Here is a 56,289-nt window from a genome sequence, read left to right as displayed (position 1 = left end):
GTGTGCACCGGCGCCTTCCTCCTGCACGCCGCCGGCCCCGCCCGCGGGCGCCGCGTGGCCACGCACCGCAACTACGAGGACGCCCTGCAGGCGCGCGGGGACGTCACCGTCGTCCGCGACGCCCGCTACGTCGTCGACGGCGACCTGATCACCACCCAGGGCGTCTCGGCCGGCATCGACGGCGCACTGTGGCTGATCGGCCACCTGCACGGACGCGACCACGCGCGGGCCGTACGCCGGGAGATCCAGTACGAGCCGGCCCCGCCCTACCTCGCCGACGAGCCCCTCTGAACGGAACACGGCCGCTCACCATCCCGGCTCGGCGGGTCGGGGGGCGGGCTCGAAGGCGGAGATCCCGGCGGGGGAGTGCTGGCCGGCGCCGCTGACCGGCAGCCGGCTGCCGTCCAGGGCCGGATCGGCGTAGCGGGCGAACCACCCCTCCAGCCTGGCGCGCAGGTCGTGCAGTTCCGGCGGCTCCTCGGCGATCAGGTTGCGGCGCTCGCCGGGGTCGAGACCGAGGTCGTAGAGCTCGTGCGGGCCGTGGGGGTAGCGGTGCACGTACTTCCAGCGCGTGGTGCGGATCATCCGTACCGGGCCGTACTCGTCGTAGACCACCACCTCCTCCCGGGCGGCGTGGAACGGCCGTCCAGGGCCGTCCGAGTCGTACGGCAGGCCGAGGTGGCCGAGCAGCGTCGGCCGCACGTCGTAGGCCGACAGCAGGGTGTCGCGGACCTGCCGGGCGGGGATGCGGCCGGGCTGGCTGGCGATGAACGGCACCATGACGGATGAGTCGTACATGTTCTGCGGGAAGGTGCCGTTGCCCTTGCCCCAGATGCCGTGGTGGCCGCAGTTGAAGCCGTTGTCGCTGGTGAAGACGACCAGGGTGGACTCGGTGAGGTGGTGACGCCGCAGGGTGTCCAGGACCCGCCCGATGCCGGCGTCCATGGCGGTGACGGCGGCGAAGTAGCCGATCAGGGCGGCCCTGGTGTCCGGTTCGCCGCCGACGGGCGCGCCGTCCCGGCCGCGCGGCTGCGCGGGGTGCGGCGGCTCCTGCGGGCAGCTGTCGAAGGCGCAGTGCGCGTAGAGCGCTTCGAACTCGGGCGGATGCTGGCCCTTCCACGGCTTGTGCGGGGCGGTGTAGTGCAGTGACAGGTAGAACGGCGCCTCGTGGGACGCCTCGCGTTCGATGAACGCCTGGGCCTCGGCGGTGAGCACGTCGGTGAGGTAGCCCGGCACCTCGCGGCGCACGCCGTTGTCCCAAATCGGGGCGCCGTGGTACGGCCCTCCGCCCGACTCGTGGGCGTACCAGTGCACGAAGCCCGGACGCGGGCGGTCGTTGGCGCCGAGGTGCCACTTGCCGACCAGCCCGAGCCGGTAGCCGGCCTCGGCCAGGTCGTCGGTGAACAGGCGCCGACCCTGGAGGAAGTCGATCGCGCCGGGCCCGGCGTGGCGGGCGCTCAGCCAGTCGTGGACGCCGTGCCGCGAGGGGATCTGGCCGGTGAACAGCGACGCCCTGGCCGGGGAGCAGACCGGGGAGGCGCAGAAGAAGCGCGACAGCCGCAGCCCTGATTCCGCGAGCGCGTCCAGGTGAGGGGTCCGGATGTCGTCGTTGCCGGCGCAGCCCAGCGCCCATGGCCCCTGGTCGTCGCTGAGGATGAACAGGACGTTGGGCCGCCCCGGGTCACGGCTGGCCAACGGGCTTCCGGCCAGTGGGGACGAGCTCCGCCTGTCCGGAGCCCGCCGAGGCGTAGGCGGCCAGCACCGTGGCCACCACCGCCCTGCCCACCTCAGGGCCGATGGCGGCGGGCCGCTCGCCGCGGACCGCGGCGGCGAAGTCGCCGAGCTGGTCGCGGAAGGCCACGGCCACCTCCGTGTCGATGTCGCCCGGCGTGGCACGTTGCTCGGCGCGGCCGTGCCCGGCCACCCAGACGCCGTTCGCGCGGGAGGCCCGCAGCGTGCCGCGCGAGCCCAGCACCTCGATCTCGTCCAGTTGCGGCATCGCGCTCGTGGTGACGGAGACGGTGGCCAGCACGCCGTTGGCCAGCTCCAGCTGCAGCAGCCCCTCCGTCTCGACCGGCAGGCCGCGATTCTCCAGCCGCGCGGTGACGCGGACCGCCGCGGCGCCGGCGAGCCAGGTGGCGCGGTCGATGCAGTGGGCGCCGATGTTCATCACCGCGCCCCCGCCTGCCAGCACGGGGTCGAAGAACCAGGCCGGCCTGTGGTCGCGGCGGTAGTCGGTCGCCCGCCGGTCCACGACGGCGACCGGCCGGCCGATCTCGCCGGAAGCGACGACCTCGTACGCCTTCGCGGTGATCGGCAGGTAGTGCTGGATGTGCCCCAGGAAGAGCACGACGCCGGCCCGCGCGCAGGCCTCGGCCATGGCGTCGCAGTCGGCGAGCGAGGTGGCCATCGGCTTCTCCATCAGCACGTGCACCCCGGCAGCCGCCGCGTCGAGCGCGGGCGCCAGGTGCAGGGCGTGCGGGGTGCAGACGATCAGCGCGTCCACCGCGTCCAGCATGCCGAGGTGGTCGGTGTACGCCCGAGCACCGCTGCGTGCGGCCAGCTCGGCGGCCCTGGCCTGGTCCACGTCGCAGACGGCCTCGACGCGGACCTCGTCGGGCATGCTCAGCGCGGCCTGCGCGTGCAGGGCGGCCACCCCGCCGGCGCCGAGCAGGCCGAGACGGACAACACTCATGAGCTTCCTTCACATCGGAGGATCCGGCGGGACCACCTTGACCGAATTCATACCTAAATTCAACCCCTCAAATCGGCAGGAGCTCCCGTCGAGTCGCGGACCACCAGGCGGGGGACGATGAGGTGCTGCCGGAGGGGGGAGCCGGGGCGGGCCAGGCGGTGCAGGATCGTCTCGACGGCCAGCCTCCCGACGTCGGCCTTGGCCGGCGAGATCGCGGTGAGCGGCACCTCCGACAGGTCGGCGACCTCGTCGTCGTAGCCGATCACCGACAGGTCTCCCGGCACCGTCAGGCCGCGCCGCAGCGCCGCTCCGACCAGCAGTGTCGCCTCCCGGTCGGCGAAGCAGACCGCCGCGGTGGCGCCGGCGCCGAGCAGGACGCCGAGGTAGGCCTCCGCGTCGGCCGCGCTCCATCGCGGGAGCGTCCGCTCGGCCGCCGGGGCGAGGCCGTTGTCGGCCAGCGCCTGCGTGAAGCCCTGGACGACCTGCTCGGAGTGCGGGCTGGAGCGCGCCATGTAGGCGATGCGGGCGTGCCCGAGCGAGAGCAGGTGGCGCACCCCGAGGTAGCCGCCGGCCCCGTGGTTGGAGCAGACGAACTCGTAGACGTCGCCGCCCGACCTGAACCTGCGCTCGACCAGCACCGTGGGCAACGGCAGCGCGTCGAGGTAGGCGTGCGCGCCGGGGCGCCGCCCCAGCTCGGGCACCAGGAGCAGGGCCTCGGCCCCGGCGGCGACCATGCCCTCGATGCCCTTCTCCTCCTGCGCGGCGTCGTACCCGGTGCTGCGCAGCAACATCTGGCAGCCCCGGGCCGACAGCTCCTCCTCGATGCCCGCGATGATGCGCGGGTAGTAGTACGTCATCGACGGCACGGCCACCCCGATCACCGGCCCGGCCTGCGGGACGTCGTGCTTGACGTAGGTGCCCGAGCCCTGCCTGCGGTAGACGAGCCCCTCGCTGACCAGCAGGTCGATCGCCCTGCGCACGGTGTTGAGGCTGACTTCCTGCTCCCTGGCGAGCTGCTGCTCGGTGGGCAGCCGGCCCTCCGGCCACCGCACCTCCGCGATGCCCCGGCGAAGCTCGTCCGCGAGCATGCGGAACTTCTGCCTGCGTTCGTTCATGCCACCTCCGTGGGCATTGTGGCCGACTCCGGCGGCCGCGCCGGCGCTTGAGTGCCCTGTGGGTTGTATCGCCTCAGTAACGACTCAAATCATTCCTATGAATCTGTTGACTATAACGGATGAATCTGCGCAGAATCCTCCACAACGTTCCCGCAAGCAACGGTGGTTTTGCGATGAGACTCCACACCCCGGGCACAGCCGCCCTCGCCGTGCTCCTCCTGGGCCTGACGGCGTGCGGCGGCACGGACGGTGAAGCCGGCGCCGCCGAGGAGTTCACCTACTGGTCGATGTTCAAGCAGGACGAGGTCCGCGCCAAGATCGTGCAGGACGCGGTCACCGCGTTCTCCAAGGAGACCGGGATCAAGGTCAACGTGGTCTTCCAGGGCCGGGAGAACCTCAAGAAGCTCCAGCCGACGCTGGTGGGCGGCAACGTCGGCGCCGATCTGGTGGACGGCGCCGCGTTCAACGTGCTCAACATGCTGCAGGCGACCGGCAACGCCGCCGACCTGTCCGGCGTGTACGCCGCCACGATCCCGGGCGAGGGCAGGACCGTCGCCGACGTGGTGCCCGACACCTACGAGCGGCTCGTCACCGACGGCGGCGCGAAGTACCTGGTGCCGGTGGCCGTCCACTCCTGGCAGGTCTTCTACGACGCCAAGCGGCACCCCGAGCTGGCCGAGCGGCCGCCGCGGACGTTCGACGAGCTGCTGGCCGTGGCCGGCGAGCTCAAGCGGAAGGGCAGGACGCCCCTCGCCCTCGACGGCGACGTGGCGGGCTACCCGCCGAAGTGGACCGCCACCCTGCTGATCCGCGAGCTCGGCCCGGGCGGGCTGGCCAAGGTGCTCCAGGACAGGAGCGGCGCCGGCTTCGACGACCCCAGGGTGCTCAAGGCCGCCGGCCACATGGAGCGGCTCGGCAAGGGCGGCTTCTGGGCCGACGGCTGGGACGCCAGCAAGTTCCCCGCCATTCAGCAGAAGTGGGCGCAGGGCGAGTCCGACCTGCTGTTCATGGGCACCTGGGCGCCCAGCGAGACCGGTGAGATCGCGGGCGAGGGCTTCGAGTACCGCTCCTTCCCCTTCCCCCGGACGGAGTCCGGCTTCGACTCCCAGGAGACGACCCTGTACGGCTTCGCGGTGCCGGCGAAGTCCAGACACGCCGAGCAGGCCGGGAAGTTCATCGCCTACTTCCTCAACCAGAAGTGGACGGACCGCATCCCGGCCGAGGAGAAGGTGCTCAGCGCCCGGGCCGACACCAGCACCCCGCCGGAGCTGGCCGACACCAAGAAGGCGCTCGACGCCGCGACGACGGCGCACTTCGCGCTGGACGGGGTGCGGGGCATGGGCGACTGGGAGACGAAGATCTTCAATCCGCTGTCGAAGGAGATCCTCTCCGGCCGGCTCACGGCCGCCGACTTCGTGGCGCGGCTCAAGGCCGAGACCGTGGAGTGGTGGAAGGTCAACGTCTGATGGCGGTCGAGGCCGTTCCCGTCCCGGTGCCGCGGGCCGGCGCCGCGGAGACCAGCCCGCTCGCCCGCTCCAGGCGGCGGCTCTACTGGCCGCTCGTGCTGCCCGCGCTGGTCGTCTACGTGGCGGTGTTCGTGCTGCCCGGCCTTGCGACGGTGGCGCTGAGCCTGACCAAGTGGGCGGGCTCGGGGCCGATCGAATGGGTGGGCCTGGCCAACTACCGCAGGCTCTGGTACGACGACGTCTTCGCCACGTCGCTGGTCAACACCATGATCATCCTGTTCGGGGTGGGCGCGCTGACGTTCCTGTCCAGCTTCGGGCTGACGGTGCTGCTGCGGGAGATGGCCGGGCGCAGGTTCGTCCGCGCGGTCATCTTCTTCCCCAACGCGGTCTCGGCGCTGGCCATCTCGATCCTGTGGGGCTTCCTGTTCCAGGCGGACGGCCTGGTCAACGGGCTGCTCAGGGCGATGGGCATCGACGCGGTCCCCCGTTGGCTGTCCGACGACAACCTGTTCTTCGTCATCTGCGCGGGCCTCGTCTGGGTCAACACCGGCTTCTACACCACCATCCTGATGGCGGCCGTGGACCGGATCCCGGTCTACCTGTACGAGGCGGCCGACCTGGAGGGCGCCACGTCGTGGCAGAAGTTCCGCGCCATCACCCTGCCGCTGATGTGGGACGCGGTCGCGGTCAGCGCGACGCTCTGGGCGATCAGCGCCATCAAGATCTTCGAGTTCATCTACGTCTTCGCGGGGGCCGCCGGCTCGGTGCCGACGACCAAGGCCTGGACGCTGTCGCTGTACGCCTACGCCGAGGCGTTCCAGCCGACCGGTGAGTCCAGGTTCGGCGCGTCGGCGGCGGCCACGGTGGTGACGCTGGTGCTCATTGTCGTGCTGACCCTGCTGACCCGACGGGTCACCCGCCGCGACAGCCTGGAGTACTGACCATGGCCCCTGTCTCTGCCCCTGCCCCTGTCTCTGCCCGCCTGCGCCCGCGCCACGCCGGGTTCGCCGTCGTCTGGCTCCTCGTCGCCTTCGACATCCTGGTCCTGCTGTGGATGCTGCTCTCCTCGCTCAAGACGGCCAAGGAGATCTTCGCCGGCCCCTTCTCGCTGCCGGCCACCTGGCAGTTCGACAACTGGGCCCGCGCCTGGCAGGTCAGCGAGTTCGGGCCGGCCATCGTGCGCACCGTGGTCGTGGTCGCCGCCACCGCGGCCGGCACCGTCGCCATCGCCGCGCCCGCCGCCTACGCGCTCAGCCGCTTCCGGACCAGGAGCGCCTCGCCGCTCACGTCGTTCTTCGCGCTGGGCCTCGGCATCCCGGTGCAGGCGATCATGCTGCCGCTGTTCGTCGTGCTGTCACAGGCCGGCCTGGTCGACAGCCTAACCGGTCTGATCATCGTCTACATCGCGACGTCCATCCCGTTCGCCGTCTTCTTCCTGACCGCGTTCTTCCGCAGCCTGCCGGGCGATCTGGAGGAGGCCGCGGCCATCGACGGCGCGACCCCGTGGCGCACCTTCTGGCAGATCATGCTGCCGCTCGCCCGCTCCGGCATCGTCACCCTGCTCATCCTCAACGTCATCCAGCACTGGTCCGAGGGCCTGCTGTCCCTGATCTTCCTGCAGGACCCCGCGCAGCAGACGCTTCCCCTGGCGCTGCTCGGCTTTCTCACCCGCGTGCAGTACAGCGGGGCCGACTGGGGCGGGCTGTTCGCCGCCCTCGGCATCGTCATCCTGCCCCTGCTGGTCATCTACCTCTGGCTCGGCCGCCGGATCATCGAAGGCATGACCCTGGGCAGCGGGAAATAGCTCCCTGGGCCGCCATGCAGATTGTCTGCAACGGAACTATCTGCTACGGTCCTTGCTGAGTCGATGGCGGCCACCTTCCGTGGCGGGCCGCCTGTCAAGGGGAGATCATGGACGAGAACCAGTCGGGCCCGGCACCTCGCTCGCTCAGCGAGGAGGCGCTGGTGAAGCTGCTCGACGGACAGCAGTTCGGCGTGCTGGCGACGGTCAAGCGCAGCGGCCATCCCGCCATGTCCACGGTCCTGTACCGATGGGACCCGGCCGGGCGGATCGTCAGGATCTCCACGACGGCCGACCGGCTGAAGGCGCGCCAGGTGCGCAACAACCCGCACGTCTCCCTGCACGTGCAGGGCCCCGACGTCTGGTCGTTCGCCGTCGCCGAGGGCGCGGCCGAGGTGTCCGGCGATGCCGCCGACCTGCTGGCCTTCGCGGGCGACCAGCCGGATCCGGCCGCCTTCCTGGAGCAGCAGGCCCGCGAACGGCGCGTGATCATCAAGATCAAGGTGTCCCGCCTGTACGGCACCGCTCTGGACGTCGGCTGACGAGCGCCGCGGCCTCCTCGCGCCCGCGGCCCGCTCCCGGTCAGCGGGTCACCGGAAGCGGGCCCCGGTCGGGGGTGAAGAGCTGGTCGTCGAGGTGGTCGACGGCGTAGTCGATCGCGCCGGTCACCACGCACTCGTCGCCCAGGGTGGAGGCGCGCACCTCGGGCATGCGCATGCACCTGCGCTCCAGCCGCTCGCGCAGCGGCCCGAGCAGCACGTCGGCGGAGCGGGAGAAGCCGCCGCCCAGCACCACGACCTCCGGATCCAGCAGGAGGACCATCGCGGCGGTGCCGACCACGAGGTCGTCGATGTACCGGCCGACGGCCTCCAGCGCCACCGGGTCGCCGTTCCTGGCGGCGGCGAGCGTGTAGCCCGCCGCGTCCTCCGGCGGGGTGCCCTCCGGGACCGACGCGCAGGTGTTGAGGTGGTCGGGGGCGTCGAACCAGCGGGCCTCGGGCAACATCGCGATCTCGCCCGACGCCGCGCCGAACCCCCTGTGCACCTTCCCGCCGATGATCAGGCCCGCGCCCATGCGCCTGCCGACGTGGAGGAACACGACGTCCTTGGCGCCCCTGGCCGCGCCGCGGCGGTGCTCGGCCATGGCGGCGAGCCGGCTGTCGTTCTCGATCAGCACCTGACAGGGGAAGATCTCCCGCAGCTTGCCGGCCAGGTCGAGATCGCGCCAGGCGGGCACCGCCGCCGAGTAGACGACCCGCCCCTCCACGTCGATCACGCCGATGGTGCCGAAGGCGATGGTCCACACGTCCTCGATGGCCGTACGGCTGAGCGCCAGGCAGCCGGAGACCGCGCGCTGGATCGCGGCCAGGCGTTCCTCCAGCGTGGCGTCGAGCTGCACGGGCTGCCGGGTCTCCGCCAGGATCACGCCGTCGAGGTCGGACAGGGCGGCCCGGATGTTGTAACCCCCTATGTCGACGCCCACCAGGTAGCCGCTGTCGGCGCGGAAGCGGTAGCGGCGGGCGGGCCTGCCCATGCTGCCGGGGCTCGGCGGCACCTCCTCCACCCAGCCCAGCTCCATGAGCTCGTCGGCGACCTCCTTCATGGAGGGACGCGACAGGCCGGTGCGCTCGGCCAGCGCGGACAGGGTGAGCGGCCCCGCCCCGCGCATCGCCCTGATGGCGGTCAGGGAGTTGAGCTGCCGCAGCCGGGACAGGTCGCCACCGCGTAGGTCCGCCATCACCCTCCTTAATGTAGGTCTCCTCCTTAAGCTCCTGATTATGCCAGCAGCCGGGTACTGGTCATAGCGCCGTCATCGCGCAGTGACCCGGAAATCAGGGCATTGACCCTCCAGTGAGCCCGGTGCTACTAATGAAGCGCTCCTTCGTAAGTTGAGAGGAATGAGGACTGATGTCGTTCACTGACATCGGCGAGACCAGGTGTCGTCCCGATGAGGCGCGGGTGTTCGAGCACGGCTGGCAGTCGTGGAGCCCCACCGGCGCGTACCGGCTGGACGACAGCCCGCCGCGCCCCGCCGACGAGACGATCCAGATCCTCTGCTACCGGCCGGAGACGCCGGTCCCCGCAGGCGTCTTCCAGGGCGAGGGGCTGCTGGCCGTCGACCCGGGCGACGGGTCCGTCGAGGTGTGGTCCGCGCCGGACCCGCTCCAGGTGCCGTCCATCAGGGCGCGGCGCGTGGGCCCGGACCGCCTGGTGATCTCCGCGAACGGCCCGGTCCGCCACCACCGCGCCGAGGGCGGGCTCGACGCCGCCCTGCGCGAGTGGGCCACGACCGTCGCCGCCGGGCACGCCCCGGCCTCCTTCCCGGCGGTCCCGCCCATGTGGTGCACCTGGTACGGCTACTGGGGCAAGGTCACCGACGCCGACGTGATCGAGAACCTGGAGCTGTCCGAGCGGCTCGGCCTGGGCGCGGACATGTTCCTCATCGACGACGGCTACGAGGCGGAGATCGGCGACTGGCTGGAGCCGCGCCCGGAGTTCGGCTCGCTGGCACGCGCCGTGGACGCCATGACCGCCGCCGGCCGGCGGACCGGCATCTGGACGGCGCCGTTCCTGGTCGGCCACCGCAGCCGGATCTTCAGGGAGCACCCGGACTGGCTGGTCGGCGGCGCGTACGCCGGCCGCATGTGGGACCAGGAGCTCGCGGTGCTCGACGTCACCCACCCCGGGGCGGCCGAGCACGTGGTGAACGTCTTCCACACCTTCGCCGCGATGGGCATCAGTCACTTCAAGCTCGACTTCGTCTACGCCGGCGCCCTGGCCGGAGCCCGGCACGAGGACGTCGACCCGATCACGGCGTACCGGAGGGGCCTGGAGCTGATCCGCGAGGGCGCGGGCCCCGACGCCACCCTGCACGGGTGCGGCGCGCCGATGCTGCCCAGCATCGGGCTGGTCGACATCATGCGGGTCAGCCCCGACATCGCGCCCACCCTGCACCCCAAGTCGGGCGACATCAGCCAGCCGTCGCAGCTCGGCGCGCGGCTCACCGGCGCGGCCCGCGAGTTCCTGCACGCCCGCTGGTGGGTCAACGACCCCGACTGCATCATCGTGCGCCCCGAGGTGGAGGCCAGGCACGAGTGGGCGGCGCACATCGAGGCGACCGGCGGCCTGCGCGGGGCCAGCGACCCGATCGCCGCGCTGGACGACTGGGGCCTGGAGACGACCAGGCGGCTCATGGTGCCCACCACGACGGACCCGTCGTGACCAGCGGCACCCTCCCCGACGTCGCCCAGCGCGAGCGCGTGCGGCCGAAGGGCGCGAAGGCGCGGCGGCGGACGTCCGGATGGCACGCCTACCTGTTCATCGGGCCCAGCCTGTTCGGCGTCGTGGCGTTCCTGCTGCTGCCGATGGTGATCGTGCTCGTCCTCAGCCTGTTCGAGTGGGAGCTGCTGTCCGCCCCCGAGTTCGTCGGCCTGGACAACTACCGGCGGCTGCTCGCCGACGGCGAGGCCTGGCACTCGCTCCTGGTGAGCGTCTTGTACGTGCTGCTCTGCATCCCGCTGCAGACCGTGCTCGCGCTGGCCATGGCGATGCTGCTCAACCGGCCCGTCAAGGGCGTCAAGTTGTTCCGGTCGCTGTACGTGGTGCCGTGGATGGCCACGCCGATCGTGCTCGGCCTGATCTGGAACTGGATCTTCGACCCCCGCGACGGCGCGCTGAACAGCGCGCTCGCGCTCGTCGGCATCACCGGCCCCGACTGGCTGTCCGACCCCGCGTGGGCGCTGCCCGCCGTCGCGCTGGTCAGCGTCTGGCAGCACACCGGCTACAACATGCTGTTCTTCCTGGCCGGTCTGCAGAGCATCCCGAAGGAGCTGCACGACGCCGCCTCCACCGACGGCGCCACCCCGGCGCAGCGGTTCTGGCGGGTGACGTTACCGCTGCTCAACCCCACGATGTTCTTCGTCACCGTGACGAACCTGATCGGGGCCTTCCAGGTGTTCGACACGGTCTACGCGATGACGGCCGGCGGGCCGGGCCGCAGCACCGAGGTCATCAACTTCCGGATCTTCGAGACGGCCTTCAAGCAGTTCGACTTCGGCTACGCCTCCACGCTGTCGATGCTGCTCTTCGTGATCATCCTGGTGGTGACGCTGGCGCAGGTCAGGTTCTTCGGCAAGCGCACGACCTATGACCTTAGCTGAGGCTCACATGACCAAGCGCGTACTGCTCTACCTCACGCTCGCCGCCGGCGCGTTCGTCTCGGTCTTCCCGTACCTGCTCGTGGTGCTGACGGCCGTCAAGACGCAGGCCCAGCTCAGCTCCACCGCCCCCTGGCTGCCGCCGCTGCCGCCGACCGCCGCCAACCTGACCGAGATGCTGGCCGGCGACTTCCCCCGCTACGTGCTCAACACGGCCCTGATGACGCTGGCGCTGACGGCGGGGCAGCTCGTGTTCACCACGTTCGCCGCCTACGCGTTCGCGCGGCTGCGCTTCAGGGGCAGGGACGTGCTGTTCTGGCTGTACGTCGCGACCATGATGGTGCCGAGCGCCGTCACCATGATCCCGCTGTTCCTCATCATGCGGGAGCTCGGGCTGGTCAACACCTGGTACGGCCTGCTCGCCCCGTACGTGCTCGGCACCCCGTACGGCATCTTCCTGATGCGCCAGTTCTTCAAGGGCCTGCCCGCCGGGCTGGAGGAGGCCGCGCGCATCGACGGGGCCGGGCCGCTCGCCATCCTCGTGCGGATCATGCTGCCGCTCTGCCGCCCGGCGCTCGGCACGCTGGCGATCATCACTGTGATCTCCTCCTGGAACAGCTTCCTGTGGCCGCTCATCATCACCAGCGGCGACGAGACCAAGGTGATCACCGTCGCGATCGCCACCCTCAAGTCGGGCATCGGCGTGGACTACAACCTCATGATGGCCGGCAGTCTCATCGCGCTCGCGCCCATGGTGGCCGTCTTCATCTTCTTCCAGAAGCACATCGTCAGGTCGGTGGCTCTCACCGGCCTCAAATAGAAGAGGTCAGCGAATGTCGCACAACCCCCCGATTCGCTGGGCCGGGGCGCTGCTCGGCGCCGCCCTGCTCACACTCACCGCCTGCGGCTCGGGCGGCGGCGGTGAGGCGGAGAAGGTCACGTTGACGTACCGGCTCTGGGACGAGCAGCAGAAGGTCGGCTACGAGAAGGTCATGGCGGCCTTCGAGCAGGCCAACCCGGGCATCGACGTCAAGATCGAGCTGCTGCCGTACGACCAGTACTGGACCAAGCTCACCGCCGACGCGGTCGCCGGCACCGCGCCGGACGTGTTCTGGATGACCCCCACCCAGTTCCCCGAGTACGTCACCAAGGGCGTGCTCGCCCCCGTCGAGGCCGGCGACACGGCCAGGTACCACCAGACCGTCGTCCAGTCGTTCACCTACCAGAACAAGCTGTACGGCGTGCCCAAGGACTGGGGCATCGTCGGCCTGCTCTACAACAAGGACCTGTTCGCCAAGGCCGGCGTCGAGATGCCGGACAAGCTCACCTGGGCCGCCGACGGCTCCGGCACCCTGCTCGACACGGCGCGCAAGCTCACCGTGGACGAGGCCGGCAAGCACCCCGGCGAGGCCGGGTTCGACCCCGCCAAGGTCACGACGTACGGGTTCGCGTCCTGGAACCACTACCAGACCCAGTGGATGAACTGGGTCGGCTCCAACGGCGGCAAGCTCGTGGACAAGCCCTTCGGGACCTACACCTTCAACGACGCGGCCTCGGTGCAGGCGCTGCAGTTCGGCGTGGACCTGGTCAACAAGCACCACGTCTCGCCGCCGGCCACGCAGACCAACCCGCCGACCGGCAAGGTCACCGACATGTTCAAGGCGGGCAAGGTCGCGATGTTCCCGGCCAACAACGCGCTGCTGCCGTTCGTCGCCCCCGAGGCCACCTTCGAGGTCGGCGTCGCCCTCATGCCCGAGGGCCCGGCCGGCCGCTCGGTCAACCTCAACGGGCTCGCCGAGGCCGTCTCCGCCAAGAGCAAGCACCCCGAGGAGGCCATGAAGCTGGCCGCCTGGCTCGGCACCGAGCAACCGCAGAAGATGATGGCCGACGGCGGCTACGTCTTCCCCGCCATCACCGGCCTGGCCCAGGGCTACGTCGACCACTGGAAGTCCCAGAAGCTCGACGTCTCGCCGTTCCTGGAGGAGTCGAAGGGCACCACGTTCCCGCTGCCGATCACCACCGGCTTCACCGGTTTCGAGACCAAGCTCAACCAGATCTTCAACGAGATGTACCTCGGCAAGCTCACCCCGCAGCAGGCCGCCGACCAGGCCGTCTCCGAGGGCAACGCCTCCATCAAGTAAGGAAGAACATGATCACCCGGCGCGTGTTGTTCGCCGGGGGCGCCAGCCTGGGGATCTCCGCCGCACTGGGTGCCTCACCCGTGCGCGCGGCGGTCCGGCGCGCCCCCGTGTCCGACCCCTTCCAGCTCGGCGTCGCCTCCGGCGAGCCCACGCCCGACGGCGTGGTGTTATGGACCAGGCTCGCCATGAACCCGATCGCGCTCGACGGCCTCGGCGGCATGCCGGGCCGCCCGGTGCCGGTGCAGTGGCAGCTCGCCTCCGACGAGAACTTCAAGCATGTCGTACGCAGGGGCACAGAGGTGGCCCGGCCAGAGTCGGCCCACAGCGTGCACGTCGAGCTCGACGGGCTGCGGCCCGGGGCGGAGTACTTCTACCGGTTCAGGGCCGAGGGTGAGCTCAGCCCGGTCGGGCGGACCCTGACCGCGCCCGCCCCCGGCGTCCGGAGCAGGGCGCTGAACCTGTCGTTCACCTCGTGTGCCGACTACCAGGCCGGGTGGTTCACCCCGTACCGGCGGATGGCCGAGGACCAGCCCGACCTGATCGCCTTCCTCGGCGACTACATCTACGAGTACGGCGACTACAAGTACCCGGTGCGGGACCAGGCCGGCGGCGAGTGCCTGGACCTGGCCGGCTACCGGCTGCGCCACGCCCAGCACAAGGCCGACCCCGAATCGCAGCTCGCGCACGCGATCGCCCCCTGGGTGGTGGTCTGGGACGACCACGACATCGAGAACGGCTGGGCCGGCGACGTACCCGAACAGCCCGACCCGCCGTTCCTGCGGCGCCGCGCCGAGGCGTTCCAGGCCTACTACGAGAACATGCCGCTGCGCCGCGCCCAGAAGCCGGACGGCTCCGCGCTGCGGCTGCACCGCTCCATCCGCTGGGGCGCGGTGGCCAACCTGCACCTGCTCGACACCCGCCAGTACCGCGACCTGTACGCCTGCACCGGCAGGAGCGGCACCGTCGGCCCCGACTGCCAGGAACGCTTCGCCCCCAACCGCACCATCCTCGGCCAGGAGCAGGAGGCCTGGCTGGACGGCGAGCTCAGGCGCTCCGAGGCCACCTGGGACCTGCTCGGCCAGCAGGTCTTCCTCATGGAGATGGACTGGACCAACGGCGAGGGCAAGGGCTACTCCAACGAGGGCTGGGACGGCTACGTCGCCTCCCGCAACCGGCTGACCGCCGCCATCGACGCCTACCGGCGCAACGCGGTCGTGCTCACCGGCGACGTGCACTCCCACTGGGCCGGCGAGATCAAGCGCGACCACCAGGACCCCGAGTCCAGGCCGGTGGCCGTCGAGCTGGTCACCACCTCGGTCACCAGCGCCGGCAACGGCCTGGACGAGTACCCCAACACGCAGGTCCTGCTGGATGAGAACCCGCACGTGAAGTTCTTCAACGGCCGCCGCGGCTACGTCCGCACCAGGATCAGCCGGCAGGAGATGAAGGTCGACTTCCGCTCGCTGTCCCGCGTCACCGAGCCCTACGCCCCGGCCTACACCTCCGGCAGCTTCGTCATCGAGCCGGGCCGCCCGGCACTCCACCCAGCCTGACGGGACACCCCCATGCGCAAGACCACGGCCGTCGTCGCGGCGGCCTTCCTCTCCATGCCGTTCGTGCCGTTCGTGCCGTTAGCCAGTGCCGCCGACGCCGCGCAGACCCCGCCGATGGGCTGGAGCAGCCGCACGCTCGGCTGCTCGGTCTCGGAGACCTCGGTACGCCAGGCCGCCGACGCCCTCGCGCCCCTCGCCCCGCTCGGCTACCGGTACGTCATCATCGACGACTGCTGGCTGTCCGCGCAGCGCGACGGCGGCGCACTCAAGCCCGACGCCACCCGCTTCCCCGGCGGCATCGCCGCGCTCGCCGACTACGTGCACGGCAAGGGCCTGAAGCTGGGCCTCAGCCTGTCGGCCGGCACGAAGGCGTGCTCGGGCGGCGGCGCCGGCTCCTACCGGAACGAGGCCGCCGACGCCGAGCAGGTCAAGGGCTGGGGCGCCGACTACGTCAAGTACGACTGGTGCTCGGTGCCCACGGCCGACTTCCCCGGCCAGAACGTCCAGCAGATCGCCCAGACCCTCTACCCCCGCATGCGCCAGGCCCTCGGCGACGGCGTCGCCTTCGCCATGAACAACGAGGACGGCAGCACCGTGCCCTGGCTGTGGGGCAAGGACGCCGGCGCCACCACCTGGCGGACCAACGTCTACAACCGGCCCATCCCCGACGCGTACGCGAACATGGTCGACATCTGGGAGACCAACCAGCTCAGGGCCGAGTACGCCGGCCGCGGGAGCTGGGCCGATCCCGACCTCATCCAGGCCGGGCGCGGCGGGATGACCGAGACCGAGTACCGCACCCAGTTCACGCTCTGGGCCGTGGGGGCGGCCCCGCTGATCCTCCAGGCCGACCCCGCCAAGGCGCCGCCCGCGATCGTCGCCAACCCCAAGGTGATCGCGATCGACCAGGATCCGCTGGGCGCGCACGGCACGCTCGTCCGCACCGACGGCTGGTACCACGTGCTGGCCAAGCCGCTGCAGAACGGCGACCGGGCGATCGTGCTGTTCAACGAGAGCGACCGGGCGGCCACGATCTCCACCTCGCTCGGCCGTTCCCGCTACCGAGTCGAGAACCTGTGGACCGGCGCCGTCGCCTCCTCCGAGGGCGAGCTGGCGGCCCAGGTGCCCGCGCACGCGGCCCTGCTCTACCGGGTCTCGGAGAGCCGCGAGCAGGCGCCGCCCCTGGTGACGTTCGAGGCCGACCCGCCCGCCTTCCTCGGCGACGACCGGCCGTCGGTGCTGGAGCCGGGCAGGAGCGCCGACCTGGTCACCCGGGTCACGAACACCGGGGCGACGGGACGGCTGCGCGACGTCGAGGTCACGGCCGCCGTCCCCGAAGGATGGCAGGTCTCGGCTCGCACCCCGGCCACGAAGGCCAGGCTGGACGCCGGCGAGACGTTCACCGTCACCTGGGCGGTCACCCCGCCCGCGGCGGCCGAGCCGAAGAACTACGAGCTCGCCTTCACCCAGGGCGGGCAGAGCGCCGTGGCCGTCGTGACCGTGGCCCGCACTCCGGGCCCGGGCCGTACCTACCTCAGCGACGCGGCCTGGACCAGCGCCAAGAACTACTTCGGGCCGGTAGAGAAGGACACCAGCAACGGCGAGCGGGCGGCCGGCGACGGGCGGCCCCTCACCATCGAGGGCGTCACGTACGCCAAGGGCCTCGGCACCCACGCGCCCGCCGACATCGAGTACTACACCGGTGGGCGCTGCACCACGGTCGAGTTCCAGGCCGGGATCGACGACGAGGTCGGCGCGCTCGGCTCGGCCGACTTCGAGGTCTGGGCGGACGGAGGCCGGGTGGCGCACTCGGGCGTGCTCACCGGCGCCATGCCCGCCCGCACGGTCACCGCCCCCATCGAGGGCGCCCGGTTCGTCCGGCTGGTCGCGACCAACGGCGGCGACAACGCCACCTCCGACCACGCCGACTTCGCCGACGCCACCATCACCTGCTCGTAAGGAGTTGCCCTTAATGATCGTGCCCAAGCCCATCACCTTCCGGCACCGGCCCGGCCGGTTCGTCCTCGACCGGCACACCTCGCTGACCGCCGACCCGGCACTCGGCGAGGTGGCCGCCTGGTTGCGCGGCGAGCTCGGCCCGCTCACCGGCGGGGAACTGCTGCCGGGCGGGCGGGGCACGGAGACGATCAGTCTCGGGCTGGGCGACCTGGCCCCGGAGGCGTACCGGCTGACCGTCGGGGACGACGGGGTCAGGATCGTCGCGGGCGGGGCGGCGGGGGCGTTCTACGGCGCGCAGTCGTTCCTGCAACTGCTGCCGCCCGCCGCCTTCAGGAAGGCGGCGGCCGGCCCGCTCACCGCGCCCGGCGTGCACGTCGAGGACGCGCCGCGCTTCCGGTGGCGCGGCTGCCTGCTCGACGTGGCCCGCCACTTCATGCCCAAGCACGAGGTGCTGCGCTTCATCGACCTGCTGGCCGTGCACAAGCTGAACGTGCTGCACCTGCACCTCACCGACGACCAGGGCTGGCGCGTGGAGATCCGCCGCCACCCCCGGCTCACCGAGGTCGGCGCCTGGCGCAGGGAGAGCCAGGCCGGCTGGAACGGCCCCATGGACGGCCGCCCCCACGGCGGCTACTACACCCAGGACGACATCAGGGAGATCGTCGCCTACGCCGCCCGCCGGCACGTCACCGTCGTCCCCGAGATCGACCTGCCCGGCCACACCCAGGCCGCCATCGCCGCCTACCCGGAGCTGGGCAACCTCGACACCCCCTTGGAGGTGGGCACCACCTGGGGGATCGGCGAGAACGTGCTCAACGTCGAGGACTCCACGATCGCCTTCTTCCGCGAGGTGCTGGAGGAGGTGCTGGAGCTGTTCCCCAGCCCGTACGTGTGCCTCGGCGGCGACGAGTGCCGCAAGGACCAGTGGCGGGCCAGCCCGGCGGCGCAGCGCCGCATCGCCGAGCTCGGCCTGCGGGACGAGGAGGAGCTGCAGAGCTGGTTCGTCCACCAGTTCGACGCGTTCCTGACCGCGCGCGGGCGCCGGCTGGTGGGCTGGGACGAGATCCTGGAGGGCGGCCTGGCCCCCGGCTCCGTCGTGGCCTCCTGGCGGGGCGACCTGGGCGCGGTGGCGGCGGCGCGGCGCGGCCACGACGTGATCAACTGCTCCAACACCGAGGTCTACTTCGACTACCGGCAGGGGCCGGGGGAGGACGAGCCGGTGCCGTTCGGCACGGTGCTGACGCTGGACGACGTCTACGCCTTCGAGCCGATCCCGGCCGATCTGCGGGGCGACCCGGCGGCCGGGCACATCCTGGGCGCGCAGTGCGGGGTCTGGACCGAGCTGATCGACAACGGCCGGCACGTCGACTACATGGCCTTCCCCCGGCTCGCGGCCTTCGCCGAGACGGTCTGGAGCCCCGCCGAACGGGACCTGGCCGACTTCCGGGCCCGCCTCGCGGTGCACCTGCGGCGGCTGGAGGCGGCGGGCGTGGAGTACCGGCGCGAGGAGGGGCCGCTTCCCTGGCAGACGCGGCCCGGCGTGCCGGGGCGTCCTGAGGACCCGGTGGAGTGGCAGGCCCAGCTCGCCGCCTGGACCAGCAACCTGCGGGGGCTCGCGTGACCGGAGCGGAGCGCACGCTGCGCTGGCCCGGGTGCGCCAACGTGCGGGACCTGGGCGGGCTGCCCGTCGCCGGAGGCGGCCGGATCCGGCCGGGCGTCCTGGTACGGGGCGACCGGCCGCGGAGGGCGAGCGTGGCCGCGATGCTCGGGCACGGCGTACGGCTCGTCGTCGACCTGCGTTCGACGGCCGAACGCGCCGCCGACCCCGGGCCGTGCGAGCCGCGCATCGCCTGGCGCCACCTGCCGGTCCTGAGGGAGGAGGACGCCGTGCTGGAGGAGATGGCCGGCACGCTGACCGGCATCTACCGGCGCATCCTCGACCACGGCGCCCGCAGCCTGGCCGCCGTCGTCTCCGCCATCGCCCACGCGCCGCCGGGCGCCACCCTGGTGCACTGCCACTCCGGCAAGGACAGGACCGGCCTGGCGATCGCGCTGACGCTCACCCTGGCCGGGGTGGCGCCGGCCGACGTCGCCGCGGACTACGCCGAGACCGCCGCCCGCATGAGCCTCGACGCCCACCTGGCCGCCCTGCCCGGCGAGGCGGAACGGGCCAGGTCCCGCCGGCTGTTCGCCGAGGTCGGCGCCGGCACGATGCTCGCCACCCTCACCCACCTGGACGACCGGTACGGCGGCGCCGGGGCGTACCTGCGGGAGGGCGGCCTGCCGCCCGCCGACCTGGCCCTGCTCCGCACCCGCCTGACGACCGGCCCCTGACGCCACCGCGCCGCGGCTCGGGAGACCTGACACGAAACCCCCCGTAGCGGGACGGGAGATGGCTAGGCTGCGACGATGGAACCCGCCACCGACGTGCCCGAGAGCTCCGGCGTCCAGCGCCCTGACTGGATCACACCGGCCACGGAACCCCTCGATCCGGCGATCCCGGTGAACGACTACGACGGCTTCGCCGAGGAGTACTCGGCGGAGAACGAGAGCAGCCTCCTCAACGCCTACATCGAGCGGCCCGCGATGATCGCCCTCGCCGGCGACGTGGCCGGCCGCCGGATCCTGGACGCCGGCTGCGGCTCCGGCCCCCTGACCGCCGCGCTGCGCGAGCGCGGCGCCGTCGTCACCGGTATCGACATCAGCGCCGGAATGCTGGCGGTGGCCAGGCGGCGGCTCGGCGAGGACGCGGACCTGCGGGTGGCCGACGTGCGCGATCCGCTGCCGTTCGCCGACGGCGAGTTCGACGACGTGGTCGCGTCGCTGGTGCTGCACTACCTGGAGGACTGGGGGCCGACGCTGGCCGAGATGCGGCGAGTCCTCAGGCCCGGCGGCCGGCTGATCGCGTCGGTGAACCACCCGTTCGTGGAATGGCTGAGCGAGGATCCCCGGCCCGTCTACCGCGAGACCACCAGCTACACCGACCTGTGGACGTTCAACGGGAAGTCCTTCCCGCTGACCTTCTGGCGGCGGCCGTTGCACGCGATGACCGACGCCTTCACCGGCGCGGGCTTCCGCCTCACCGTCATCAGCGAGCCGCAGACCGCGCCGGACGCGCCCGAGCCGTTCGCCGGGATCAGCTTCATGTGCTTCGTCGCCGAGGCGCCGCCGTCGCCTGCCGGCTAGCCGCCCACGGGCGACGGTCGCGGGCGCGATCGCGCAGGCCGCCGCGATGAACACCACAGCGTGACGCCCCGAAGATTCGCACATCTTGACAAGCCCGGGTGAAGGCCGCCTCACTACACTTGACTCTTCGCATCGCACTCACTCTTTCCCCGCGGGAGTACGGCGTGTACGGCGAGGCGTGGTTCGGGGTCCTGGGATCGCTCGAGGTGACGGCGTGCGGCCGCCCCGTGCCCGTGCACGGGCACAACCAGCGCGAGCTGCTGGCCCTGCTGCTCCTGGGAGCCAACCACCTGGTGACCGTGGACGCGCTGGTCGAGTCCGTCTGGCCCGGGCGGACGCCGGCCACCGCCCGCAGGCAGATCCAGAACGGCGTCGGACGGCTGCGCAGGACCCTGGAGAGCGGCGGCGTCCCCGCCGGGACGATCGAGACCAGGCCCCGCGGCTACCTGCTGGCGGCGGCCCCCGGCGAGCTCGACCTGCTCGCCTTCGAGCACCAGGTCGGCGAGGCCCGCAGAGCCGGCGCGGAGCAGGACGCGGCCGCCCGGCTGCGGGCCGCGCTGGCGCTGTGGCGCGGCCAGCCGCTGGCCGGCATCGACAACCACCTGGTCGTGTCCAAGGCCCGCGGCCTTCAGGAACGGCGGCTGGAGGTCCTGGAGGAGTGCCTGGAGCTGGAGCTGCGGCTGGGCCGCCACCACGAGGTCGCGGGGGAGCTGGCGGCCCTGGTGGCCGAGCACCCGCTGCGCGAGCGGCTGTGCGGGCTGCTGATGCTGGCGCTCTACCGCGACGGGCGCACCGCCGACGCGCTGGAGGTCTACCGCCGGACCCGCGCGGCGCTCATCGAGGAGCTGGGCCTGGAGCCGGGCGGGACGCTGCGCCGGCTGGAGCACGCCGTCCTGACCGGCGACGACTCGCTCGACCTGCCTGCCGCGCCGGTCACGCCGCGCGCCCGGCCGGGCCGACCCCGCCAGCTCCCCCCGGACGTGGCCGACCTCACCGGCAGGGACGAGATCGCCGCCGAGCTGGGGGAACGCCTGCGGGCGGGCGGGAACGGCGGCGGCACCGTGCTCGTCGTGGCGATCAGCGGGCCGGCCGGGGTGGGCAAGACCACCCTCGCCGTGCACGTGGCGCACGCCGTCTCCGGCGCCTTCCCCGACGGCCAGCTCTACGTGGACCTGCGCGGCGGCTGGGAGGCGCACCGGGCGGAACCCGGCGAGGTGCTGGCCCGCTTCCTGCGCGGGCTCGGCGTGGCCGGCGCGCAGATCCCGCGGGCGGTGGCCGAACGCGCCGAGGAGTACCGCTCCCGCCTGGCCGGCCGCCGCCTGCTCGTCGTCCTCGACAACGCCGCCGACGAGGCGCAGATCCGGCCGCTGATCCCGGGCACGCCGGGCTGCGCCGTGCTGGTGACCAGCCGCGCCAAGCTGGCCGGCCTGCCCGGCGCCCGGCTGGCCGAGCTGGACGTCCTGGAGCCGGGCCGCGCTGTCGAGCTGCTGGGCCGCATCGCGGGGGCCGAGCGGGTCGCGGCCGAGTCGCGGGCGGCGCGCGAGGTCGTCCGGCTGTGCGGCGGCCTGCCCCTCGCGCTGCGCATCACGGGAGCCCGGCTGGTCGTGCGCTCCGGTGCCACGCTCGCCGAGCTGGCCGGCCGCCTGGCGGACGAGAACCGCCGCCTGGACGAGCTGGCCTACGGCGACCTGGAGATCCGCGGCAGCCTCAGCTACAGCTACCACCGGCTCAGCGCCGGCGCGAAACGGCTGCTGCGCCTGCTGGCCCGCCTGTACGCGCCGGACTTCTCCGCCTGGACGTGCGCCGCCCTGCTCGACACCGGCCTCGCCGCGGCCGGTGACCTGATCGCCGAGCTGGCCCGCTCCCGCCTCCTGGAGAGCTCCGCGGGCGTGCCGGAGGGCCCCGGCGACTCCCGGGCCCGCTACCACCTGCACGACCTCATCCGGTTGTTCGCCAGGGAGATGACCACCGAGGACGTACGCCCGGCCGTCGCCCGCGCCCTCGGCGGCTGGCTGGCCCTCGCCGAGCAGGCCCGCATCACGCTGTCCGGCGGCGACTACGGCACCCTGCGCGGCACCGCGCCCCGCTGGAGCGCGGGCGACCCCGCCACGCTGATCGGCGAGGACCCCCTCGCCTGGTACGACACCGAGCACCGCAACCTCGTCATGGCCGTCAGGCAGGCCGCCGAGCTGGACCTGGACGAGCTGTGCTGGGACCTCGTCTCCAGCGCGCACACGCTGTTCCTGACCCGCGGCCACAACGACGACTTCGAGGACGCCCTGCGCCGGGCGCTGGCGTGCACGCGCCGCGCCGGCAACCTGCGCGGCACCGCGACCATGCTCACGGGGCTGGGGCTCCTGGGCGCCTACCGGCACGAGTACGCCGAGGCCGCCGCCGTGCTCGACGAGTCGCTGCGCGTGTTCGCCCGGATCGGCGACGCGCGCGGACGGGTGTACGCGCTCGGGATAGCGGCCCACGTCGAGGGCATGGTCGGCCACTACGACCGGGCCATCGTCCGGCACCTGGAGGCGCTGGAGGTGCATCGCGCCTCCGGCGACCGCGGCGCCGAGACGCTCCTGTCGCGCTCGCTGGGCCAGCTCCTGGTGGAGTCGGGCCGGTTCGAGCAGGCCAGGCCGCTGCTGGAGCGGGCGCTCGTGGTGGGTAGCGGCGGCGACCGCCGGATCCGCGCCGAGGTGCTGTACTGGCTGGGCCAGCTCCAGCTCGGTACCGGCGGGCTCGACGCGGCCGAGTCGAGCTTCAAGGAGATGCTGGCGATCTCGCAGGAGCTGGGCGACCCCCGCGAGGAGGCGGAGGCCCGGTACGCCCTCGGCCTGGTCCGCCTGGAGACCGGCGCGCACGCGGCCGCGGCGGGTCTCTTCCAGCAGGCCCTGGCCCTGAACCGGCCGCTCGGCGAGCCGCTGACCGACGGCCGCATCCGGGTCGGGCTCGGCCGGCTCCACCACCGGCGTGGGGAGCACGAGCAGGCGCGCGGCCAGCTCACCGAGGCGCTGCGGATCTTCGGCTCCATCCTGACGCCGCTGTGGCAGGCCCGCGCGCTCAGCGCGCTGGGGGACGTGCACGCGGCCCGCGGTGAGCGGGCGGACGCCGAGGCCGCCTGGGACCGCGCCCGGGACCTGTTCTCACAGGTCGGCTCGCCGGAAGCGGCCCGCGTCGGCCCCGGCCCCGGCCCCGGCCTCGGCTCCGGCCTCGGCTGAGAGCGACGCGCACCACCGCGCCCGCCGAGGCCACCGAGCCCGCCGAGCCCACCACGCGGCTTCCGGCGGACGCCGGTCATCGTCACCGCGGCGTCGCCGCAGTCCCTCGGCCCGCACCGAGAACCGGTGGACGGCCTCTTCCCGTGGTGGCGCGTGCAGGACGACCGTCTCCTTCAACGCCTCCGGCGTGACCTCGTACGCCAGGTCCACGCCCGCACCGAAAGCGCCGCCGTAGGTGACGGTGTTGTCCTCGACCGCCGCCCGGGCCTTCTGGCTCGCGGCCGGGACGGCCAGCGTGAGGGCCGCGCCGGCGAGCTCCACCCGTACCAGCCCGGCGGGGTCGTCGCCGAAGAAGCCGGCGAAGGCGTTGGTCGTGTTGCCGTGGCCGACGGATCCCGGCCGTCCCCGAGCCGGTGAGCCACTCGCTGGCCCGATCCCACCAGGCGCGTTCGCTCGCCGGAACCCCGGCCGCCACGCGCGCCCTCCGCCTGGCTCCGGGCGGAGGCGGGGACGGCCGGTAGGGCCAGGCTCCCGAGGAGCGCCACGCCGACCACGGAGATCCCGAACACTCGGGACCTGTCGCCTCCGATGAGGGGTGCTGAGGGCGGCGTCAGTATGAGCGGACGGCGTCATAGATCCGTCATGAGCACCGCGCAGCCGTTAGAGCTCGTAGTCCTGGGCCAGCTCCTCCCAGCGGAGGTCGCGAAGGACGTGGTCGGCGTCGTCGCCGGAGGGGACGTCCGTGGTGGGCTGGAACCACACGACGGTGAGAGAGGAGCGGTACAGCACCGGGTCGTGGACAGGGCTGATCGCCGTGGAGCGGAAGGCGCCGGCGCAGGCCACGGAGGGCAGCACCTCGACCGGGCCGAACGCGCCCGCGGTCCGGTCCGGGTACTCGAGGGGCGGCGGAACGAGATGGACCGGAGCGGCGGGAAAGGCGCGTTCGGCGGTCCGCAGGAGACCGCGGACCTCCATCTCGTTGACGGGCTTGCACGGATAGCCCTCCAGCATCGCGCTGTACGTCGCGTACAGGCGCAGCTCGAAGAGCTCGATCGGACGGCCGGACCGCAGGACCAGGCGGCTCAGTGACATGCCGACACCCTACGCACGAGATCCACTTCGAACGCCCCGTTCGCCCCCGGTCAGGACACTGCTGCTCCGACACCAACTGCCTCCTGCTCGGGCTGATCATCGAGACCTTCTCCGCGCGCCGCTCCGTGTCCGCCGCGCCGGTGGCCGACGGCCGGGCGGGGTCACGTGCTCTTCGCGGTGCGGTGCAGGCGCAGGGCGGAGACGAGGAAGAAGACGCCGCCGATGGTCGCGTACCCGGCGAGGCTGGTCAGCGATGCGGTCGGCGTACCGGCCTGGAGGATGAACGCCGTTCCGGCGACCGTGGAGATCGCCCCGCTGAGGATCATCGCCCACTGGCCGCCGAGCCGGCGGCGGCCGACGGCCACGATGAGCTGCACGATCCCGGCGGTGATCGCCCACGCGCCCCAGACCCGCAGCACCGCGGCCACGCCCGAGGCTCCCGCGATGGCCAGGCCGATGGCGGTGAGCAGGCTGAGTGCCAGGTTGACGTACAGGGCCGCGGCGGGGCGTGCGGTCTTCGAGACGCGCAGGTCGGTGATGGCCGCGGCGACGTCGAACAGCGGATAGATCACGAGCAGCGCCACGCTGACCGGGCCGGAACCCGGCCCGGTCAGGACCAGCAGGATCGCCCAGACGAGGGCGAATCCGAATCGCACCACGTAGAGGTTGCGCAACGCCGCTGCGGTGCGGCCGGCGTTCGTGTCGATGACGGTGGTCATGGCCTTCTCTTCTCGACGGAGGGAGTAGGTAGAATGACTAGTAACTCTACCGAGGCGAAACGGTAACCCGGAGGTCAGGTCCGGCGCAAGGGGCAGGGAGGAAGGGCGCGTATGATCTCGTTCATGAACAGCCCCATGCGTGAACGCCTCCTGGAGGCGGCGAGCGAGCTGTTCTACGCGCACGGGCTGCGCGCCGTGAGCGTCGACAAGGTCATCGACCTCGCGGGCACGACGAAGGTGACGTTCTACCGGCACTTCAAGAGCAAGGACGACCTCGTCGTCGCCTACCTCGAACGCCGCGCGGCACTGGAGCGCGACGGCATCGGCGGAGCGATCAAGCAGGGTGACGGCGACGTCGAGGCCACCCTGCGGGTGATCTCGGAGGCGATCGGGCTCATCGCCTGCGCGCCCGGCTTCCGCGGCTGTCCCTTCATCAACGCCGCCGCCGAGTACCCCGACCCCGACAGCCCGATCCGCAAGGCCGTCGACGCGCACCGACGCTGGAACAGGACGACGTTCGAGCAGCTCATCGCCCCGCTCGGTCTCGCGGACCCCGCGGAGGCCGCCGACGACCTCATGCTGATCCGCGACGGCGCCATGGTCGCCGGATACCTCGACCAGCCGGCCACCGTCGCCGCCTCCTTCCTGCGCAGCAGCCGGGCCGTCCTCGGCACCGGCCGCACGACCCGGAGCTGAGCCACCCGGGTCGTCCCCCCGGGAAGGGTTCGCGAGGCAAGCGCGTTGAGGCGAGGGTGGCGGGTGGGCCCGCGATGACTTGGAGGAACGGAAGCCGATGAGCCTTCGCCAGTTCGAGTACGCCCTGGCGGTCGCGGCGGAGGGCTCGGTGACGGCGGCGGCGGAGTCGCTGCGGGTCGCCCAGCCGTCGATGTCCCAGCAGATCCGCAACCTGGAGCGCGACCTCGGCGTGACCCTGTTCACCCGGACGCCGGCCGGGCTGGTGCCCACCGCGGTCGGCCGGGCGTTCCTGAAGGAGGCGGAGGTCGCGGTCAGCGCGGCCCGGCGGGCGCGGGCGACCGCGCGGGCCGGCGCGGACGACCTGGCGGGCGAGCTGGTCGTCGCGGCGCAGCTGGGCTTCGGCACGCGGCAGCTCCCGGGCGCGCTGGGGGCGCTGCGGCGCCGCTTCCGGCGGCTGGAGGTCACCGTCTTCGAGGAGTCGAGCTCCGCCGAGCTGGACCGGCTGTGCCGCAAGGGCGCGCTGGGCCTCGCCCTGATGGCGGCGTGCGAGCGCAGCCCCGCGAACGCCCACCACCTCGGCGAGGAGGAGTTCGTCGCGGTGCTGGGCGCCGGGCACCCTCGGCTCGCGGCGGACCGGGTCGAGCTGCGCGAGCTGGAGGGCGGGCCGTGGATCAGGTTCGACCGCGACAGCGCACTGGACGGCGTGCTGCTGGAGGTCTCGCGGAACAACGGCCTGACCCCGGCCACGGTCGCCCGCGTCTCCCAGACGGCGACAGCCGTGCGATGGGCCGCCCACGGCCTGGGAGTGACGCTCGTCCCGGCCTCCGCGGTGCCCCGCGGGTACGAGCACCTCGCGCGTCCGGTGTTCCCGGCCGTGTCCCAGCCGGTCATCGCCGTGGTCCGGTCCGACGCGGGCCCGGCGGCGACCGCCCTGCTGGAGCTCCTGCGTCAGGAGAGCTGGGACGACTCCGCCTCCTTCCATCGGCCAGGCGCCGCGGAGCCGGTCAGAGCTGGGTGACCCCGCCGTCCACGGCGAGCTCGACGCCCGCGGTGTACGTCGCGTCGAAGGCGAGGAACGCGGCCGCGACGGCGATCTCGGTGAGAGTGCCGAAACGCCGCATGGGATTGTCCGTGACGCGCTCCGCCTTGAACCGCTCGGCCTCCTCCTTGGTCATGGAACGCTCCAGCGTCCCCGTGTCGATGGGGCCGGGGCTGATCGCGTTGACGCGGATCGCGCGCGGCAGCAGCTCGCGGGAGAGGCTGCGCGCCATGGAGCGCAGCGCCGCCTTGCCGGCCGCGTAGACACTGGTGTCCAGCATGCCGACGGCGCCGGCGACCGAGGTGGTGAGGACCACGCCGGCGCCCGCGTTCAGCAGCGGGGCGAGCTTCTGCACGGTGAAGAAGGCGCCCTTGACGTTGACCGCGAACAGTTCGTCGTACACCTCCTCCGTCGTCGACTCGAACGGCGTGAGGAGGGAGACGCCCGCGTTGACGAACAGGGCGTCGACCGTGCCGAGCTCGCCCTTCACCCGGTCGGCCAGCGCGTCCAGGTCGGACAGCGAGGACACGTCGCCGCGGAAGGCCGCCGCGTTCTCGCCCAGCCGCTCACGCGCGGCGTCGAGCGCGTCCTGAGAACGCCCGGTGATCACCACACGGGCCCCGCCGGCCGCCAGCAATCCCGCGATCGCCAGACCGATGCCACTGCTGCCACCGGTGACCACGACATTCTTCCCGATGTGATTCCGCATGCCGATGAATCCCTTTCTCTTCGATGTGCCGGCGTCAGTTCCGGGGATATTCGCCGCCGTCGACGGAGAAATAGGTCCCCGTGGTCCAGCGCGCCCGGTCGGACACGAGAAAGAGCACCGCGTCGGCGATGTCGTCGGGCCGGCCCTCGCGCCCCAGCGGGGGAGTGCCGATCGCGCCCGATTCCCCGTCGCCGCCCGCCCACCGCCTGCGAGTCTCCTCGCCGCCGGGCGTGGCGGTCCTGCCGGGGCCCAGGGCGTTGACCCGGACTCCGTACGGCGCCAGCTCCGCGGCCAGGGCCCGGCTGTAGCTCTCCAGCCCCGCCTTCGCCGCCTGGTAGTGCGCGAACGCCGGCACCGGCGGGAGCAGCGCGGCCGTCGAGATGTGCACGATCGCCCCCGACCCCCGCTCCCGCATCCCCGGCGCCAGCAGGGAGTTCAGCCGCACCGCCGCCAGCAGGTTCAGCTCCAGCGCGTCCTGCCAGTCCCCGGCGGGGATCGTCAGGGCGCCGCCGTCCGCGTTCGCCTGCGCGCCACCCGCGTTGTGGACCAGGATGTCCACCCCGCCGAGCGTCTCGTGCGCGGCCTCGGCCAGCGCCTGCGCCCCGGCCTGCGTCCGGATGTCGGCCGTCACGAACGCGGCCCCCTCCGGCGCCGTGTACGCGGCCGACCTGGCGGTGGCCAGGACCTCGGCGCCCGCGTCGAGGAACTGCCGCACGACGGCCGCTCCGATTCCGCGGGAACCGCCTGTGACGAGGGCTCGCTTTCCTTTGAGCTCTCGCGTGTCATATTCGTTCGCGACCGTGGTCATGTCGCCGTTCCTTTCGATTGCGTGCGCATTGACGGTACGCCGGGAAAAGAACGGCAGGCAAAGATGAAATGTCAGCAGCCCCCATAGGGGATTCCTATACCGCGGAGACCGTCGCGGTCGTTTCGGCACTTACGACCGGATGTTCCGTACCTGCTCAGCGACATCCTGAGCGGACAGCCGGATGGTGTCCAACCGCGGGCCGCGTGCGGTGAACTCCGCCTGCTGTTCGTACGGCGCACGGAACTTCGCCGGCGTCAGGAACACCGGCCGGGTCCCCGCTCGCCTCTCCGCTCCGGCGAAGCCGACCGTCAGTTGCAGGATCAGCGGGTCGAGCCAAGGCGCGGGGAAAGATCTTCCCCCTTCCCGAGCCCAAGTCGTTCTGCTTCGGCGCCGTCATCGTCATCCACACCCATGCCGGAAACAAGGACGGGACGGCGGTGATGAACGCGAGCGCGGGATCCACGACGGACCCGCGCGACATCAAGGTCCGGACGCACATCGAGCCGGTCTATCCGGACGACGACATCGCCTGCAACGACGTCACCCTGGAGACCAAGTCAACTGCCGGAAAGCCGACGAGCACCTGTGCCGGCATCAACAGGCCGAGTTGGCGTACCGACACCATCGCCGACTTCGAGGTGGACGGCAGGGACGAGTTCGTCTTCCGTTCCGCCGGTGACACGTCGGGTACAAGAAGGGCTGCCTCCTCATCGGGGCCAACCCGGTCTTTGTCATGTCCCGTACCAACATCAAGAACGGGCAGGTGGCACAGCCTCTCCATGAGGCCTTCTACCAGCCGGACCACACGGCTCCGGTCTTCAAGAACAGCTCAGGAGGGATCATCAGGAAGGGCAGGTGACCAAGGCCTGCAGGGAATGGTTTCCCGACGCCGCCGACGACGAACGCCCAGACGGAAGTTCCTGGGCCCCTGGGAGAGAAGAGCGATGAACGCCGACCAGGAGAACATGGTCGTCCACGTCGCCTGGTGCCAGGGGCTCAGCACTGCGGAGGTCGCACGCAGACTCCGGGCGGAGCCAGGCTCCGCTCATGAACGGAGAGTCGGCGACATCGGTGTGGGCGTCCGGCAGGCCGATGAGGACGACGGTGCCGTCCTCATCGGCCCCGCCGGGACCTGGAGCGTGATCCGGCAGGTCCAGGGCTGGGATTGCACCAGGAGCGCGACCGTCGCGGCGCTGTCGGACCACGGCGGGCAGGCCCTGGGCATCGGGTGGGACGTCAACGGCAACGAGCCTCTCTTGTACGCCGTGGACGGGCGCGTTCTGGTCCGCATGGACTTCAACTGGCCGGACGACCGCCAGGGCGCCGATCCTCACGCGCTGGACCCGTACCTGGACGGGGTGGAATTCGGCGACCCCGATGACGTGGAGGAGAACACGAACGCGGCCCTGACCCTGATCGGGCGTGTTACCGGACACCCGCTCGACCGCGCGCGGCTGGATGCGACCCACATCGGCTACGTCATTCCCGCGGACGCCTGGTGATCCTGATCGTCCAGCGGGACCCGGGTCAGGCGGGTTCGCCACCGGCTGCAGCGTCCAGGCGTTGTGCCTGCTGCTGCAGGTGGGACAGCATGGCCTTGCCCGCGGGAGTGAGAGCCCGAGCGCCGGGCAGGGTCACCCCGACCTGGCGGCGCACCGACGGCAGCGGCACGCGCAGCTCGAGGAGCCGGCTGTCGGTCCTGACGAACAACGCGGGCAGCGCGGCGATCATGTCGGTCTCCAGGAGCAGCGACCGGATGGTCAGGATCGAGGTGCACTCGGTGCGGTCGCGCGGCAGCGGCAGGTCGCTGCGGCGGAAGACCTGCTCCAGCTCCTGCCGCAGCGAGGTCTGCTCCAGAGGCAGGATCCACGGGTAGGCCAGCAGGCCGGCCAGCGTCCGCGCCTCGGCGGCCGGGTGCCCCTCGCGGGCCACCAGCAGTACCGGCTCCTCGTAGAGGGGGAGCTGGCGCAGGCCGGGGTGGTCCTCGATCGGGTTGAGGCGGCCGAGGATCACGTCGAGGTCGCCGTCGATGAGGCGCGGCACCAGGGAGTCGAACGTGCCCTCCCTGACGATCACGGTGATGCCGGGCCGGTCGGCCTTGAGGGCGGCGATGGAGCGGGGGAGCAGCACGTTCGTGGCGGCGAGCAGGGTGCCCACGGTGACGGTGCCGGCGTCGCCGTCGGCCAGGCCCGCGATGCGCTCGCCCGCGCGGCGCAGCTCGGCCTGTACGGCGCGGGCGTGCTCGATGAACGCCTCGCCGAACACGGTCGGGGTGACGCCGCGCGGCCCGCGGACGAACAGCTCGACGCCGAGGAGGTGCTCCACCTCCCGCAGCCCGCGCGTGACGGCGGGCTGGGCCAGGTGGAGGTGCTCGGCCGCGCGCAGGACGCTGCCCTGGTCGGCGATGGCCGTGACGAGCACGAGGTGGCGGAGCTTGAGCCGGCCGCTCAGCAGGTCCAAGGGGCGGGATATCACCGAATCATCATATGAAGACGACGATGGTGCACTATTTTGCTATGTCGGCGGTGGCGGGGCGGTCGCCGAGGCGTTCGGCGTCGTTGCGCGGGATCACCAGGGCCGCGCCCAGGCTGATGGCCGACACCACGGCCAGGTAGGCCGTGATCGACAGGGACGTGCCGGTCGAGGCGAACAGCGACGCGGCCACCAGCGGCGTGATCCCGCCGCCCAGCAGGGACGCGAGCTGGTAGGCCACCGACGTGCCGGAGTACCGGATCTCCACCGGGAAGAAGCTCGCGGTCAGCGTCCCCTGCGGAGCGTGCGTCATGGCCAGCACCGCGCCCATGACCAGCATGAACACCGCGATGAGCACGGTGTTGCCGGTGTTGACGACCGGCAGGATGGTCAGCGCGCCCGCCAGGAGCACCACCGAGCCCCAGGTGAAGACGGCGCGCAGGCCGAGCCGGTCGCCGAGATGCGCCCAGATCGGCGCGGTGACCAGCCAGACGGCGGCGCCGCCGATCACGCAGGTCAGCAGGAAGGTCCGTGACAGGCCCGCCGCGGACTCGCCGTAGCCGAGGATGTAGACCATGAAGACGTAGGCCAGCGCGCTGTTGCCGATGATGACGCCGATGGTGTGCAGCACCTCGCGCCAGTGGTCGCGCAGCACCACCGCGATCGGCAGCCGCACCGGCTTGCGGCGCTCCACGAGGCCGGCGTAGTCGGGGCTCTCCTCGATGCGCAGCCGCAGGTACAGGCCCACCACGACGAGCACGATGCTGAGCAGGAACGGCACCCGCCAGCCCCACGCCATGAAGCTCTCCTCACCCAGCAGGGACGACGTGCCGAGGAAGACGGCGTTGGCGCAGAGCATGCCCGCCGGCGTGCCCATCATCGGGAACGCCCCGAACAGGCCGCGGCGGCCCTTCGGGGCGTGCTCCATCGTCAGGACCACCGCGCCGCCCAGTTCGCCGCCGAGCCCGATGCCCTGGGCGATGCGCATCACCACGAGCAGGACGGCGGCCCACACGCCGATGCTGTCGTACGTCGGCAGCACGCCGATCAGCGTGGTGCCGATCCCCATGATGAGCAGCGACGCCACGAGCGTGTTGCGCCGCCCGATCCGGTCGCCGAAGTGGCCGAACACGATGCCGCCGAGCGGCCGGGCGAGGAACCCGACGGTCATGGTGCCGAAGGAGGCGATGGAGCCGGCGACCGGGTCCATGGCCGGGAAGAACTGTTTGTTGAATACGAGGGCGGCGGCCGTGCCGTAGAGGAAGAAGTCGTACCACTCGATCGCGGTGCCGATGAAGGCGGCCCGCGAGACGCGGCGGGCGGCCTGGCGGCGGTCTGTGTCCATCACACCTGTGCCTTCCGATGGGGGTAGGGACGAGGATGCACGCAGGTGGTATGCCAGGACGAATACCGATGTGCGCCTGCGATATATCCGGATGGACATATGACGGGATGGAGATAGCTCGGCGCACGAAGGGTATTGGACTGTTATGGCGGGCGGTCACGAGAATGGCCGCCATGAAGCCCGCGCACTACGTCAACGGCGTCTTCACGACGGCGGGGACGCCTTTCCCGCTCCGCTCTCCCGTCGACGGACGCCAGATCGCAGCCGTACCCGAGGCCCCGCGCGAGACGGTGGACGAGGCGGTGCGCGCCGCCCGCGCCGCGATGGACGGCGCCTGGGGCCGCAGCACCACCGAGGAGCGGTGCGCGTACCTGCGCCGGATCGCCGACGGCATCGAGGCCAGGTTCGAGGAGTTCGTCGCCGCCGAGACGGCCGACACCGGCAAGCCGCGCGAGCTGGCGGCGACGGTGGACATCCCGCGCGCCATCGCCAACTTCCGCGCCTACGCCGACCTCGCCTACGGCCGCCCGGAACGCGCGTACCCGACGAGCGTCCCCGGCTGGAGCGGCAGCGGTCAGGCGCTGAACTACACCGTGCGCCGCCCCCTCGGCGTGGTCGCCGTCATCTCGCCGTGGAACCTGCCGCTGCTCCTGCTCACCTGGAAGGTCGCCCCCGCGCTCGCCGCCGGCAACGCGGTCGTCGCCAAGCCGTCGGAGGAGACCCCCTCGACCGCGACGCTGCTGGCCGAGGTGATCGACGCGGCCGGGCTGCCGGCGGGCGCGTTCAACCTCGTGCACGGCCACGGCGCCGGCGCGGCCGGGGAGCACCTGACCGCGCACCCGGGCGTGGACGCGATCGCCTTCACCGGCGCCTCCGCCACGGGCAGCGCCATCATGCGCAACGCCGCCGCGCACGTCACCCCGGTCTCGTTCGAGCTGGGCGGCAAGAACGCCGCCCTGGTCTTCGCCGACGCCGACCTGGAGGAGGCCGTCGAGGGCACGCTGCGCTCCAGCTTCACCCACTCGGGTCAGATCTGCCTGTGCACCGAGCGCGTCTACGTCCAGCGGCCCGTCTTCGACGCCTTCACCGGCGCGCTCGCCGAGCGGGCCGCGGCGCTGCGCGGCTACGGGCCGATGATCTCGGCCGGGCACCGCGACAAGGTGCTGTCCTACTACCGGCTGGCGGCCGAGGAAGGCGCGACGGTGCTGGCCGGTGGCGGTGTCCCGGAGTTCGGCGACGCCCGCGACGGCGGCTACCACGTCGAGCCGACCGTCATCACGGGGCTGCCGCAGAGCGCGCGGACCGTGCGTGAGGAGATCTTCGGGCCGATCTGCCACGTGGCGCCGTTCGACGAGGAGGACGAGGCCGTGCGGCTGGCCAACGACAGCCCGTACGGGCTGGCCGCCACGCTGTGGACCACCGACCTGTCGCGCGCCCACCGCGTCGCGCCCCGCATCGAGGCCGGGATCGTCTGGGTGAACTGCTGGAACCTGCGCGACCTGCGCACCCCCTTCGGCGGCGTCAAGGCCTCCGGCATCGGCCGCGAGGGCGGCGAGTACTCGCTGGACTTCTTCTCCGAGCCCGTGAACGTGTGCGTCAAGATTTGAGGACCTCAGTGACTTCCGTGACAGACGACCATCGCGCCGCCGCCGCGCGGCTGCTGGAGGCGTACGCGTCCGGCCGGCCGTGCGAGCCGGTCCGCGACCTGGTCGACGGCCTGGAGTCGGCCTACACCGTGCAGAGCCTGCTCACCGAGCGGTGGCTCGGCGAGGGCCGGCGGCTCACCGGCCGCAAGATCGGGCTGACCAGCGAGGCCGTCCAGCGGCAGCTCGGCGTCGGCTCGCCCGATTTCGGCGCGTTGTTCGCCGACATGGCCGTGCCCGACGGCCAGGAGATCCCCGCCGGAGCCGTGCTGCAGCCGCGCGCCGAGGCCGAGGTCGCGCTCGTGCTGGAGCGCGACCTGCCGCACGAGCGGCACACCGTCGCCGACGTGATCGCCGCGACCGCGTTCGCGCTGCCCGCCATCGAGGTGGTCGGCAGCCGCATCCGCGACTGGGACATCACGCTGGCCGACACCGTCGCCGACAACGCCTCCTCCGGCCTGTACGTGCTCGGCACCCGCCCCGTCCTGCTGCGCGAGGTGGACCTGCGGCTGGCCGGGATGGTCATGGAGCGGCGCGGCGAGCAGGTGTCGACCGGCGTCGGGGCTGCCTGCCTGGGCCACCCGCTGCACGCCGCCGTCTGGCTGGCCGACACGCTGGCCGTACTCGGGCAGCCGCTCCGGGCCGGCGACACGGTGCTGACCGGGGCGCTCGGCCCCGTCGTCCCGGTACGGCCGGGTGACGTGCTGGAGGCCCGCATCGACGGGCTCGGAGACGTGCGCGCGGCCTTCGCCGCCGCGGAAGGGGAGACCACGTGAACGTGCCGCCCGAACTCCTGGACGACGAGGTGAACGCGCCGGCCGGACTCCTGGACGACGAGGTGAACGCGCTGGCCGGGCTGCTGGACGAGGCCGCCCTGGCGGGCCGTGCCGTCCCGCGCCTGACCGGCACGGCCGACCTCGGCGTGCCCGCCGCCTACCAGGTGCAGCGCGCCACCATCGAGCGGCGGCTGGCCCGCGGCGAGCGCGTCATCGGCGTCAAGATGGGCTTCACCAGCCGCGCCAAGATGGTCCAGATGGGCGTGGACGACGTCATCTGGGGCCTGCTCACCGACGCCATGCTCGTCCGGAACGACCTCGACACCGCCGGCCTCATCCACCCGCGGATCGAGCCGGAGATCGCCTTCCTGCTGGAGCGGCCCGTACGCACCCCGGCCGACGCCGCGGCGGCCGTCGGCGGCGTCGCCGTCGGCTACGAGGTGCTCGACTCCCGCTACGAGGGCTTCAGCTTCACCCTGGCCGACGTCATCGCCGACAACGCCTCGGCCTGCGGGTTCGGCCACGGCCCCTGGCACCGCCCGCGCGACGTCGCCAACCTCGGCCTGCTCATGGAGATAGACGGCCGGCCGGTGGCGAGCGGCTCGTCGGCCGCCATCCTCGGCGACCCGCTCCGCTCCCTGACCGCCGCCGCCCGGCTGGCCTCCGCCGCCGGCATCGAGCTCCAGCCCGGCTGGGTCGTGCTCGCGGGCGCGGCCACCGCCGCCGTCCCGCTGCCCGCCGGCGCGCACGTGCGCGTCGCCGCCGCCGGGCTCGGCCACGTGGAGGTGACCACCCGATGACGAACGACGCTCTGCTGGTGGAGGGCAAGGCCCGCCCTCGCGGCCGGTTCCCGCACGTCAGGCGGGCAGGCGAGTTCGTGTTCGTCTCCGGCACCAGCTCGCGCCGCCCCGACGGCACCTTCGCCGGGGCCCGCGCGGACGAGCTGGGCACCACCAGCCTCGACATCCGCGAGCAGACCAGGGCGGTCATCGAGAACGTCGCCGACCTGCTCGCCGCCGCCGGAGGAAGCCTGGCCGACGTGGTCAGCGTGACCACGTACCTGGTCAACATGAACGACTTCGGCGGCTACAACGAGGTCTACGGCGAGTTCTTCGACGAGAGCGGCCCCGCCCGCACCACGGTCGCCGTCCACCAGCTCCCGCACCCGCACCTGCTCATCGAGATCTCCTGCATCGCCCATCTACCGCAGAGGAGCCGGCCATGATGCCCCCCTTCAACCTCCAGAAGTGGATCGACGAGCACCAGGATCTGCTCAAGCCGCCGGTCGGCAACGCGCAGATCTGGAAGGACGCCGATCTCATGGTCACCGTCGTGGGCGGGCCCAACCAGCGCACCGACTTCCACGACGATCCCATCGAGGAGTTCTTCTACCAGCTCAAGGGCGGCATGGTGCTGAGGGTGATGGAGGAGGAGGGCAAGCCGCCCGTGGACCTCCAGATCAGGGAGGGCGACGTCTTCCTGCTGCCGCCGCACGTCCGGCACTCGCCGCAGCGGCCGGTGCCCGGCTCGATCGGGCTGGTCGTCGAGTTCGCCCGGCCGCAGGGCGATCTGGACGCCTTCGAGTGGTACTGCATGAGCTGCCACCGGCTCGTCCACCGGGCCGAGGTGCAGCTCGAGTCGATCGTGGACGACCTGCCGCCGGTCTTCCGCGCCTTCCACGAGGGCGACCGCACCTGCCCGCACTGCGGCGCCGAGCACCCCGGCAAGGACTGGCCGGACGAGCTGCGGCCGGTGGTCCGGTGACGGTGATCGACGTTCACACGCACGTCTTCCCGCGGATCACCCGCGAGGAGGCCAGGATGCTCGCCGGCGCGGGGGAGCCCTGGCTGCGCGAGGGCATGATGATGAGCGGCGAGGACGACTACCGCCCCGTCACTCCGGAGCTGTGGGACGCCGGGGCCCGCGTGGCCGCCATGGACCGGACCGGCGTGGACGTGCAGGCGGTCTCCTCGACGCCGCTGCTGTTCGGCTACGCCGCCGACGCGGCCCGCGCGGCCGAGTGGTGCGCCATGGTCAACGACCGGATCCTGGCCTACTGCGCGCAGGCCCCCGACCGGCTGCTGCCGCTGTGCCAGGTGCCGTTGCAGGACGCGGGCCTGGCCGCCAGGACCGTCAGCGAGGCCAAGGAGGCCGGGCACCGCGGCGTGCACATCGGCAACCACGTCGGCCCGCGCAACCTGGACGACCCGGACATCGTGGCGTTCCTCGCGCACTGCGCCGAGCAGGACATGCCGGTGCTCGTGCACCCCTGGGACATGCTGGGAGCCGACCGCATGTCAGGCCACATGCTGCCGTGGCTGGTCGGCATGGCGGCCGAGACGCAGCTCGGCATCCTGTCGCTGATGCTCTCCGGCGCGTTCGAGCGGCTGCCGCGCTCGCTGCGGCTGTGCTTCTGCCACGGCGGGGGCAGCTTCGCCTTCCTGCTCGGGCGGGCCGACAACGCCTGGCACAACCGCGACCTCGTACGCGCGCACTCGCCCCGGCCGCCGTCGGCGTACACCGACCGCTTCCACGTCGACTCGGCCGTGTTCGACCCGCGCGCGCTGCGGCTGCTGGTCGAGGTGATGGGCGCCGAGCGGGTCATGCTGGGCACCGACTTCCCGTTCCCGCTCGGCGAGCAGGAGCCGGGCTCGACCGTGCGCGACTGCCCCGAGCTGGACGACGCCGCCCGCGCGGCCATCCTCGGCGGCAACGCCGCGGCCTTCCTCGGGCTCGCGCGATGACGTCCGCCCGCACCCCCGCGGGGCCGGCGCTCGCCCGCACACCCCTCGGCACGCTGCGCGGCCTCGCCGAGGGCGGGGCGCTGGCGTTCAAGGGCGTGCGGTACGCCGCGCCCGCCCGGCGCCTGACCGCGCCGGAGCCCGCCACGCCCTGGGACGGAGTGCGGGACGCCGTCACGCCCGGCCCGCCCGCGCCGCAGCGGCCCGGCCGCATGGCCTGGGTGCCCGGCCTGGAGCTCGACCCCGCCACGTCGGCGGAGGACTGCCTGCACCTCAACGTCTGGACGCCCTCCTGCGAGGGCAGCCGGCCGGTGCTGGTGTTCCTGCACGGCGGCGCGTTCGTGTTCGGCTCCGGCGCCCAGGCGATGTACGACGGCACCGCCCTGGCCCGCGACCACGGCCTGGTCGTGGTGACCGTCAACTACCGGCTCGGCCTGCCCGGCCTCTGGTACGGCGACGGCGTGCCCGCCAACCTGGCCCTGCGTGACCAGATCGCCGCCCTGAACTGGGTGCGCGGCAACGCGGCGGCCTTCGGCGGCGACCCCGCCCGGGTCACCCTGGCCGGCCACTCGGCGGGCGGCACCTGCGTGCTGGCCCTCATGACCTGCGCCCCCGGCCTGTTCGCCAGGGCCGCGGCCATGAGCCCCGTTCCGTACGGCTTCCTCACCCCGGGCCAGGCCCGCGCCTGGACGGGGACGGCCGCCGAGGCGCTCGGCGGCCGGGACCCGTACGAGGTGCCGCTCGCGGACCTGATGGCCGCCGAGGCCGCGGCCGTCGGCGCCCGCGCCGAGCCCGGGCACGTGAGCGCCCGCGCCGGGAGCGGAGCCGCGGCGGCCGGCGGGCTGCTGCCCGTGGCGCCCGTCGTGGACGGCGACCTGCTGGCCGTCCACCCCGTGGACGCGATCCGCGCGGGCACCGCCGCGCCGGTGCCGCTCCTGGTGACGACGACGGCCGAGGAGACCCGCCTGTTCACCGCCATCGGACAGGAAGGCCTGGACACCCAGGAGATCTTCGGCGGCCCCGCCGACGAGATCGTCACGGCCCACCGCGCCCCCGCCCGTCACCTGGTCTGCCGCCACCGCTCGCCGATGAGCCACGACGGGGTCGCCCTGGGCGCCTGCCACCTCGTGGACGTGCCCCTCTACCTCGGCACCCACGGCACCCCGCTCACGGGCGACGGCCCCGCGGTGGCGGAGACGGCGCGGTCCATGAGCGAGGAGTTCGCCCGGTTCTGCCGCGGCGGCAAGGAGGACTGAGCGGTTCCCGCCGGCCGTGACACAACCATGACATCGCGCTGACGACGCGAGGACACTTCCGGCCGACAGTGGATGAAGCCGACCGGCGCCCGTTCCCCAGCGGCAGGCCCGGCCGTCTCCATGCCACTGAGGGAAGGCTGATCGATCGTGACTGAACGCTTGCGCGTGGCCGTGCTGGCGGGCGGGCCGTCCGCCGAGCACGAGGTGTCGCTGCAATCGGCGCAGGCTGTGCTGGACGCTCTGCCGAGGGACCGGTACGAGCCGGTCCCGGTGATCATCGACCGGCAGGGCAGGTGGCCGGTGGAGCTGCGGCCCGCGCTGGTGGACGTGGTCTTCCCCGTGCTGCACGGGCCATTCGGCGAGGACGGCGTCCTCCAGGGGCACCTGGAGACGCTGGGCATCCCGTACGTGGGCTGCGGCGTGCTGGCCTCGGCCGTGGCGATGGACAAGGTCGCGATGCGGCGCACGTTCCTGGCGGAGGATCTCCCGCTCACCCCGCACGTGTGGTTCACCGGGCACGACTGGCGCGCCACGACCGACCACTGGGCCCTGGTGAAGTCGCTCGACTGGCCGATGTACGTCAAACCGGCCAACATGGGCTCCTCCATCGGCATCTCCCGCGTGACCTCCATGGCGGAGCTGCGCGCGGGAGTGGAGCTGGCGCTGGCCTACGACCGGGTGGTCGTCGTCGAGCAGGGCGTGTCCGCGCGCGAGCTCATCTGCGGCGTGCTCGGCGGCTACGACACGCCGGACGTCTCGGTGCCGGGCGAGCTCATCGTGTCCGGCGACTGGCTCGACTACGAGGCCAAGTACCTCAGCAGCGCCGAGATCGCCACCATCCCCGCCGTGCTGCCGGAACGCGTGGCCGAGGAGGTGCGGGAGCTGAGCCTGCGCGCCTTCCGGGCGATCTGCGGCTACGGCCTGGCCCGGGTCGACTTCCTCTACGAGCGGGACACGGGACGCCTTTACGTGGGGGAGATCAACACCATGCCCGGCTTCACCTCGCGTTCCGTCTACGCGAGGGCCTGGGCGGCGAGCGGGGTCCCGTACCCGGAGCTGCTGCGCCGCCTCATCGACCTGGCGTGCGCCAGGAGCGGCTCGTGATCCCCATGACGCTGCAGGAGATCGCGCGGCTGCTCGGCGCCGGCCTGCACGACGCGCCGGACCCGACGGCGCCGGTGACGGCGCCCTCCGCGGTCGACTCGCGCGAGGTGGTCCCCGGCGGCCTGTTCGCGGCGACGGCCGGCGCCAACGTGGACGGCCACGACTACGCGGCGGTCGCGGTCGCGTCCGGCGCCGTCGCCGTGCTGGCGTCGAGGCCCGTCGGCGTGCCCGCCCTCGTGGTCGAGGACGTCCAGACCGCGCTCGGCCTGCTGGCCGGGCACGCGCTCGGGCGGATCACCCCGGCCGTGATCGGCCTGACCGGCTCCGTGGGCAAGACCACGACCAAGGACCTGCTGGCCCAGGTGCTCGAACGGCACGGCCCGACGGTCGCCACCGACAGGTCGTTCAACAACGAGCTCGGGCTGCCGCTCACCGTGCTGCGTGCCGACGCGACCACCCGCTACCTGGTGCTGGAGATGGGCGCGAGCAGGAAGGGCGACCTGACCTACCTGACCGGCATCGCGCCGCCCCGGGTCGGGCTGGTGCTCAACGTCGGCAGCGCGCACGCGGAGCGGATGGGCGGCGGGCCGGCCGACGTGGCCGAGGCCAAGGGCGAGCTGGTCGAGGCGCTGGGAGCGGACGGGTTCGCGCTGCTCAACGCCGACGACCCGTACGTGATGGGCATGGCCGGCCGCACCAGGGCCGCGATCCTGCTGTACGGCAGGTCGCCGGAGGCGACGGTCAGAGCCGAGGACGTGCGGATGGACGCCCGCGCGCGACCCGTGTTCGAGCTGGTGACGCCCTCCGGCCGCGCCCCGGTCGAGCTCGGCCTCATGGGCGAGCACCAGGTGAGCAACGCCCTGGCCGCGGCCGCCGCCGCCACCGCGCTCGGCCTGGGCGCCGCCGAGATCGCCGAGGGGCTGAACGCCGCGCGGCGGCGCTCGGCGGGCCGCCTGGAGATCGTCGAACGACGTGACGGCGTCACCGTCGTCAACGACGCCTACAACGCCAGCCCCGAGTCCATGCGGGCCGGGCTGCGGGCGGCGAAGGCCCTGGCCGGCGGCCGCCGTACGGTCGCCGTGCTCGGTGCGATGGGACAGCAGGCCGAAGCCTCCCGCGCCAGGCACACGGAGATCGGCCGGCTGGTGGCCGATCTCGGCTTCGACGTGCTGATCACCGTCGGAGCCGGGGATCCGCTCGCCATGGCGCGGGCCGCGCGGGGCGTGGCCGTCCACCCCGTCGAGGACGTGGCCGGCGCCGTCACGCTGGCCACCGAGCTGATCGAGCCGGGAGACGTGGTGTTCGTCAAGGCCTCCAGCGAGATCGGGCTCGGCGCCTGCGCCCGCGCCCTGGCCGCCCTCTGACGGGGCGATCGCTGTCACCGACTATCGAAACGGAGTTTCATGCGCGCCATCGGCCTCATCGGCGGATTGAGCTGGGAATCGACGGTGATCTACTACCAGATCATCAACCAGCGGGTACGCGAGCGGCTCGGCGGCAGCCATTCCGCCAACAGCCTCATCTGGTCGATCGACTACACGACCGTCGAGAACCTCGTCTTCGCCGGCCGCTGGGACGAGGTGAGCACGCTGCTGACCGACGCGGGCAGGAAGCTGGAGGACCTGGGCGCCGACGTCCTGCTCGTCTGCAGCAACACCTTCAGCCGCGTCAGCGACGACGTGGCGCGCGCCACGAGCGTGCCCGTGCTGCACATCGCCGACGCCGTGGGCGCGGAGGTCCGCGCCAGGGGCATGCGCAAGGTCGGCCTGCTGGGCACCCGGTTCACCATGGAGCAGCCCTTCTACCGCGACCGGCTGGCCGCCCACGGCCTCGACGTGGTCGTCCCGCGCCGCGAGCAGCGGGAGCTGGTCCACCACGTGATCTTCGACGAGCTGGTGCGCGGGGTGCTCAGGGAGCCGTCCAGGGACGCGTACGCCCGGATCGTCGCCGGCCTCGCGGACGACGGCGCGGAAGGCGTCATCCTCGGCTGCACGGAGATCGAGCTGCTGATCAGCGACAAGGACACCTCCGTCCCGGTGCTGCCGAGCGCCCGGATCCACGCGGAGGCGGCGGCCGGCTTCGCCCTGGCCGGCTGACGAACCGGCGTCACGGCGCGAGCGGGTCACGACGGGGCTCCGGTGAGCTGGGCGTGCAGGCGCTTGCACTCGTGCACGAAACGGGTCGTCCGGCGGCTGCGCGCGAACTGCGCGACGACCGGGATCTCCCCGCGCGCGCCGGTCCAGCGCGCCACCCCGGCGGCGAAGGCGACGAGCTCGGCGTGCGTCACGGTGGTGCGCCGTCCCGCGCCGGGGAGCAGCTCGGGCAGCAGGGCGCGCAGGATGCGCCACACCTCGTGGTGGCCGCCGGCCTCGGCCAGCTCCGTCAGGGCCGCGATGGCGGGGCGGGTCTCCTTCCAGGTGCGGCGCAGCACCAGCGCGAGCTGCCGGCCGATCGCCTCGGCGGGCAGCTCGCCCCTGGCGGCCATGCGCAGGACCAGCGGGATCAGGCCCCGCGTGCTGTCGGCCAGGAAGAAGGCGACGATCACCGCCGTGGCCTCGCCCAGCGGCCCCTGGGCGATCTCCAGGCCGGTGAGGTCGGCCGGGGCCACCCCCCAGTCCCAGCGGCCGTACAGCAGGAAGGGCAGGAAGTTGACGGCTGCGACCTCGCGGTGCGAGGGCAGCATGGCGGGCCAGGTGCCCAGCAGGCCGCCGGACTCGTCGGCCTTCCAGCTGTACGGCTCGCGCAGCAGCACCTCGTCGATCAGCCGATGGCCGGTCGGGGCCGTCACCCGCAGCACGGGCTGCAGCCTGACCCCGGTGAAGTGTTCCGGCTCGCCGTCGCCGAAGTCGGCCATGGACGCGCCGGCCATGTGCTGCCACACGTGGCCGCACTCCGGGTCGGCCAGGCCGCCGCCGGCGAGCCAGCGGGCGGCCGAGCGCGCCGCCTCCGAGCCGATCCCGGCGGCCCGGCCGGCCTCCGCCTGGTGGGTGCCCCGGGGCAACCGCAGCAGCGCCTGAGCCAGGTCGGCCTGGAGCGGCTCCACGCCGGCGGCGGCGCAGGTCTCCAGCCGGTCGACCAGCACGCCGGGGTCGAGGTGGCCGCTCGTCCAGGTGGGCGTGGCCAGCAGCACCGGTGGCAGGGCGCCGGTGCGGAGCGCTTCGGCGAGCTCCGCGTAGCGGTGCAGCAGGAAGTCGTGCGGCGGGGCGACGCCGTTGGCGTGGGGCAGCCGGTTGCGCCGCCGCCACTCCTCGTGCTCGGGCAGCGGCTCGGGCAGGTAGGAGCGCAGCCGGGGCGGGATGAAGTCGACGACCACCCGCACGAGCGGCTCGTCCGGGCCCGGCGGGGGCACCTGCTCTCCCGCCCGCATGGCCGCGATCCTGCCGGGGTCCACGCCGAGCTCGGCCATGCGCTCGTAGGCGTCGTCGAGGATGAAGAACGGCATGGCCTCCTCGGAGTCGTCGTACAGGACACCGGGCTTCGACCGCACCGGATGAGGGCGGTCCGGCCAGAACCCCTCGTCCTCCACGACGTCGGCGGGGGGACCGTACAGGTGGATGCGGCCTTTGGCGAAGGGGATCGGCTGGTCGCCCTCGTGGGCCACCGCTCCGTCCGGGCCGTCGTCGCTGGTCCAGGTGATGGAGAAGACCCGCATCGGGGTGTCGTCGTCGAGAAAGCGGCCGGCCCGGTGGAAGCCGAAGCTGCCGATCGCGATCTGCCGGCGCGACGGCTCCGGGCGGGGCTCCTCGCCGCGGATGAGCGTGCGCACGCTGACGGAGTAGTTCGCGCCGTCCCAGAACTTCTCCGGCCCGATCGGCGGCACCTCCGGCACGCTGCCGGGGGTGACGAGCTCGGCGGCCAGCGCCGACTGCCAGCCGCCGGGGTGGAGGTACGCTTCCGCGGAGCGCCAGTAGCCCTGGTCCTGCTCGACGTGGGGCCCGAGTTCGCGGCACAGCCCCGCCCGGTCGCCCGCGATCCCGGCGACGAAGGCCGCCAGCCAGCGCTCCTGGCCGACCCAGCCCTCGTGATGACCCGGGAAGATCGACGGCTCGGGGAACCGCCGCGCCTGCGGCACCTCGGGCAGTGGCGGGAACTCCTTCCGCTCCGGCAGCTCCTCGGCCGGGGCCTCCCCGCCGAACCGCTCGGCCAGCCTCGCGCCCAGGTCGGCGGGCAGGTGGCCGGCGCCGTCCAGGATCGCCTCGGCGTCGCCGGCGAACAGGCCGGCGTGCTTCAGGGTCAGCTCGACCGCGCGGTTGCGCACGTCGAAGGACTTGTGCGCGTACGCCGTGGTCAGCGCGGTCACGAAATCGGCGGCGGCCCCGGGAGTGGCCCGGATCGCCTGGTCGAGCCAGCGCAGGCCCGTGGCGGCGAGCTTGGCCTCGTCGCGGAAGGTGAGCGCCTCGACCGCCTCCACCAGGTCGGCGTGGCCGAGCGGCATCGCCTTGCGCACCTGCCCGGCGGCCAGCTCGGCGACCGTGCCCGGAGCCGACGGCAACAGCCGCAGGTAGTCGCGCAGGCGGGGAGCCGACTCGGCGGGCGTGGGGTCGAGCAGCGTGTGCAGCCGGACGAAGAAACGCAGGTCCTGCGCCTCGCCGCCGCGCAGGAAACGGCTCACGCAACCGTCGAGCACCTGCTCCCTGGGCAGCTCGCGGGCGGCGGCCAGCCAGCGGGTCGGCCGGGGCTCCAGCCGCTCGTCACGCAGGGCGCGGCCCGCGCCGTCGGCGGTGAAGATCCGGGGCAGCAGCACGGGAGTCAGCGGATCACCGGCCATGCCCGGGGTGGACAGCCAGGCGGGCACGCCCGGCTCGGCGAGCCATGCGGCCACCAGCGGATCGTGGTCGGGCGGCACGGCGCCGGACTCGCGCAGCAGCGCCACGGCCAGCGGCGCGATGCGGTCGGCGGGACGGCGCACCCGCTGGGCCAGCCGGACCGCGACCTCGCGACGCCACTCCAGGGGGCGGGTGGCCGCCACCCGGCACACCTGGGCGACGTCGGGCGCCTCGGCCCAGCGGCGGTTGACGTCGCGGCTGGTCATCCACGTCACGGCGGCCGCAGGGCCGGTGATGACGCCGGCACCGGCCAGCAGCAGCGCGCCGGCCAGCTCGTCGAGCATGTCGCCGACCTCCCATGAGGCCAGCTCCTCGAAGTCGTCGGGGTACTCGGCCCGCGCCTGCTCGGTGCGGGCCCGGCGCAGCTCCTTGACCAGGCCGGGCAACCGCCCGCCCAGCTCGGCGCGCTCCTCCTCGGTGAGCTTGACCAGCCGGTCGGCCAGCGGGGTGACCTGGTTACGGGTGACCAGGTCGCGGATCTGCGCCCAGAGCGTCATCGGGAGACCTCCACGGCGGCGCGGGCGACGATCCGGGCGGCCAGCACGTGCTTGCACGGCCCCCGGGAGCCGCGATGGTCCCACCACCACTCGCAGGTGCAGGAGCCGTCGGTCAGCGAGACCCGGCGCGCGCCGCCCGCGGTGCGGACGGTGGCCAGCTCGCCTTCGAGGCGCACGGCGCCCGCTTCGACGAGCTTGCGCGCCTTGGCCAGGCGCGGGTTGAGCAGGATCACGTTGTCCTTGTCGTAGGGCAGCTCGCGGTGGAAGTGGGCGGCCTCCGACAGGTCGTAGCCGACCCGGCCGGCGACGCCGAGCTGCGTCAGCGCGGCCCGCACCCGGCCGGCGGAGATGCCCGCCCGGTCGGCCAGCAGGCCGATCTCGACCTCGGGCTCGAAGTTGAGCAGCATGCCCACCACGTCGGCGTCGTTCTCGGCCTCGTCGGTGGCCAGGTCGTCGAGCACCGCGCCCTCGCCGGAGAAGCCGCGCCAGCGCTCGGGCGAGAGGGTGAGCGTGTAGCGCATGCCCGGCAGCTCCAGCTCCCACGCGCTGGAGGCGGCGTCGGCCGGGCCGTACATGCGCAGGGACTTCGCGAAGCGCAGCAGCGGCAGGAGGGTGCCGAGCCGGTTGGGGCCGGCGAGCTGGACGGCGCCGGGAACCGGGCGGTCGCTGACCCTCAGCTCCCGCCCGGCCTGCGCCACCCACACCGTGCCCTTCCTGGGCAGCCCGCGCAGGAACCGCACCGCCGCCATGCCGGTCAGCTCACCGCGCTGGTCCATGCCCGAGGCGATGACCTGCACCTCGGCGAACCCGCGTAACCAGCGCTCGGGCAGCGGCACCTTCTTCTCCACCACCGCGCCGTCCATCGTGGTCACGACCAGCTCGTCGAGGCCCACCCCCAGGTGCAGCGGATCACGCGGGCCGATGCGCACCAGCGCCTCCCGCAGCGGCGCGTTCACATCGACGTTGGTGGTGCCCCGGTCGAACACCTCGCCGTCGAGCGCGCCGCTCAGCAGGTCGAGCCGGGCGTACACGCCGCCGCAGGCCGAGAACGACTCGAACCGCAACCGGTCACCGTTGCACGTCACCACCGGGTCCCGCACCCAGCCGGGCCGCGCCTGCGGCTGGTGGTAGCGGGCCAGCGCCACATCGGCGACGCCGAGCAGGGCCGCCGCGGCGGGGGCCGCCCGGGTCACCACGCCGCTGAAGAACCGGGGGGCCACGGCGGGGCCGGACAGGGCCCGGCCGCCGGAGGTCGCCAAGCCGAGACGACCGTCGATGAGGGAGGAGGGCGCGGCGTACGTGTACGCCTGCGTCGCTGAAGTCATGGCCGGGACGATAGATCGTCACACCGACAATCCCGTGCGGCGTCAGCCATCCGGCTCCGGATCGGCGTCGAGCCGTCCCGGCCGCGGGCCGAGGGCCCGCTCAAGGGCCAGGCCGGTGAGCTGCAGCGACGCGGATCAGGGCCCAGGCGTGCTCGTCGTCGGGCACCACCAGGCCGAGCCCGGCCACCACGTGCCCGGCCACCCGGACGGGCACGGAGAGAGGGCCCGACCACGTGGTGCAGGTCGCCCATGAACTGCATGGCGGTCTCGCGCAGCGTGCGCACCGGCGAGGCACGCTGGGCCGGCTCCCACATGCGGGTGCCGATGCGCACGCGGCGCTGCTCGTCGCGGGCCGGCAGCCCGTGCCGGGTCAGCTCGTCCACCAGCCGGACGGTGGTGGCCAGCGGCAGCGCGGCCCGGCCGCCGCCCTGTACGCCTTCGCCACCCACCCGGCCCAGTGGCGGCGCCTGCGCGAGCGGCCCGGCCTGGTCCGGGTCGACTTCGACGAGGCGGTGCGCCGGCAGTCCCCGGTGCAGACCTTCTTCCGCACCGCCGACCGCGACGTCGCCATCGGCGGCACCGCCATCCCCGGAGGCAGGAAGATCCCCATGTTCCTCGGCGCGGCCAACCACGACCCGCGCCGCTGGCACGACCCGTACGCCTTCGACCTGTCCCGCGACCCCTCCGGGCCACGTCGGATTCGGCATGGGCCTGCACCGGCGCGTCGGCCAGCACGTCGCCCGCCTGGAGGCCGAGGCCCTGCTCACCGCGAGGGATCCCCGCCGTCCGGGTGCTCAGGCGGGCGGGTGCCTGGGAGGCGCGGTGCTCTCGCGTACGACGAGTTCGGTGGCCAGTTCGACGCGGCTCTGCGGCAGCGGCTCGCCCTGGGCCAGCGTCAGCACCATCGAGGTGGCAGCGGCGGCCATCTCGGTGAGAGGCTGGCGGATGGTGGTCAGCGGCGGGATGGTCCACCGCACCGACGGCATGTCGTCGAAGCCGATGACGCTGAGATCGTCCGGGATGCGCAGGCCGAGCTGGTGGGCCGCGTGATAGACGCCGATGGCCTGGCCGTCGTTCGTGGCGAAGATCGCGGTCGGCCGGTCGGGCAGGCGCAGCAGGCGGTGCGCTTCGGCCAGGCCGCCCTCGATGAGAAAGTCGCCCCGGCCGATCAGCTCCGGGTCGGCGGGCACGCCGGCCATGTCGAGGGCGGTCCGGTGACCGTCGAGGCGGGCCCGGCTCGACAGCGCGGCGTCGGGGCCGGTGATGATGGCGATGCGGCGGTGCCCGAGCTCCAGGAGGTGGCGGGTGGCGATGAGGCCGCCGTTCCAGTTGCCCGCGCCGACCGACGGGATGTTGCGCGCGGGAGCGTCGGCCGGATCCAGCAGGACGAGCGGGATCTCGCGCCGGGCGAGCTGCTCGTGCTGGGTCTCGGTCAGGCCGGAGAACACCGCGATCACGCCGCTCGGGCGGCGCCGCAGCACCCCCTCCAGCCAGGCGTCCGCCGCGGTGTGGTCATGGCGCAGGTCCGAGATGCCCACCGTGAGGTCGTGCCGGCGCGCGACGTCCGCCACGCCTTTGGTGATCTCGACGGGGTAGTCGCCCTCCAGCGCGTGGAAGACGAGCTCCACCAGGGTCGTCGGCGTGGAGCGGCGGCGCTGGCGGCGGTAGCCGTGCCGGCGGATGAGCTCCTCCACGGCGGCGCGGGTTTCTGAGGAGACCTCGGAGCGGCCGTTCACGACCTTGGAGACCGTCGCGGTGGAGACTCCGGCCAGCTCGGCGAGCTGAGCGATGGTGAGAGGGGACGACTCCGTGGTCATGGCGGCAGTCTAGTCACGGAGCACGACGCCGTCCCGTCAAGATCAAGGCGGGCGGGCACCCGAGCCCGGGTGACCGCCTCGGATTTCTCACGCCGGGTTACTCGGCGGCGAAGTCCGAGGTCCAGTAGATCGCCCCGCCGGATTCCTCGGCCGCTCCGACCCCGATGAAGGTCAGCCTGCAGTCCAAGATGGTGGCCTTGGTCCCGGAGGCGTTCATCCAGGACTGCACGACCGCGGCCGGGGTGCGCTGGCCCTTGGCGAGGTTCTCCGCCCACCTGGTGCCGCCGGTGTAGCCGGCCTCCTTGATGCGGTCCACGAAGGATCGGCCGTCGCGGGAGGTGCTCGAGACGTAGTTGTGCTCCGCCATGTCGGCCGAGTGTCCGCGGGCGGCCCGGTGGAGCTGCCGGTGGTGCTTGAGCGCCCGGCAGCCCTTCTTCGCCCGCCGGGCGTTGACCAGCCGCACGACCATGTTCTCCTGCGCCGTTCCCACCCTGGCGGCGCCGGATGCGGGCGCCGTGACCGCGTGCGCGGTACTGACCGGCGTGGCCATGGCGGCCATGGTGGCCAGGGCGGCGGCTGCGGTGAGTAACCCGAGGGGTCGGCGCATGGGAGATCCTCCAGTTGCGGTAGACGCTGGCCGGCCCCGCATTCTGGCGCGCCGCAGATCGCTCTGTCATCTCGACGGCATCGACCCGTCCGAACACCGCGTCCAGCGCGGTGTAGCGTCTACCACGCGAAGTCGATCACGGGGGTGCCTGCCGTTGGGACCGCGAGACACACGCCTGGACATGTCCCACGGTGGGCGTGTCAGCAGATACGGCGAGGTCGCGAGCGCGCTGGCGTTGCACAGCGACCGCCGGCTCGGCGAGTCGCTGGAGCGGGCGCAGCTTCTGGGCTCGGGGATCGGCGGCACCTCGGTCCTGCTGGACATCGACGGCGTGCCGGTCTTCGCCAAGCGAATCCCGCTGACCGACCTGGAACGCCGCGCGGGCAACGTGATGTCCACCGCGAACCTGTTCGGGCTGCCTCCGTTCTGCCAGTACGGGCTCGCCGCCATCGGCACGCCGGGCTTCGGCGCCTGGCGTGAACTCGCGGCCGGCGTCATGACCACCAACTGGGTCCTGGCCGGGCGCAGTGCGGCCTTTCCGCTGCTGTACCACTGGCGGGTGCTGCCAGGAGCGCCGCCACCCACCGAGGAGCACGCCGACGTCGAGGCGGCCGTGCGGTACTGGGGCGGATCCCCGGCCGTACGGGACCGGCTGCACGCCCTTGCCCGCGCCTCGGCCGGCATCGTGCTGTTCCAGGAGTTCATCCCCTACACCCTCGACGACTGGCTCGCCGCCCGATCCACCGCCGGCCAGGACGCTGTGACGGCCGCGTGCGCCATGGTCGAGTCGTGCCTGCTCACCGACGTGGCCTTCATGAACGGTCAGGGGTTGATCCACTTCGACGGCCACTTCGGCAACATCCTCACCGACGGTGAGCGCCTGTACATCGCCGACCTCGGGCTGGCGACCTCCTCCCGGTTCGACCTGTCCGAGCAGGAGATCGGCTTCCTGGAGCGCAACCGGACCCACGACCTCGGGTACGCGCTGATGCGGCTGGTGAACTGGCTCGTCACCAACGTCTGCGGAGTGCCGATGTCATCGGACGGCAGACAGGGGCGGCGCAACGCCTACATCCGTGCGTGCGCGGACGGCGCGGACCCCGCCGGGGCTCCGCCGGCCGCCGCCGCGGTGATCCGCCGGTACGCGCCCGTGGCGGCGGCCATGAACGACTTCTACTGGGACCTGTACGGCACCAGCAGGACGACGCCGTACCCGAGCGAGAAGATCGAACGCGCCACGAGCGCGATGCGCTGATCCCCCGGCTCGTCAGCCCTGGCCTCGCGGCCGGCCGGATCGCTCCGGCCGGCCGTTCGGGCCGCCCGGTTCAGGCGACCCGGGACGAGCTCGCCGTCCAGGTGTTGCAAGCGCCCGGCTTGCCCGACTTGTATCCCTTATCCAGCCAGTAGAGGCGGTTCGCGGTCTTGCCGTGGAACCTGTTCTTCCAGAACTCCGGCACCTTGACGACCGGCTTCCAGTCCTTGACCTGACGCCCGACCGCCTTGGCCGACACACCGGAGAAGCAGTCGATCTGCAGGTAGTAGCGGCGGTTGTGCTCGTTCATGACGGCTTCGGAGGCGTCGTTCTCCAGCGCCCACCACGCCTTCCCGATGCCGGTCTGCCCGGTCACCACCCCGCCCCACGTCCTGACGATGGACGTGAACACGGCCACGTCGTTCCTGGCCTTGACCCAGTCGTCGGCCAGCCGGACGCGGATCCGCGTGGCGCAGATCTCGGAGAAGGAGCCGCTGACGTCCATGCCGGTGGAGCAGGACTCCTTGTCGTCGGCGTCCTTAAACTCCACCTTGACCGCGACGAAGCCCTTGATGGCCGGCTTCCACGCCTTGTTCAGGCAGCCGACGAGGGTGGTGACGTACTTCTTGGTGGAGGCGGTGCTCGTGCCCTTGTTCAGCTTGCAGGCGACCTTGGGCAGCTTGGCCGCCTTGTAGAGGGCGTTGTGGGTCAGGTCAGGAGCGCCCTTGACCGGCTCGGCGAGCGCAGGGGCGGAGAGAAGGGCCAGGCCCATGGCCGCCCCCGCGGATAAACGCATGATCATAGAGCGGGATCTTAGGGGGTGCGGGGCACGACCTCGGAGCGTGCCGGGCCGCGTGATCGATCGGCCGGGCCCGCGGCTCCGCGTCAGCCGCGCCCGAGGACGCAGAACTCGTTGCCCTCCGGGTCGGCCAGCACCTTCCACGAAACGTCGCCCTGGCCGACGTCGGCGGGCTTCGCGCCGAGGGCCCGCAGCCGGGCCACCTCCGCGGCCTGGTCCTCGACGGGGTCCGGCAGCAGGTCGAGATGGATGCGGTTCCACCAGGTCCGCGTGCCGGGCGTGCGAAGGAACTCGAGGTACGGGCCGGCCCCCTTGGCCGAGCGCAGAACGGCGTGATCGTCGGTGACCTCGTGCAGGGTCCAGTCGAGCGCCTCGTCCCAGAACCGGGCCATGGCCCGCGGGTCGGCGCAGTCGACCACCACCGCGGCGACCGGCCCCGTGTCCCGGTGGCCGGGCCGAGGCTCCAGCACGCAGAACACGTTGCCCTCCGGGTCGGCCAGGACCGTCCACGGGACGTCGCCCTGGCCCACGTCGGCGGGCGTCGCACCGAGCTCCTTCAGGCGCGCGACCAGCTCCGCCTGATGGGCGGCGGAGGTGGTGGCGAGGTCGAGGTGCACGCGGTACTTCACCGTTTCCGGGTCGGGGACGGCGACGAGATCGATGTAGAAGGCGTCGGGGTCGGGCCAGGCGAAGCCCGGGGGCTCGAGGTTGGTCACGCCGGGCCCCTCGCTGGAGACGCCCCAGCCGAGCGCCTCCGCCCAGAACCGGCCGAGCGCCGAGTCGTCCCGGGTCTTGATGTTCACCTGAACCAGTCGCAACGCCATGCCGCCGATCATATGCCCAGGTGGATCGGAGCCGACCGGGCCCGTGCCGGAGCCCGTACGCCGGCGGGCCCTCACCCGGGACGGCGGGTCAGGGACGCGAGGACGATCTCCCGCGCCGCGTGGACCGTGGCCGCGAAGGCGGCCGGGTCGCGGCCGATGCGTTCGGCGCCCGCGCGCATGACACCGGACAGCAGCTCCACCGTGAGGTGCACGTCGCCGGCGTCGTGGAACTCGCCGCGCGCGATGCCGGCCCTGACGACGTCCTCCACCTCGACCACGATCGCGTGGAACGGGCTGTCCGGCCCCTTCGGCGCCTCGGCGGCCGCCGGCTCGGAGCCCGGCCGGAACATCAGCTGCATGATCGGGTCCCTGAACGCCTCCAGGACCACCACGATGATCTCCCGCATCCGCTCCGCGGCCGGGTCCGCGGAGCGGGCGGCGATCGCGGCCACCCGCTCGACCGCGGGCCGGCCCGCCCGCTCGGTCAGCGCCAGGACCAGGGCGCTCTTGTCGCGGGCGTAGTTGTACAGCGTGTTGCGCGCGAGCCCGGCCCTGGCCGCGATGTGGCCGAGGTTGATCGAGTCGTAGTCGCGCTCCGGCAGCAGCCGCCGCATGGCCTCGGCGAGGTCGTCCCACACCATCTCGTGGTGCTCCTCGATGCTGGCTCCCCGGATCCGCGGCATCCGCCCATCCTCTCCTGTCCTCGGGCGGTGCGCCTCACGGGGGAGCCCGGCGCCCGAGATCCGGCTCAGCGGTCACAGGGCCCGGTGGGCCGCCTCGGGGTGGTGGCGGCGCAGGCCGGCGGCGATGACGCGGTCGAGCGTGCGGTCGGGCAGGATCCGGGTCAGGCGGGTGATCAGGGCGGCGTCCCGGCCGACGGTGTAGCGGGTGCGCGGCCTGCGGGCCGTCACCGCCTTGGCGATGACCCGGGCGGCGGCCTCGGCGCTCACGCCCGACGAGGTGCCGGTGTCCATCAGCGAGTTGATCGCCCGCACCAGACTGCCGTAACGCTCGTCCTGCTCCGGTGTCATGCGCGCGGCCAGCCGGTTCGCCGTGGCGATCCCGCGGGCGGCCATCTCCGTCCGGACGCCGCCGGGCTCGACCACGACCACCTGGACGCCCAGCGGCCCGACCTCCCGGCGCAGCGAGTCGCTGACCGCCTCCAGGGCGAACTTCGCGCCGGCGTACGCGCCGTAGGTGGGCATGGCGGCCTTGCCGCCGACCGAGCTGATGTTGACCACGCGTCCCCGGCTGCGCAGCAGCGCGGGCAGGAGCGCCTGGGTGACGGCGACGTGGCCGAACAGGTTGACGTCGAACACCCGCCGCCACTGCGTCATCGGCAGGGCCTCGACCGGGGCGTTCACCTGGATGCCGGCGTTGTTGACGACCGCGTGCAGCGCGCGCGGGTCGCCGGCGACCCGCGCGGCGAGCGCCGCCACGTGCTCGGGCTCGGTGATGTCGAGGATGACCGGCTCGACGCCGGTCGCTCGCATGGAGTCGGCGTCACGGTCGCGTCGCACGCCCGCCAGGACGTGGAATCCCCGGCGAGCCAGCTCGCGGGCCGCTGACGCGCCCATGCCCGTGGACGCTCCTGTCACGACGATCAACCGCTGGGTTCCCCGCGTCATCACTCCGCACCTCTTTACGCGACGTTATGTCGCAAACGATACGACATTTCGTCGCAAAATTCCGCCTGGACGCCGGACTGGATACCTCGCACGGCCTGTGTAACCATGGTTGCAGTAACTGTGGTTGCGCATGGAGGACAGGATGGCGGGGCAGTGGGTGCTGCTGGCGTACCGGATCCCGCGCCAGCCGTCGACGTTGCGGGTCACGATCTGGCGCAAGCTCGACCGGCTGGGCGTGGCGCGGCTGGGCGACGGGCTGGTCGCGCTGCCCGCCGACGCCCGGACCCGGGAGCAGATCGACTGGATCGCCGAGGAGATCGGCGAGATGGGCGGCAGCTCCACCGTGTGGCTGGCCGCGGCCGGCAGCGCCGCGCAGGAGAGGGCGATCGCCGCCGAGATGCGCTCCGCGCGGGTGGCCGAGTACCGGGCGGTGCTGGAGCAGGCCGGGGCGGCGGCGCAGGCCCGGCCCGGCGAGCGCGGCCGCGTCGTGAAGCGGCTGCAGGCCGAGCTGCGCAGGATCGGCCGGCGCGACTACTTCCCGCCGCCCGAGCGTGAGGCCGCGCAGCGCGCGGTGCGAGCGCTGGCCGCCACCGGCCCCGATGCTCGCTCCGGCCTCGATGCTCGCTCCGGCTCCGACGCTCGCTCCGGCATCGGCGCGGGCGAGGTCGTGCGATGAGGTGGGCCACGCGTGCCGGCGTGCACATCGACCGGGCGGCGTGTGCCTGGCTGATCCGGCGGCACCTCGATCCGGAGCCGGAGTTCGTGTTCGTCGACGACCCCGCGGCGGTGCCGGCGGACGCGACGCCGTTCGACATGCGTGGCGCCGAGTTGTCGCATCACGGCGGCGACTGCAGCTTCGAGACGATCCTGCGCCGGTACGAGCTGGACGACCCGGTGTTGTGGAAGCTGGCCGAGATCGTGCACGAGGCCGACATCGACGACGAGCGCTTCGACGCGCCCGAGGCGCCCGGGCTGGACGTGATCCTGCGCGGGCTGTCCATGATCTGCGACGACGAGCGCGTGCTGGAGATCACCGGGCCGGTCTTCGACGGCCTGTACGAGTTCCACCGGCGGGCCCTGCTGCTGGGGCGGGAGCCGGCGTGACGGGCGCGGTCGGCCTGCGGACCTCCCAGGCGCTGCGCGGCCTCGCGTACGGCCTCGCGGCGGTCCACCTCGCCGTCCGCTCCCTGGAAGGCTCGCCATGACGATCCGAACGTCCGAGGACGTGATCCCGTTCCGGCAGGCCGTGCGGGCCTGGTTCCTGATCTCGCTGCAGACCTTCGGCGGCCCGGCCGGGCAGATCGCCGTCATGCAGCGCACCCTGGTGGAGGAGAAGCGCTGGATCGGCCAGGGGCGCTTCAACCACGCGCTCAACTACTGCATGCTGCTGCCAGGACCGGAGGCCCAGCAACTTGCCGTCTACGTCGGCTGGCTGCTCAACGGCACCCGGGGCGGGCTGGTGGCCGGGACGCTGTTCGTGCTGCCCGGCATGCTGGCGTTGCTGATCCTCTCGGCCGTCTACATCCTGTGGCAGGACACCACGGTCGTGACCGCGCTGTTCGCGGGCATCGCCCCGGCCGTGCTCGCGATCGTGGCCCAGGCCGTCATCCGCGTGGCCAAGCGCTCGCTCACCCACCCCTTCTTCGTCGCTCTGGCCGTGGCCGCCTTCACCGCACTGGCCCTGTTCGGCGTGCCGTTCCCGATCGTCGTGGCCGTCGCGGCCCTCGCCGGGTGGCTGATGCACCGGCTGGCCCCGCACGTCTTCAAGGCGGGCGACGGGCACGGCGGCGACGGCGGGCCGGCGCCGCTGATCCCGGACGACGCCCTGCACCACGCGCGGCCGAGCCGGCGCTCGGCGGGCAGGATCCTGGCCATCGGGCTGGTGGTGTGGTGGGCGCCGGTGGCCGCGGTGGCGCTCTTCCTCGGCACCGGCAGCGTGTTCACCACCCAGGGGCTGTTCTTCTCCGGCACCGCGCTGGTCACCTTCGGCGGCGCGTACGCGGTGCTGGCCTTCGTCGCCCAGCGGGCCGTGGAGGTCTACGGCTGGCTGACGCCGGGGGAGATGGTCCGCGGCCTGGCCCTGGCCGAGACCACACCCGGGCCGCTGATCATGGTGGTGCAGTTCGTCGCGTTCCTCGGCGCCTACCGCGACCCCGGTGTCCTGGCGCCGTGGGCCGGTGCGCTGCTGGGGGCGTTGCTGACGACGTGGGTGACGTTCGTGCCGTGCTTCCTGTTCATCTTCCTCGGCGCCCCCTACGTCGAGAGGCTGCGGCACAACGCCGCCATCAGCGCGGCGCTCACCGGCATCACCGCCTCGGTGGTCGGCGTCATCGCGAACCTGGCGGTGTACTTCGCCGAGCACACCCTGTTCGGCGGAACCTTCACCTGGTCGTGGGGGCCGTTCACCGCGCAGGTCCCCGAGGCCGGCACGGTCGACCCCGTCTCCCTGGGGATCACCGCGGCCGCGCTGCTCATGACGTTCGTGCTCAAGTGGCCGATGCTGCGCATCCTGGGCATCAGCGCGCTGCTCGGCCTCGGCACGGCCTTCCTGCCCTGGTGAAGCCCAGCCCTCCAGGTCCTTCGCCATGCGGATGCGCTGTACTACCTGTCATGACGATCATCCGCTCCCTGCTGTTGTTCGCCCTGGCCGCGCTCGCCGAGATCGGCGGGGCGTGGCTGGTCTGGCAAGGCGTGCGCGAACAGCGCGGCCTGCTGTGGATCGGCGCCGGGGTCGTCGCACTGGGCCTGTACGGGTTCGTCGCCACGCTGCAGCCGGACGCGAACTTCGGCCGCATCCTGGCCGCGTACGGAGGCGTCTTCGTCGCCGGCTCCCTGGCCTGGGGCATGGTCGTGGACGGCTTCCGTCCCGATCGCTGGGACGTGATCGGCGCGGTGGTCTGCCTGCTGGGCGTACTGGTGATCATGTACGCGCCCCGCGGTTGACGGGCATGCTCGCGGTGGGCGCGCGACGGCCGGCAGCATCTAAGGAGTGGCGGCCTGGGCGATGAGCCGGGCGGCGCGCAGCAC

The 56,289-nt window shown here is 72.7% G+C and carries 54 protein-coding genes and 1 pseudogene (2 of these 55 running past the window's edge); 34 read left to right on the top strand and 21 right to left on the bottom strand.

Annotated features, from left to right (window positions below; genetic code table 11):
* Positions 1–291, top strand: the 3' portion of a protein-coding gene (locus HD597_RS24850) for a DJ-1/PfpI family protein (protein WP_253745109.1). Its footprint begins 312 nt before the window's first position; only the last 291 of its 603 coding nucleotides appear in the window; its start codon lies beyond the left edge, outside the window; it ends in the stop codon at positions 289–291.
* 15 nt (positions 292–306) lie between these two features.
* Here HD597_RS24850 and HD597_RS24845 read toward each other — a convergent pair whose 3' ends face one another.
* Genes HD597_RS24845 through HD597_RS24835 form a run of 3 tightly spaced genes read right to left on the bottom strand, consistent with a single transcriptional unit; the run spans position 307 to position 3,810 of the window.
* Positions 307–1,695: a sulfatase family protein gene (locus HD597_RS24845; RefSeq protein ID WP_253745108.1), complete on the bottom strand. Its 1,389-nt coding sequence runs from the start codon at positions 1,693–1,695 to the stop codon at positions 307–309.
* Positions 1,682–2,695, bottom strand: a complete 1,014-nt coding sequence (locus HD597_RS24840) for a Gfo/Idh/MocA family protein (RefSeq protein ID WP_253745107.1) — start codon at positions 2,693–2,695, stop codon at positions 1,682–1,684. Before HD597_RS24840 ends, HD597_RS24845 begins: the two co-directional genes overlap by 14 nt.
* A gap of 59 nt (positions 2,696–2,754) precedes the next feature.
* On the bottom strand, positions 2,755–3,810 hold the full coding sequence (locus tag HD597_RS24835; RefSeq protein ID WP_253745106.1) for a substrate-binding domain-containing protein: 1,056 nt from the start codon (positions 3,808–3,810) through the stop codon (positions 2,755–2,757).
* Positions 3,811–3,983: 173 nt separating this feature from the next.
* On the opposite strand from HD597_RS24835, the gene HD597_RS24830 reads away from it, so the two are divergent.
* From HD597_RS24830 to HD597_RS24815, 4 genes are all read left to right on the top strand, one after another.
* Entirely contained in the window at positions 3,984–5,276 is a 1,293-nt protein-coding gene (locus HD597_RS24830) for an ABC transporter substrate-binding protein (RefSeq protein ID WP_253745105.1), read from the top strand.
* Positions 5,258–6,217, top strand: coding sequence for a carbohydrate ABC transporter permease (locus HD597_RS24825; protein ID WP_253745104.1), 960 nt, complete (start codon positions 5,258–5,260; stop codon positions 6,215–6,217). Before HD597_RS24830 ends, HD597_RS24825 begins: the two co-directional genes overlap by 19 nt.
* Positions 6,218–6,219: 2 nt before the next feature.
* A complete protein-coding gene (locus HD597_RS24820) occupies positions 6,220–7,080 on the top strand; it encodes a carbohydrate ABC transporter permease (RefSeq protein ID WP_253745103.1) in 861 nt (286 codons plus the stop codon).
* A gap of 107 nt (positions 7,081–7,187) precedes the next feature.
* Complete coding sequence (locus HD597_RS24815) at positions 7,188–7,619, top strand: pyridoxamine 5'-phosphate oxidase family protein (RefSeq protein ID WP_253745102.1); 432 nt, start codon at positions 7,188–7,190, stop codon at positions 7,617–7,619.
* A gap of 40 nt (positions 7,620–7,659) precedes the next feature.
* On the opposite strand, the gene HD597_RS24810 is transcribed toward HD597_RS24815, so the two are convergent.
* A complete protein-coding gene (locus HD597_RS24810; RefSeq protein WP_253745101.1) occupies positions 7,660–8,814 on the bottom strand; it encodes an ROK family transcriptional regulator in 1,155 nt (384 codons plus the stop codon).
* Between the two features lie 170 nt (positions 8,815–8,984).
* On the opposite strand from HD597_RS24810, the gene HD597_RS24805 reads away from it, so the two are divergent.
* The 10 genes from HD597_RS24805 (at position 8,985) to HD597_RS24760 (ending at position 23,287) form a co-directional block, all read left to right on the top strand.
* Positions 8,985–10,298: a glycoside hydrolase family 36 protein gene (locus HD597_RS24805; protein ID WP_253745100.1), complete on the top strand. Its 1,314-nt coding sequence runs from the start codon at positions 8,985–8,987 to the stop codon at positions 10,296–10,298.
* The gene (locus tag HD597_RS24800; protein ID WP_253745099.1) at positions 10,295–11,236 is read left to right on the top strand and encodes a carbohydrate ABC transporter permease; all 942 of its coding nucleotides are present in this window, start codon (positions 10,295–10,297) and stop codon (positions 11,234–11,236) included. Before HD597_RS24805 ends, HD597_RS24800 begins: the two co-directional genes overlap by 4 nt.
* Before the next feature lie 7 nt (positions 11,237–11,243).
* Positions 11,244–12,053, top strand: coding sequence for a carbohydrate ABC transporter permease (locus HD597_RS24795; RefSeq protein ID WP_253745098.1), 810 nt, complete (start codon positions 11,244–11,246; stop codon positions 12,051–12,053).
* A gap of 13 nt (positions 12,054–12,066) precedes the next feature.
* Positions 12,067–13,374 (top strand): ABC transporter substrate-binding protein, encoded by a 1,308-nt coding sequence (locus HD597_RS24790; protein ID WP_253745097.1) that lies wholly within the window; start codon positions 12,067–12,069, stop codon positions 13,372–13,374.
* Positions 13,375–13,382: 8 nt separating this feature from the next.
* Positions 13,383–14,927, top strand: coding sequence for an alkaline phosphatase D family protein (locus HD597_RS24785; RefSeq protein ID WP_253745096.1), 1,545 nt, complete (start codon positions 13,383–13,385; stop codon positions 14,925–14,927).
* A gap of 12 nt (positions 14,928–14,939) precedes the next feature.
* Positions 14,940–16,886: an NPCBM/NEW2 domain-containing protein gene (locus tag HD597_RS24780; protein WP_253745095.1), complete on the top strand. Its 1,947-nt coding sequence runs from the start codon at positions 14,940–14,942 to the stop codon at positions 16,884–16,886.
* 13 nt (positions 16,887–16,899) lie between these two features.
* Entirely contained in the window at positions 16,900–18,507 is a 1,608-nt protein-coding gene (locus tag HD597_RS24775; protein ID WP_253745094.1) for a beta-N-acetylhexosaminidase, read from the top strand.
* Positions 18,504–19,220 (top strand): tyrosine-protein phosphatase, encoded by a 717-nt coding sequence (locus HD597_RS24770; protein WP_253745093.1) that lies wholly within the window; start codon positions 18,504–18,506, stop codon positions 19,218–19,220. The genes HD597_RS24775 and HD597_RS24770 overlap by 4 nt, the downstream gene beginning before the upstream one ends.
* A 75-nt stretch (positions 19,221–19,295) precedes the next feature.
* Positions 19,296–20,072, top strand: a complete 777-nt coding sequence (locus HD597_RS24765) for a class I SAM-dependent methyltransferase (RefSeq protein WP_253745092.1) — start codon at positions 19,296–19,298, stop codon at positions 20,070–20,072.
* A 119-nt stretch (positions 20,073–20,191) separates the two neighbouring features.
* A complete protein-coding gene (locus HD597_RS24760) occupies positions 20,192–23,287 on the top strand; it encodes an AfsR/SARP family transcriptional regulator (protein WP_253745091.1) in 3,096 nt (1,031 codons plus the stop codon).
* Here HD597_RS24760 and HD597_RS24755 read toward each other — a convergent pair.
* From HD597_RS24755 to HD597_RS24745, 3 genes are all read right to left on the bottom strand, one after another.
* The gene (locus HD597_RS24755; RefSeq protein WP_253745090.1) at positions 23,213–23,608 is read right to left on the bottom strand and encodes a hypothetical protein; all 396 of its coding nucleotides are present in this window, start codon (positions 23,606–23,608) and stop codon (positions 23,213–23,215) included. The two genes, HD597_RS24760 and HD597_RS24755, sit on opposite strands and share 75 nt — an antisense overlap.
* A gap of 339 nt (positions 23,609–23,947) precedes the next feature.
* Positions 23,948–24,379: a hypothetical protein gene (locus tag HD597_RS24750; RefSeq protein ID WP_253745089.1), complete on the bottom strand. Its 432-nt coding sequence runs from the start codon at positions 24,377–24,379 to the stop codon at positions 23,948–23,950.
* A gap of 161 nt (positions 24,380–24,540) precedes the next feature.
* On the bottom strand, positions 24,541–25,098 hold the full coding sequence (locus tag HD597_RS24745) for a hypothetical protein (RefSeq protein ID WP_253745088.1): 558 nt from the start codon (positions 25,096–25,098) through the stop codon (positions 24,541–24,543).
* 123 nt (positions 25,099–25,221) lie between these two features.
* On the opposite strand from HD597_RS24745, the gene HD597_RS24740 reads away from it, so the two are divergent.
* A complete protein-coding gene (locus HD597_RS24740; RefSeq protein ID WP_253745087.1) occupies positions 25,222–25,794 on the top strand; it encodes a TetR/AcrR family transcriptional regulator in 573 nt (190 codons plus the stop codon).
* Positions 25,795–25,891: 97 nt separating this feature from the next.
* Entirely contained in the window at positions 25,892–26,812 is a 921-nt protein-coding gene (locus tag HD597_RS24735; RefSeq protein ID WP_253745086.1) for a LysR family transcriptional regulator, read from the top strand.
* Here the strand turns inward: HD597_RS24735 and HD597_RS24730 are convergent.
* From HD597_RS24730 to HD597_RS24720, 3 genes are all read right to left on the bottom strand, one after another.
* The gene (locus HD597_RS24730; protein WP_253745085.1) at positions 26,799–27,542 is read right to left on the bottom strand and encodes an SDR family oxidoreductase; all 744 of its coding nucleotides are present in this window, start codon (positions 27,540–27,542) and stop codon (positions 26,799–26,801) included. The genes HD597_RS24735 and HD597_RS24730 overlap by 14 nt on opposite strands.
* Before the next feature lie 34 nt (positions 27,543–27,576).
* The gene (locus HD597_RS24725) at positions 27,577–28,350 is read right to left on the bottom strand and encodes an oxidoreductase (protein ID WP_253745084.1); all 774 of its coding nucleotides are present in this window, start codon (positions 28,348–28,350) and stop codon (positions 27,577–27,579) included.
* Positions 28,351–28,858: 508 nt separating this feature from the next.
* Positions 28,859–29,131 (bottom strand): hypothetical protein, encoded by a 273-nt coding sequence (locus HD597_RS24720; RefSeq protein WP_253745083.1) that lies wholly within the window; start codon positions 29,129–29,131, stop codon positions 28,859–28,861.
* Positions 29,132–29,294: 163 nt separating this feature from the next.
* On the opposite strand from HD597_RS24720, the gene HD597_RS24715 reads away from it, so the two are divergent.
* The gene (locus HD597_RS24715) at positions 29,295–29,852 is read left to right on the top strand and encodes a DUF6461 domain-containing protein (protein ID WP_253745082.1); all 558 of its coding nucleotides are present in this window, start codon (positions 29,295–29,297) and stop codon (positions 29,850–29,852) included.
* Between the two features lie 25 nt (positions 29,853–29,877).
* On the opposite strand, the gene HD597_RS24710 is transcribed toward HD597_RS24715, so the two are convergent.
* Entirely contained in the window at positions 29,878–30,825 is a 948-nt protein-coding gene (locus HD597_RS24710; RefSeq protein WP_253745081.1) for a LysR substrate-binding domain-containing protein, read from the bottom strand.
* Between the two features lie 31 nt (positions 30,826–30,856).
* The gene (locus HD597_RS24705; RefSeq protein WP_253745080.1) at positions 30,857–32,167 is read right to left on the bottom strand and encodes an MFS transporter; all 1,311 of its coding nucleotides are present in this window, start codon (positions 32,165–32,167) and stop codon (positions 30,857–30,859) included.
* Positions 32,168–32,340: 173 nt separating this feature from the next.
* On the opposite strand from HD597_RS24705, the gene HD597_RS24700 reads away from it, so the two are divergent.
* From HD597_RS24700 to HD597_RS24655, 10 genes are all read left to right on the top strand, one after another.
* Positions 32,341–33,774 (top strand): 2-hydroxymuconic semialdehyde dehydrogenase, encoded by a 1,434-nt coding sequence (locus HD597_RS24700; RefSeq protein ID WP_253745079.1) that lies wholly within the window; start codon positions 32,341–32,343, stop codon positions 33,772–33,774.
* A 17-nt stretch (positions 33,775–33,791) separates the two neighbouring features.
* Positions 33,792–34,586 (top strand): 2-keto-4-pentenoate hydratase, encoded by a 795-nt coding sequence (locus HD597_RS24695; protein ID WP_253745078.1) that lies wholly within the window; start codon positions 33,792–33,794, stop codon positions 34,584–34,586.
* Positions 34,583–35,386, top strand: a complete 804-nt coding sequence (locus HD597_RS24690; RefSeq protein WP_253745077.1) for a 2-keto-4-pentenoate hydratase — start codon at positions 34,583–34,585, stop codon at positions 35,384–35,386. Before HD597_RS24695 ends, HD597_RS24690 begins: the two co-directional genes overlap by 4 nt.
* The gene (locus HD597_RS24685) at positions 35,383–35,811 is read left to right on the top strand and encodes a RidA family protein (RefSeq protein WP_253745076.1); all 429 of its coding nucleotides are present in this window, start codon (positions 35,383–35,385) and stop codon (positions 35,809–35,811) included. The genes HD597_RS24690 and HD597_RS24685 overlap by 4 nt, the downstream gene beginning before the upstream one ends.
* Positions 35,808–36,350 (top strand): 3-hydroxyanthranilate 3,4-dioxygenase, encoded by a 543-nt coding sequence (locus HD597_RS24680; RefSeq protein WP_253745075.1) that lies wholly within the window; start codon positions 35,808–35,810, stop codon positions 36,348–36,350. The genes HD597_RS24685 and HD597_RS24680 overlap by 4 nt, the downstream gene beginning before the upstream one ends.
* Positions 36,347–37,330, top strand: a complete 984-nt coding sequence (locus tag HD597_RS24675; RefSeq protein WP_253745074.1) for an amidohydrolase family protein — start codon at positions 36,347–36,349, stop codon at positions 37,328–37,330. Before HD597_RS24680 ends, HD597_RS24675 begins: the two co-directional genes overlap by 4 nt.
* The gene (locus HD597_RS24670) at positions 37,327–38,583 is read left to right on the top strand and encodes a carboxylesterase family protein (protein WP_253745073.1); all 1,257 of its coding nucleotides are present in this window, start codon (positions 37,327–37,329) and stop codon (positions 38,581–38,583) included. The genes HD597_RS24675 and HD597_RS24670 overlap by 4 nt, the downstream gene beginning before the upstream one ends.
* Before the next feature lie 147 nt (positions 38,584–38,730).
* Positions 38,731–39,687 carry a D-alanine--D-alanine ligase family protein gene (locus tag HD597_RS24665; RefSeq protein ID WP_253745072.1) on the top strand — a complete coding sequence of 319 codons (957 nt, stop codon included), beginning with the start codon at positions 38,731–38,733 and terminating at the stop codon, positions 39,685–39,687.
* A 5-nt stretch (positions 39,688–39,692) separates the two neighbouring features.
* Positions 39,693–41,051, top strand: a complete 1,359-nt coding sequence (locus HD597_RS24660; protein ID WP_253759465.1) for a UDP-N-acetylmuramoyl-tripeptide--D-alanyl-D-alanine ligase — start codon at positions 39,693–39,695, stop codon at positions 41,049–41,051.
* A 39-nt stretch (positions 41,052–41,090) separates the two neighbouring features.
* Positions 41,091–41,783 (top strand): aspartate/glutamate racemase family protein, encoded by a 693-nt coding sequence (locus HD597_RS24655; protein ID WP_253745071.1) that lies wholly within the window; start codon positions 41,091–41,093, stop codon positions 41,781–41,783.
* 26 nt (positions 41,784–41,809) lie between these two features.
* Here the strand turns inward: HD597_RS24655 and HD597_RS24650 are convergent, their stop codons facing one another.
* Both HD597_RS24650 and HD597_RS24645 read right to left on the bottom strand, forming a co-directional pair.
* Positions 41,810–45,010: a hypothetical protein gene (locus tag HD597_RS24650; RefSeq protein WP_253745070.1), complete on the bottom strand. Its 3,201-nt coding sequence runs from the start codon at positions 45,008–45,010 to the stop codon at positions 41,810–41,812.
* The gene (locus HD597_RS24645; protein ID WP_253745069.1) at positions 45,007–46,335 is read right to left on the bottom strand and encodes an SWIM zinc finger family protein; all 1,329 of its coding nucleotides are present in this window, start codon (positions 46,333–46,335) and stop codon (positions 45,007–45,009) included. The genes HD597_RS24650 and HD597_RS24645 overlap by 4 nt, the downstream gene beginning before the upstream one ends.
* 233 nt (positions 46,336–46,568) lie before the next feature.
* Here HD597_RS24645 and HD597_RS65935 point away from each other — a divergent pair.
* A pseudogene (locus tag HD597_RS65935) lies at positions 46,569–46,952 on the top strand (hypothetical protein); the annotation flags it as partial.
* Positions 46,953–47,129: 177 nt separating this feature from the next.
* Here the strand turns inward: HD597_RS65935 and HD597_RS24635 are convergent.
* Positions 47,130–48,152, bottom strand: a complete 1,023-nt coding sequence (locus tag HD597_RS24635) for a LacI family DNA-binding transcriptional regulator (protein WP_253745068.1) — start codon at positions 48,150–48,152, stop codon at positions 47,130–47,132.
* Positions 48,153–48,249: 97 nt separating this feature from the next.
* A complete protein-coding gene (locus tag HD597_RS24630; RefSeq protein ID WP_253745067.1) occupies positions 48,250–48,759 on the bottom strand; it encodes a CAP domain-containing protein in 510 nt (169 codons plus the stop codon).
* 181 nt (positions 48,760–48,940) lie between these two features.
* Here HD597_RS24630 and HD597_RS24625 point away from each other — a divergent pair, with 181 nt between their 5' ends.
* Positions 48,941–50,014 (top strand): protein kinase family protein, encoded by a 1,074-nt coding sequence (locus HD597_RS24625; protein WP_253745066.1) that lies wholly within the window; start codon positions 48,941–48,943, stop codon positions 50,012–50,014.
* A gap of 70 nt (positions 50,015–50,084) precedes the next feature.
* On the opposite strand, the gene HD597_RS24620 is transcribed toward HD597_RS24625, so the two are convergent.
* From HD597_RS24620 to HD597_RS24605, 4 genes are all read right to left on the bottom strand, one after another.
* A complete protein-coding gene (locus HD597_RS24620; RefSeq protein ID WP_253745065.1) occupies positions 50,085–50,813 on the bottom strand; it encodes a neutral zinc metallopeptidase in 729 nt (242 codons plus the stop codon).
* Between the two features lie 83 nt (positions 50,814–50,896).
* Entirely contained in the window at positions 50,897–51,634 is a 738-nt protein-coding gene (locus tag HD597_RS24615; RefSeq protein WP_253745064.1) for a VOC family protein, read from the bottom strand.
* Positions 51,635–51,705: 71 nt separating this feature from the next.
* Positions 51,706–52,317, bottom strand: coding sequence for a TetR/AcrR family transcriptional regulator (locus HD597_RS24610; RefSeq protein ID WP_253745063.1), 612 nt, complete (start codon positions 52,315–52,317; stop codon positions 51,706–51,708).
* Positions 52,318–52,389: 72 nt separating this feature from the next.
* Positions 52,390–53,262, bottom strand: a complete 873-nt coding sequence (locus tag HD597_RS24605) for an SDR family oxidoreductase (protein ID WP_253745062.1) — start codon at positions 53,260–53,262, stop codon at positions 52,390–52,392.
* Positions 53,263–53,392: 130 nt separating this feature from the next.
* Between HD597_RS24605 and HD597_RS24600 the strand changes: the two genes are divergently transcribed.
* The 4 genes from HD597_RS24600 (at position 53,393) to HD597_RS24585 (ending at position 56,205) form a co-directional block, all read left to right on the top strand.
* Positions 53,393–53,938, top strand: coding sequence for a Chromate resistance protein ChrB (locus HD597_RS24600; RefSeq protein WP_253745061.1), 546 nt, complete (start codon positions 53,393–53,395; stop codon positions 53,936–53,938).
* Positions 53,935–54,366, top strand: a complete 432-nt coding sequence (locus HD597_RS24595) for a chromate resistance protein ChrB domain-containing protein (protein WP_253745060.1) — start codon at positions 53,935–53,937, stop codon at positions 54,364–54,366. Before HD597_RS24600 ends, HD597_RS24595 begins: the two co-directional genes overlap by 4 nt.
* A 97-nt stretch (positions 54,367–54,463) precedes the next feature.
* On the top strand, positions 54,464–55,822 hold the full coding sequence (chrA, locus tag HD597_RS24590; protein ID WP_253745059.1) for a chromate efflux transporter: 1,359 nt from the start codon (positions 54,464–54,466) through the stop codon (positions 55,820–55,822).
* Between the two features lie 50 nt (positions 55,823–55,872).
* Positions 55,873–56,205: a YnfA family protein gene (locus HD597_RS24585; protein ID WP_253745058.1), complete on the top strand. Its 333-nt coding sequence runs from the start codon at positions 55,873–55,875 to the stop codon at positions 56,203–56,205.
* A gap of 39 nt (positions 56,206–56,244) precedes the next feature.
* On the opposite strand, the gene HD597_RS24580 is transcribed toward HD597_RS24585, so the two are convergent.
* Positions 56,245–56,289, bottom strand: the end of a protein-coding gene (locus HD597_RS24580) for a cysteine desulfurase family protein (RefSeq protein WP_253745057.1). Its footprint extends 1,110 nt past the window's final position; 45 of the gene's 1,155 nt are visible here — the last part of the coding sequence; its start codon lies off the right edge, out of view; the stop codon is at positions 56,245–56,247.

This window comes from Nonomuraea thailandensis, from assembly GCF_024172165.1.
GTDB lineage: Bacteria > Actinomycetota > Actinomycetes > Streptosporangiales > Streptosporangiaceae > Nonomuraea > Nonomuraea thailandensis.
Note: the sequence above shows the minus strand (reverse complement) of the source record. Positions and strands in the feature narration are given on the sequence as shown.

Coding starts and splice junctions, on each gene's coding strand:
- HD597_RS24840 (WP_253745107.1), bottom strand. CDS start 2,695: ATGAGTGTTGTCCGTCTCGGCCTGCTCGGCGCCGGCGGGGTGGCCGCC.
- HD597_RS24835 (WP_253745106.1), bottom strand. CDS start 3,810: ATGAACGAACGCAGGCAGAAGTTCCGCATGCTCGCGGACGAGCTTCGC.
- HD597_RS24830 (WP_253745105.1), top strand. CDS start 3,984: ATGAGACTCCACACCCCGGGCACAGCCGCCCTCGCCGTGCTCCTCCTG.
- HD597_RS24820 (WP_253745103.1), top strand. CDS start 6,220: ATGGCCCCTGTCTCTGCCCCTGCCCCTGTCTCTGCCCGCCTGCGCCCG.
- HD597_RS24815 (WP_253745102.1), top strand. CDS start 7,188: ATGGACGAGAACCAGTCGGGCCCGGCACCTCGCTCGCTCAGCGAGGAG.
- HD597_RS24810 (WP_253745101.1), bottom strand. CDS start 8,814: ATGGCGGACCTACGCGGTGGCGACCTGTCCCGGCTGCGGCAGCTCAAC.
- HD597_RS24805 (WP_253745100.1), top strand. CDS start 8,985: ATGTCGTTCACTGACATCGGCGAGACCAGGTGTCGTCCCGATGAGGCG.
- HD597_RS24795 (WP_253745098.1), top strand. CDS start 11,244: ATGACCAAGCGCGTACTGCTCTACCTCACGCTCGCCGCCGGCGCGTTC.
- HD597_RS24790 (WP_253745097.1), top strand. CDS start 12,067: ATGTCGCACAACCCCCCGATTCGCTGGGCCGGGGCGCTGCTCGGCGCC.
- HD597_RS24785 (WP_253745096.1), top strand. CDS start 13,383: ATGATCACCCGGCGCGTGTTGTTCGCCGGGGGCGCCAGCCTGGGGATC.
- HD597_RS24780 (WP_253745095.1), top strand. CDS start 14,940: ATGCGCAAGACCACGGCCGTCGTCGCGGCGGCCTTCCTCTCCATGCCG.
- HD597_RS24775 (WP_253745094.1), top strand. CDS start 16,900: ATGATCGTGCCCAAGCCCATCACCTTCCGGCACCGGCCCGGCCGGTTC.
- HD597_RS24765 (WP_253745092.1), top strand. CDS start 19,296: ATGGAACCCGCCACCGACGTGCCCGAGAGCTCCGGCGTCCAGCGCCCT.
- HD597_RS24750 (WP_253745089.1), bottom strand. CDS start 24,379: ATGTCACTGAGCCGCCTGGTCCTGCGGTCCGGCCGTCCGATCGAGCTC.
- HD597_RS24745 (WP_253745088.1), bottom strand. CDS start 25,098: ATGACCACCGTCATCGACACGAACGCCGGCCGCACCGCAGCGGCGTTG.
- HD597_RS24740 (WP_253745087.1), top strand. CDS start 25,222: ATGAACAGCCCCATGCGTGAACGCCTCCTGGAGGCGGCGAGCGAGCTG.
- HD597_RS24735 (WP_253745086.1), top strand. CDS start 25,892: ATGAGCCTTCGCCAGTTCGAGTACGCCCTGGCGGTCGCGGCGGAGGGC.
- HD597_RS24730 (WP_253745085.1), bottom strand. CDS start 27,542: ATGCGGAATCACATCGGGAAGAATGTCGTGGTCACCGGTGGCAGCAGT.
- HD597_RS24725 (WP_253745084.1), bottom strand. CDS start 28,350: ATGACCACGGTCGCGAACGAATATGACACGCGAGAGCTCAAAGGAAAG.
- HD597_RS24720 (WP_253745083.1), bottom strand. CDS start 29,131: ATGGAGAGGCTGTGCCACCTGCCCGTTCTTGATGTTGGTACGGGACAT.
- HD597_RS24715 (WP_253745082.1), top strand. CDS start 29,295: ATGAACGCCGACCAGGAGAACATGGTCGTCCACGTCGCCTGGTGCCAG.
- HD597_RS24705 (WP_253745080.1), bottom strand. CDS start 32,167: ATGGACACAGACCGCCGCCAGGCCGCCCGCCGCGTCTCGCGGGCCGCC.
- HD597_RS24700 (WP_253745079.1), top strand. CDS start 32,341: ATGAAGCCCGCGCACTACGTCAACGGCGTCTTCACGACGGCGGGGACG.
- HD597_RS24685 (WP_253745076.1), top strand. CDS start 35,383: ATGACGAACGACGCTCTGCTGGTGGAGGGCAAGGCCCGCCCTCGCGGC.
- HD597_RS24680 (WP_253745075.1), top strand. CDS start 35,808: ATGATGCCCCCCTTCAACCTCCAGAAGTGGATCGACGAGCACCAGGAT.
- HD597_RS24670 (WP_253745073.1), top strand. CDS start 37,327: ATGACGTCCGCCCGCACCCCCGCGGGGCCGGCGCTCGCCCGCACACCC.
- HD597_RS24660 (WP_253759465.1), top strand. CDS start 39,693: ATGACGCTGCAGGAGATCGCGCGGCTGCTCGGCGCCGGCCTGCACGAC.
- HD597_RS24655 (WP_253745071.1), top strand. CDS start 41,091: ATGCGCGCCATCGGCCTCATCGGCGGATTGAGCTGGGAATCGACGGTG.
- HD597_RS24650 (WP_253745070.1), bottom strand. CDS start 45,010: ATGACGCTCTGGGCGCAGATCCGCGACCTGGTCACCCGTAACCAGGTC.
- HD597_RS24645 (WP_253745069.1), bottom strand. CDS start 46,335: ATGACTTCAGCGACGCAGGCGTACACGTACGCCGCGCCCTCCTCCCTC.
- HD597_RS24635 (WP_253745068.1), bottom strand. CDS start 48,152: ATGACCACGGAGTCGTCCCCTCTCACCATCGCTCAGCTCGCCGAGCTG.
- HD597_RS24630 (WP_253745067.1), bottom strand. CDS start 48,759: ATGCGCCGACCCCTCGGGTTACTCACCGCAGCCGCCGCCCTGGCCACC.
- HD597_RS24625 (WP_253745066.1), top strand. CDS start 48,941: ATGTCCCACGGTGGGCGTGTCAGCAGATACGGCGAGGTCGCGAGCGCG.
- HD597_RS24620 (WP_253745065.1), bottom strand. CDS start 50,813: ATGATCATGCGTTTATCCGCGGGGGCGGCCATGGGCCTGGCCCTTCTC.
- HD597_RS24615 (WP_253745064.1), bottom strand. CDS start 51,634: ATGGCGTTGCGACTGGTTCAGGTGAACATCAAGACCCGGGACGACTCG.
- HD597_RS24610 (WP_253745063.1), bottom strand. CDS start 52,317: ATGCCGCGGATCCGGGGAGCCAGCATCGAGGAGCACCACGAGATGGTG.
- HD597_RS24605 (WP_253745062.1), bottom strand. CDS start 53,262: ATGACGCGGGGAACCCAGCGGTTGATCGTCGTGACAGGAGCGTCCACG.
- HD597_RS24600 (WP_253745061.1), top strand. CDS start 53,393: ATGGAGGACAGGATGGCGGGGCAGTGGGTGCTGCTGGCGTACCGGATC.
- HD597_RS24595 (WP_253745060.1), top strand. CDS start 53,935: ATGAGGTGGGCCACGCGTGCCGGCGTGCACATCGACCGGGCGGCGTGT.
- chrA (WP_253745059.1), top strand. CDS start 54,464: ATGACGATCCGAACGTCCGAGGACGTGATCCCGTTCCGGCAGGCCGTG.
- HD597_RS24585 (WP_253745058.1), top strand. CDS start 55,873: ATGACGATCATCCGCTCCCTGCTGTTGTTCGCCCTGGCCGCGCTCGCC.